Below are 57,671 nucleotides of genomic sequence, written 5' to 3'. Positions count from 1 at the left end.
TCGGCACGCAGCGCGCCCGGCGGCAGCCGATCCAGCAGCGCGCGCTGCTCCTCGGATTCGGCGTCGCCGGGGAGCAGGATCCGGACCCCCGCCACCGTCACGCGCAGGACGAGGGAGTTGTTGTTCGGATCAGATCTGGTGCCGCGCAGCGGATACGGCGGGCCGAGCACCACGAGTTCCGCGCCACCCACCCGGTACGCCCAGCCGGCGGGCGCGGTCACCAGTCGGGCCCGCCCGGCGTTGACTGCCGCCCTCACCTGGTCCTGCCCACCCTCCGGCTCATGCTGCGGTGGAGTGAGTACGACCCCGACCCGGCGCCCGTTGAACACCCCGGCGACGCCGCCGACGTGGTCTGCGTGATAGTGGCTGACCACGAACAGCGGCACCTCGCGGATCCCCAGCCGGCGTAGGCAACCGTCGACCGCCGCCGGTTCCGGCCCGGCGTCGACCACGACCGCCCGACCCACTGCGACCGGCAGCACCACGGCGTCACCTTGACCGACCGCGCACGCCACCACCACCCATCCCGGCGGAGGCCAGCCCCGGGCGACCAGCCGTACCGGCAGGGTGCCCAGCACCGCCGCGACGGTCACCACCGCCACCAGTCGCCGCACCACGGGCCGCCGGACGGCAACCAGCAGCGCCACGGTCAACGCCGCCAGCAGCAGGGCACCCCACACCCCGCCCGGCCAGGGCAGCGTGCCCGCCGGCAGCCGGGCACCGTACCTGGCGACCAGCACCAGCCACCACGCCGGCCAGCTCGCCAGCCAGGCGGCGAACTCGGCACCGGCCGGCCAGAGCGGTGACACGGCGGCCGCCAGCACACCGAGCACAGTCGCCGGAGCTATGGCCGGCACCGCCAGCAGGTTCGCCGGCACGGCGACCAGACTGATCGTCCCGGAGATCCCCGCCACGACCGGCGTGCAGGCCAGCTGGGCGGCGGCGGGCATCGCGAGCGCCTCGGCCAGCCCCGACGGCACACCACGGCGACGCAGTCCGTCGCGCCAACGCGGGGCGAGCAGCAGCAGTCCACCCGTCGCCAGCACCGAGAGCGCGAAACCCGCGTCCCCGGCGAGGGCAGGGTCCACGAGCACCAGCACGGTCACCGCGGCGGCCAGGGCCGGGAGGGCGGCTCGGGGTCGGCCGGCGGCCAGCGCGGCAAGCCCGATCGCGCCCATCGTCGCGGCGCGGACCACGCTCGGCGAGGGGCGGACCAGGATCACGAAGCCCACCAGGGCGACCCCGCAGAGACCTGCGGCGAGCCACGGGCCCGCCCGGCACCAGCGCGCGAGCAGCAGCACCGCACCGACCACGATCGCCACGTTGGAGCCAGTGAACGCGACTTGGGGAGGTGAGTACAAGAACGGCCCCGGCAGGTGCGCCAACACCTGTGATCCGGGGCCTTGACGGACAACGGAGGTCCGCCCGCCCATGAGTGTAGCTGTCAAGCAAGCCCTGCTCGCGACCCGTGACCTCGGGAAGAACGAGCGCGCCGTAGCTATCGCCATCGCTGCCCACGCCAACCACGACGGCAACGCCTGGCCGTCTGTCGCGACCCTCGCCGAGTACGCCGGCTGTTCCGAGCGGACCGTACAGCGGGCGCTCGCCAAGCTGGTGCAGCTCGGTCGCCTGGTCGTCACCAAGGTTGCCGGCATCGCCACCCGCGTTTACCGCCTGGTCGTCGGTCAGGGGGTGTCATCCGCTCCGCAGGGGGTGACGAACGAGCCGGCCGGGGTGACAGATCAGGGCATCAGGGGTGACAGCCAGGGTGACACCCGAAGTGTTGAAGACCAAGGGAAGTTGAAGAACCGCGCTACCGCGCGGGACTGGCGTCGCTTCCTTCCCAAGAACAAGAACACCACCACCCCTCGCCCGGGTGGCTACCCGTACCCCGAGCGTCGCGGGGCGGCGCTGCCGCCTGTCACCGGCACCGAGCAGTGCCCGCGTCACCGGGGCTCCCTCGCCCACAACTGCGGCCCCTGCCGCTCTGAGGCTCTGGCCGGTGGCCGATGAACGCCACTGCCGCCTACGCGCTCGCCCTGGTCCTGACCGGCGGACCCGCCGTGATGCTCGCGCCGTTCGTCATCGCTCGCCGGCTGGCTGAGCGGCACGCAGAGCAGGTCGCCGACGACATCGCCCACCGCTCGGACGTTCCCAACGTCCCCTCCCGCTTCTGAGGAGCGTCCCCCCGTGAACCTCACCTCCATCACCTCTCGCGCAACCACTGCGCTGGTTGCCGTCATCGCCGGATACGCCAGCTTCCGTCACATCGTCCAGGTCGCCACCGAGGCGGGCGAACACTCCTCGGTTGCCGTTGCTCTGCCGTTCGCCATCGACGGAGCGATCCTGGTTGGCACGCTGGCGATGCTCGACGACAAGCGCAGCAACCGGAAGCCTCGCCTGTCCGCTCGGCTCGCCGTGGCGTTCGGCATCGTCGCCACCCTTGCCGCCAACGTCGCGTCGGCTCACCCGACGTGGACTGCCCGAGCGGTTGCCGCCGTTCCCCCGGTCGCCTTCCTGCTCGCCGTCGAGGTGCTGTCTCGGCGGGGCAAGCTGATCAGCCAGCCTGAGCCGGTGAGCCGTCCGGTCATCGCGCCGAGCAAGCCTGAGCCGGTGAGCCGTCCGGTCATCGCGCCGAGCAAGCCTGAGCCGGTGAGCCCGCCGACCGCTCGGCCGACCGTTGAGCCGAGCAAGCCTGAGCCGGTTGCCGTCGAGCCGGTCAAGGCTGAGCCGGTCAAGGCTGAGCCGGTCAAGCCGACCAGCCAGCCGAGCAACAAGCCTTTCCCCCGTTCGCTCACCTCGGCTGACCGGATCATGTCGGCTCACCTCGCAGAGCCCAACGCCACCCACGCTCGGATCGCTGAGCTTGCCGGCGTCTCGCTGGCGACGGTGAAGCGGTACCGACCGACCCGCTCGGCTGGCTCGCCGTCCATGCCGCAGCCTGCGGCGACTACCGCCAACGGCATCATCCCTGAGCTTGCGGAGGTGGCGGCGTGACCGAGCTTGAGCGGGCTATCCGCAAGCTGCGGCGCAAGCACACCGTGTCGCGGGTGGCCTACCGGTACCTCTCCGGTAGGCCGCTCAGCGGCAAGACCGGCTACCCGTACCTGAGCCGGGGTGCTGGTCGGCTCGCCGGTTGGCAGCGTCAGGTGATCCGGCTCGCCGTACCGGCTACGGCTGCGCTGGCTGCGGCTCAACCTGAGCAGGTCGGCTCGCTGGCTGGCTCGGCTGCCGTGGTGGTGAGCTACCGGCTCAGGCGCAAGCTGACCATGCGCCGATTCAACCGCGAGTACATCGCGCCGACCCTGGCTGCCCTCGCGCCGGCGATGGGCTTGCAGACCGGCGTACGGCTGCACGTTGATCCGTCGTTGGGCAACCTCACCCCTCGGCTGGCCAAGCCTCTGAGCCCGGCTGAGACGGCCGTTCGTGCCTGGTACGGCGAGCACGTAGAGCCGGTGATCCGCTGGCTACCTGAGCGGGCTCAGCGGGCAGCCTGGTCGGTGCAGCGCAAGGCAGAGCCGGTCACCTCCCGGCTGGCTGCGTTCCGCCGGCCGACCGATCCCGATAAGGGCCCGCGTATCGAGCTGGTCGCAGACACCCCGTACCTCACCAGGGAACAACGGCAGCTCGTCTCCTCCATCATCGGCAGCAAGATCCCCGTGTCTGACCTGGTCGAGTCGTGGCACCAGGTCGGTCCGCGGGTAACGGCAACGTGGACGGTGCGTAAGCGTCCCCCGGCTCGGGTCGGTATCGACCAGGTCGCCGAGCACCTGCCCCGGCTGGCTGAGTGGGAGTTCTACATCGGGCAGGGTGCAGGCGATCAGCCGGTGATCCTGTCTCTGCGGGACGACTCCCCGCACATCGCCGTGTCTGCCGGTACGGGTGCGGGCAAGAGCGTGCTTGCCGAGCTGGTCGCCGTGCAGGTGCTCGCTCGGGGTGGCCGGGTGGTCATCCTCGACCGCAAGGGCTCGCACCGTTGGGCGCTCGGGCTCGATGGGGTCGACTACTGCACCCGACCCGAGCAGATGCATGACGCCCTGGTCCGGCTGGCTGCGCTCGCCGATGAGCGCAACACCCTCGCCCTGCACGAGCCGGAAGACTGGGACTGCGGTCCCCGGACGCTGGTCATCTGCGAGGAGTTGAACGCAACCATCGGGCAACTGGTCAACTTCTGGGCCGAGGCACGCGGCAAGGGTGACCCCAAGCGGTCCCCTGCCGTGTCGGGCCTGGCTGACCTGCTCTTCATGGGTCGCAGTGCCAAGGTAAACGTGCTGGCCATCGCGCAGATGCTGACCGCTCGGGCGATCGGCGGACCCGAGGCACGCGAGAACTTCGGCATCCGCTGCCTCGCCCGGTACACCGCCAACAACTGGAAGATGCTGGTTCCCGAGGCAGCCATGCCCCGGGCATCCCGCACCCTCGGCCGGTGGCAGGTGGTCATCGGCGGAAAGGCAACCGAGGTGCAGGTGGCCTACCTGTCCGCGAGCGAGGCTCGCTCGTTGGCGATGTCCCCGGACACGTCCCCTGCCCAGGTCAACGGGCCTATCAAGCCCTGCGGGGACAGGCTCACGCTCAAGGAAGCGTGCGCGAACGGCGTCCTGCCCTGGTCGTACGAGGCGACCAAGAAACGGATGCAGCGCCGAGTGGGTGACGTGCCCCTACCCCGCAACAAGCGCAACGGCGTGGACGTCTACGACCGGGCAGACCTGGTCGCTTGGGCCGGTACCGAGTAGCCCGACGCGCTGACCGACTGCCCGTCGCCCTGCCCAAGGGTGGCGGGCAGTTAGCTTGCCCCGGAGGCTTGCCGGTGAGCGTGGTCACGATGGCGCAACTTCCGCCCCCGTCAGGGCGGATACATGGGTAGAGGGTTCATCTCGGAGGCTTGTCGTGAGCGTGGTCACGATCTCCGGTAAGACTCCGAGATCCAGCCGGATACATAATTAGAGGCTTCACCGCCGAGGCTTGCCGGTGACCTCAGCCGCGGCACCCTGACTTCCGGGCCGATCGGCGGGGATATGTAGGTAGAGGGTTCGCCTCGCAGGCTTGCGAGTGAGCGTGGTCACGGCACGTTGACTATCGGCTCAGTCGGCCCGGATACATGGGTGGAGGGTTCACCTCGAAGACTTGCCGGTGAGCCCAGTCACATCAGCTTGTGAAACTCGAAGATCACCGGGGATATGTAGGTAGAGGCTCCCCTCCGAAACTTGCGAGTGACCCCGGTCACGATCGTCGCCAAGACTCCGCCACCGTGGCGGATTCATGGGTAGAGGGGTTCACCTCGGAGGCTTGCCGGTGAGTCCGCTCACATCAGCCGATAAAAGTCCAAGATCATCCCGGATACATAGGTAGAGGCTTCATCCGCCAGGCCAGTTGGCCTGGCTTTTTTCTGGCCCTGAGCCGGTATGTCAGGGCCTATCACCCACCAACCAGGGGGCAGCCAGTCAACGGCTGCCCCCTTCTTCATGCCCGGATGCGGGCGGAACGGAGGCGGCCAGCAGTGCACCTCATCGACGGCAGGAAGTACCTAGACACCAACGAAGCTGCGGAGCGCTTGGGGCTCAGCGCACGCACTCTGATCAACCAGCGAACCGAGCGCCGATCGCCGATGCGCTACGTCAAGTACCTCGGCAGGGTGCTCTACCCGCTGAGCGAGGTTGAGGCGTACGCCCGGACGGTGAGCCGTTGAGCGAGGAACTGCGGCGCATCGCCGAACGCATCGCCCAGGAAGCACCACCCCTCACCCCCGAGCAGCGAGCCAGGCTGCGCGGACTCTTCACCGGCAAGCAGGAGGTGGGCCAGTGAGCCGCAAGCGGAGCCGGCAGCCGGCGACGGCAAGCATCAGTCCCCCGTTCCGCATGACGCTCGACGAGTGGGCGCGAGACACGGGCATGACCGTGGACCAGGTGCGCGAGGACGTGGGCGCGCTGATCGCCAAGGGCTGGCTGATCCCGGTCGCCCCCGATGTGTGGATCATGACGGTCCCCGAGAGAGTGAAGACCCAGTGAGCAAGCAGAGAGCGGAGAGCCCGTTCCGCCCCCTGGACTTCATTCGAGGCGTCATGGCTGACGACAGCCTCGACACCCGCGAGAAGGCAGTGTTGGTCGCAGCGGCGATCGGGACCGACAACGCCAGCTTCAAGGTCAAGCGCAGCCTGTCCCGGCTCGCCGAGTCCGCGAAGTGTGACCGAGGCAGCATGTCGGAACTGGTCGAGCGCCCGCAGGTTGCTCGGTACTTCGCCAAGGTCGACCGACCGAATCGGCGACGGGTGGACATCTGGCTACGGCAAGAGCCGGCCGAACATGTCGACCCCGTCGACTCTCAGCATGTCGATCCCGTCGACATGTCGGGACAGCGGTTGTCGTTGCCGTCGACTCGACATGTCGACCCCATCGACGTCACATGTCGACCCCATCGACATGACATGTCGACCCCGTCGACACCATCTGCTCTCTATCTGCCCCCATCTGCTTCTACTCTGCCCATCGGCATCTTCGCCAAGCCGAGCCATTTCCCCGACAACGTCGAAGACTTCACGCCGGCCGAGGATGAAGACCCGTGGGCAGTGGCGATGCAGGCAACGCCGTAGGCCACCACCGCGCGGCACCCGCTTCGCACTGCGCCGCTGCGGTGCGTACCCCTGCCGCAGGCTTGCAGGCAGCGGCGAGGAGATGAGGCCCCGGAGGGGCCATCACCAGCAGAGCCAGTAGACGCCGGCCGAAGGCCGGCACTCACAGCACACCCAACACCAGCAGTAGCCGGCCGGAGGCCGGCTCTCTTCGTATGCCCTCAAGGAGCATCCACCAGTGAAGACCCTCTCCCGCGCCGACGCTCTCAAGGCTCGGCAACTCGCCGAACAGCGTTACGCCCTGGCCTTCGACGCCAAGGCTTCCGCCGCTGCGGATCTCGCCCGCTTGCGGGCGGCGGATGCCGCCCCCGATGTCATCGCCGCTGCGGTCGAGGCCCTGAGCCGGGCAACGGCTCTGGTCGCCGACGCCCGAAATGCACTCGATCAGGCCAGCCGCGTTCACAGCATCGCCGGGCGGGACGCTCGCCCGTGAGCCTTGCTCCCATCCTGCCGGCGCTTGTAGCCGAAGTGCTCAGGGCCCGCTACGACAGGCTCGACGTCGAGTCGAGCACGCCCCGGCGAGAGATCCTGCCGCCGCAGGTGCGGCCAGCGATCCGGCTACGCGGCCAGGGGCGGGCTCAGGTTAGCGGCGGAGGCGTGCTGATCAGTCGCCTCCTCGCCGTGACCTTCAACGACAGAGAGCCGCTGATGCTCTCGCCGCTCGACCTGGTCGACGACGTCACCGGCTTCGTGCTGCCGGCGTACATGGCGGCGCTGCCCGGCGTCGAGCTGAAGCTACGCCAGCGGAGGGCGACGCATGTCCGATCCGATGGTGGGCTGCGCGTTGCCGTTCACCACTGGTCCGCCTCAGCATCTCTTGCCGGCTGAGAGCCTGTCAGCCGTCAATCGTCCTCGCTCATGATCTGCTCGAACTCCTGCGGCGTGATCTCGCCCTGACGCAGCCGGCGCGCGTTGGCCGCGAACTTGCCGATGCCTGCACGGCCACGCGAGTCCAGCTCCGATGGCGTCCCCATCTCGCTGGCAACCATGAGCTTGTCGAACTCGTCCCTGACTTCCTTCGGGTTCCCCATGTCCATCTCGTGATCATGACGGATTCAGGGCTTGCAACACATCCCACGGGCGGCCATCTGGCCGCCCTTCGTCGTATCTGAAAGAAGGTTCACCACCCCGTGGCTACTGCCAAGAAGAACACCACCCCCAACCCCGTCGAGGCCCTGGCCCAGGCCCGCGCTCTGGTAGCCCAGCGAGAGGCGGAGTACGTCGAGGCCGAGGAGCGAGACGCCGCCCTCCCGGCCCGGCTGGCTGCCGGCGACGACAGCGTGACCGCTGCCGAGCTGACCGATGCCGCCAACGGTGTGCGTCGGGCCAAGCTCCTGCTCGACGCCGCCCGTGAGGCGATCCCTGCCGCGGAGCGCGCCGTCAAGCTGTACGAGGGGCGCACCAACCCGGTGCTCGCCGAGTACCTGCGCGCCGTCATCGAGGAGAATCGGTTCCACTTCGGTCTGTTCGGGGTGCCCGTCGAGGTTGTGCCCGAGCGTCCGGTGAACCCGGCTGGCCCGGCGGCGTACCTGTACCAGACCGAAGGCACTGACTTCGACTATCAGACCGGCAGGCAGACGGGCATCGTCAACCTCATGGTCGTGGTTCCCACCGAAGCGCTCGGCTCCGTCCAGGCGGCGTGCGGCGCGGCGATCTACAAGTTCATCCGCGACGCCGGGCACGCCGAGGTGCGGAACAGCACCGTCACCCACCCGGACCACTTCGTTCTCTCGGTCTATCTGAAGCACCTTGAGCCGCTGATGCCGGTGATCGAGGAGCGGTCGACCGCAACCGGCACCGGCCTGGCTCAGCAGCTGGGAGGGCTCGCCGCCGTTCGCAGCAAGCAGTGGATCGACGACCCGCGTACCGACCGGTGGGCGAACGTGCACACCGTCATGTACCGCAAGCCCTCCGGCGAGGTGGTCTCGCAGTCCCGCGACGGCGACACCGTCCGCCGGACGGTGCGGGTGCAGTTCACCGTGCACGGCATCAACCAGAACGTTGACTTCCCTGAGCTGTCCCGCTTCGTGGCCGGCGCTATCGAGGACGCCTCCGGCATCTTCTCCCCCGGCCTCGGTCGGGTCGAGTCGGCCAAGGTGATCCGTGGGGAGGAAACCAAGGTTGGCGACGGCACTGTCAGGCGTTCGGGCTTGATCGTCACGGCTGAGCTGGTCTTGATCAGCAAGGCTGCCGCCTGACGGACGGACTGGGCAGGGTGCTCCGCGGAGTGCCCTGCCCTGCCCCTGTTCTCGGTGCATCAACGCATGGCGACTCAACCCTGGAACCGCTGGCACTCATGCCGGCTACGGCACTGCACCAGGCCGCATCGCGCCCGTGGCCTCTGCAACACGCACTACCGCCGGTGGAGACGTAATGGCCACCTCGCGCTGACCATCGGCCAGGAACCGCACGCGGCTGAGCCGTGCGCCTGGTGCGGCAGCCGTGTGCCCGTCAAGAGCGGGCGTGTCTCCCTCTACTGCCGCGACGCCTGCCGCGCCAGTCACAAGCGGCTGAAGCGGCGCGAGAACGCCGTAGGCGCCACCCCCTGACAACGGCATCCCTGATCAACAACAGGCGCTCTCCGTGGCTCTCAGCGGGCTACGGAGAGCGCCCTATCTCTGTATGGAGACAGACCTCAGTGAGCATGACCATCGAGCAACAGCGGGCACTCAACGGCGAGTGCATCCAGTGCGGCACGCCGCTACCCGAGGAACGCAGCGGCAAGCGCGCCTACTGCGATGAAGCCTGCCGACGCCGGCACGATCGCGCAGAGCGCCGAGCCGAGACGGCCACCGTCGACCGGCGTGCGTGCGAGCACTGCGGCGGCGCGATGACCGGCAAGCGGGCCGGAGCTCGATACTGCGCCAAGCGGTGCGCTACCTCGGCAGCGCGTCTGCGGCAGCCGGCGGCCGGGCCTGCGGGAGCGTGCCGGCGCTGCGGCGCGACGTTGCCGCCCAAGCCGCAGGGCAAGCGCGGGCCGGCATCGGCCTACTGCGGAGACAGGTGCAAGGCCAAGGCCAAGCACGCCCGCGCCTACACCCCGAGGCCACGGCAGAGCAGCCGGCCGGCGCAGCAGAAGTACAGGCCGGGGCACCGGTTCGGAGACCTGGTGCTTGTCGAGCGCCAAGGCTGGGCCAACGGCACTCAGTACGTTCTCTGCCGCTGCGACTGCGGCAACGACAAGCGGGCAGGGCTTCAGAACCTCGCTCGCGGCCTGGTCGTCAACTGCGCCGACCGCAGCCGGCATCCCGACCCCAGAGCCCGGCAAGAACAGCCGAGTGACTATGACTCAGTGCACAAGCTGGTCAACAGGGTCAGGGGAAGCGCCACCGCCCACCGTTGCCGATGCGGCAAGCAGGCCGAGCAGTGGGCGTACTCGCATGCTGACCCTGACGTGCTGCGTGACGGGCAGGGCAGAGAGCAGGGCAAGCCCTTCAGCCCGAATCCCGCCCACTACTCGCCGATGTGCCGAAGCTGCCATGCTCGATTCGACCGGGCGCACGCCCGGATCTTCGGTGAGCGGCTCTCGCTGTTCCATCACGTGCTCTGGACGGTCACCACCCCTGACGACGAACCGACCATGAGCTGATCGAAGTGCGCCTATCGACCTTGAAACCGTGGCACCGCATCTCCCGGGGATGAATCCCGGTAGCGCCAGGGATACAGGGTCGATAGGCGTCCTGATCACTGCTACACGGTGGCAAGATGGCCGCTGCTATCACTTGGCGGTCGGGAAGGCGGGCCCTAAGGGGTCATATCCCCACCCTGGCTGGGCTCGACCCTGATGCCGAGGGCTGCGTTGCTTGCCACCCACTGCTCCCACGTTCGCTCAGGAGCGTTGGCGAGGTGACGCCGGAGCCACGCCTCGCGGGCGGCCTCCTCCGCTGCGGCCCGCTCCTCGCGGCGGCTTCTCTTGGCGGCGCTCATCCCAAGCTTCTCCTGGCCGGCATGCAATCTCTATCGGGCTAGCGTGTGCCTGGGTAACGGCTGGTCAGCGGCTACCCGCCACTACGGCCCAACGGCCGGGATCACACCCCACGCACGGGACATGCCCGACTGAGCGTGACTGCCTGGCGACACCAGTCACGCAGGATCGACCTACGGCGGGATATGTCCTAGGGTCGCCAGAGTGAAGATCGCACCAACGCTGAAGAGTGTTCCGACAGGGCCAGACACCTCCAAGCCCAGGGCTGCCGAGTTCTTCGCCGGCATCGGCCTTGTGCGCCTAGGCTTGGAGCAGGCCGGCATCAGCGTCGTGTGGTCCAACGACATCGAGCCAGCCAAGCAAGAGATGTACGAAGGCCACTTCGGCAAGGACGACGGCCACGCCTTCGTGCCGGGCGACGTCGGTGAAGTCAAGGGCAGCGACATGCCCTCCAATCTTGACCTTGCCTGGGCATCCTTCCCTTGCACCGACCTCTCTCTGGCTGGCTGGCGCAGAGGACTCAGCGGCAGCGAGTCATCAACCTTCTGGGGCTTCACGAAGGTGCTGGACGAGATGGGGAAAGACGCTCGCCCGCCCGTCGTCGCGCTTGAGAACGTGGTCGGCTTCGCCACCAGTCATGGCGGCGAAGACTTGGCGACTGCCATCCGCGAACTCAACCGGCTCGGCTACTCGGTAGACGTGTTGACGCTTGACGCGCGACGCTTCGTGCCGCAGTCGCGTCCCCGCCTGTTCGTCGTCGGGGCTCTCAACCCGCCGGAGGATGAGCCGGTTCCCAACAGCGAGCTTCGTCCCGATTGGCTCCAAGCCCCGTTCGGTGACCCCACCTTGAAGACCCACCGGGCTGCGCTGCCCACGCCGCCGCCTCCGCTCACCTCTGGTCTCTCTGGCCTTGTGGAGCAGGTCGGGCCTGACGGCTGGTGGGAAGACAAGCGCCGCGATGCCTTCATCTCCTCCCTGTCGCCCATTCAGGCCGAGCGCCTTGAGAAGCTGCGCGAACAACGGGAGGTCTCGTACCGGACGGCCTACCGCCGAACCCGCAACGGCGTTCCGGTCTGGGAGATCCGGCCTGACGACATCTCTGGCTGCCTGCGGACGGCACGCGGCGGCTCCTCCAAGCAGGCGATCGTTGAGGTAGGTAACGGCAGCGTGCGGGTCAGGTGGATGACCGCGTTGGAGTACGCCCGGCTCATGGGCGCGGGTGACTACCGGATGGACGGCACACGCCGCAACCAAGCACTGTTCGGGTTCGGCGATGCTGTCTGCGTGCCCGTTGTCTCTTGGCTCGCAGAGCACTACTTCCTTCCCCTGATGAACGGCGAAATGCAGCCGCGCCAACTGGCCGCTGTCGCCGGCTGACCGTCGCGAGGAGCGCGGACCATGGAGATCCAGGGCAGGCCCATTCAAGACACGCTCCCGTGTCATCACGACTTTCCCTCGGACAGGATCGGGGCGACCAAGAGCATTCTGCGGAACCTTTCGGACACAAGTCCTCACCTTCTCCATTCAGCAGACATCCAGCAAGAGGACTGGCTTCCCCTGCTGCGTGCCGCCATCGAGAGCATGCGCGGCGAGAGTTCCGCGAACCCGGTGGAGAAGCAGCGGTTCATCGCCGCTGTGCTTCAGCACTGCCAGCAACAGAAGACGATCGAGTCGTGGGGCTTTATCGGTAGTGGCGGCCGTCAGGACTACCGAGTCTCGCTGCCTGACGGCACGACGGTGGCGATCGAGGCGAAGGGCTGCCTTGACGGCAACAACACCGCGATCTGGGATCGGCCCAGTTGGGCGGATGAGTTCGTGGTCTGGGGTCTCTGCCCCGAAGGCTTGGCGAAACCTCCGGGCAAGGGCGCATGGTCGGGCATCGCAACTCGGCTGATGCCGAAGATCGTTGCCGAACGAAAGGTGGTTGACGCCTTCGTTCTTTGGGACGGGCGCTGCGGCTCGGCCCGGCGCATTTGCCCTAAAGCCTTTGGGGTCGATGGGCCGTTGAGGTCGCAAGCTACGGACATTGTGGGGCAGGTCGGCAAGGAAGCATGGATCCCACCGCCGTGCATTTACCTCTTCCCGAGGTCGTACCCGACGGTCCCCCACAACCGCAAGCCAGCCATCCACACAGTCAACACCGCTCGCTTCTCCCGCGCCTTGCTGGAAGCGTTCAACGTGCCCGAGGACAAGCAGGCGGCTTACGTCCATTCAGTCGAGGTGGAGGCGAGGGGGAGCAGCGAGGGTACGGAGATCCAGGTGACCGCTGTCTCCCGCTGCTGGCCTGACGGCGACGATCGGGTTGTGTCCGGTAGGTGGAAGCCGGTCAGGCGAGAGGCGTAAAGGGCCGAAGCTTGCGGCGTACCATCGCGGCATGGCGGACAGTTCCTGGGCGTCGACCCCTGCCGTGCGGCGGTCGATGCGATCGAACCGAAGCCGCGACACCAAGCCCGAACTCGTCCTGCGTCGCGCCCTACACGCCAAGGGACTCCGGTACAGGGTCTGCGCTCGGCCCTTGCCGGACCTGCGCATGAAGGCAGACATCGTGTTCCGGCCCGCTCAGGTGGCCGTAGAGGTCCGGGGCTGCTTCTGGCATGGCTGCCCTACGCACTACCGTCAGCCGATTGCCAACAGCGACTACTGGGTGGCGAAGGTGGCCCGGAATGTCGCTCGGGATGAGAAGAACAGCAAGGCTCTTCAAGACGCGGGATGGTTGTTGATCTCTGTGTGGGAGCACGAGGATCTGAGCGCCGCAGCGGAGAACATCGATCACGCCGTCCGGCATCGGCGAGAACGTCTGTAATCGCCCATCACTGCTCTTCGTCCGGCTCCTTGTCTCGACGTTCAAGCTCCCGCACCACGAACATCGCTCGCCGATGCCGGCGAACCAGGGCGGCGAACAGGCCGGGCGCTCTCGGCTGTCGCCGAGCTGCCGCACGGGACGGACGAGACATGTCCCTCAGGAACTCAGCACCCGTGACCCAGGTGGCCAGCAGGTACGGCAGCAGGAGACACCCGATCAGCGCGCAGAGGGCTTCGACCATGCCCGGATGCTACGCATCGCGACCGGGCGGCCACGTCCGCCGACCAGGTCGAACAGGGTCACACCAACCCACGCTCTGCCCACGTCTGGCTATCCCCACGCCACCTGGAGTTGCCCAGCCGAGTGGGGTTGAGCGAGCGTGCACCCCGGTACGTCTTGCCCACGCGTAGGTCGAGCAGGAGCGACACCACGTCGCGTTGCTGGCCGATGGTCAGCGCATCCCACCTCTGCTCGACATCGGGACCGACCAGGTCTCGCACGAGCGGCGGCACGTCGACATGCTGTGCCCTGCTCTCGGCTGCCTCGATCTCGGCGAGCAACTGCCGCTCGATGCTGGCGAGACCAGCGGGAGTGATCTCCCCGCGTGCCGCTGCGGCATACCATTCATCGAGCCGGGCGCGCTTCTCCTCGACCTCCTGCCGAGCCTGCTCAGGCTCCCCCGCGTCCTCTGTCGGGGTGAGCAGGTCGAGCGCATCGGGGCGAGTCAGCCGAGCCATGAGCACAGTCACCACGAACTGCTCAAGCACGGTCGTCTTGATCGAGACGCAGAACTTGGCGGCACACAGGTAGGCGTAGTGCGTGCGGTTCTTCTGCACCCGCATCCGTCCGTCACACACGTCGCAGACGGCGGCACCGGAGAGCAGGTGTCGCACGCTGCCGTCTCGCTGTGTCTTCCGCCGAGGGTCGGTCAAGATCGACCGGCACACCGCGTACGTCTCGTCATCGAGGATCGCCGGCCAGTCGGCATCGCCCACGATCTTCCCGAGGTGCACCCGCTTCCCGATGTACCCAGGGTTCTGCACCATCCGGCCGACCTGGCTGAGCGACCAACCCTGAGCGCCACCCCGGGGAGTCGGAATGCCTCGGGCGTTGAAGTCCAAGGCGATCGACCGACAGGCTTCACCGTTGGCAACCCGCTTGGCTGCCTCGCGGACCACCGCGGCCTGCTCCTCGTTCTCTACCTGGGCGATGAAGTTGCCCCGGTCGTCGTAGGTCCGCCGGTACCCGTAGAGCAGCTTCCCGTGTGGCTTCCCGCTGGCAGCCTTGGCGCGCACCGATCGCAGGATGCGCTCTCGCGTCTTCTCGCTCTCGTACGCCGAATCGACGCCGTCTTCTGCCAGGGTGCGCCAGTCCCGGGGGTTCTCAAGGTCGTACGTCCGTCGATGGGTGACCACATGGATTCGGACTTGACGGCGACGGCAGAGGTTGAGCAACCCTGCCCAACCCTCAAGCTCTCGACCACCACGCGACGACTCCCACAGGATCAGCACGTCAACGTGTTCAGTGGCGAGATATTCGAGCAGCTTGGCGTACTCTTCCCGCTGCTTGCGGGCGTAGCGGCTCGCTGACCGGTCGTTGTCCACGAACACCCGGGCAACGGTCCAAGCCTTGTCGGCTGCGTCTTGCTGACACTCCTGCTCTTGCTCGCCAACCGACCTGCGCTGCCGCTTGTCGTCGTCGCTCACGCGGGCGTAGATGACGGCGACGACTGCCGCGCGAAGCCCTGCTCTCGTTCCACCCATAACGTGCTACCGTAGCACTACCCCCAAGGAACGTTCGCGCCGGACACAGCGTTGAGGTGGGTCATCCCGGTGGCCCGGAAGTCCTCTTCGACGGTGGGCAGCAACCGGCTGGTGTCACCCACCACCAGCCCGGGCAGCAGACCACCCCGCGCGTCGGGGAGCGGCGCGCAGGCACGCTGCAGCCCGGCGCGGAGCGATCCGGCGGCACGCTGAGCCCACGACGGTGCGCCCCGCCGGACCGGTGGCCCGCTGGCGCTGAGCACGGCCGCCGTCAGGTCGCCACCCCGCGGGACGCCGAGTCGCCCCTCGGCGGTCAGCCGCTGCCCGGGCAGCAGCCCCCGCCAGGCCGGGTGCGCGGCCAGCACCAGAACCTGGACCGGTGCGCCGAGCCGTCGGCCGTCCGACTCGGTGAGAGTGACCAGCTCCGTGGTGACCAGCAGGGTGGCGGGGCGACCGGGATTGCCGCGGATCGGTCGGGGATCGTCGCGGACCACGAGTTCGGCCGTGATGCTCGCGCGCTGCTCCGCGAGGGAACGCAGTGCGTCGGCGTCGCGTACGGCCAGCCGAGCGGCGCCGACCGTGCCACCGCAGACGACGCCGAGGGCCACCGCGACGGCGATCCAGCCGTGTCGCCGGGCCCACCGCCCGGGCCGCCCGAGCAGGCCGACCAGGTGCAGCGCGCCGACTGCGGAGAAGACGGCCGCCAGCACCGCGGCGATCAGCACGGTCGCGGCGCCGAGGTGCAGCCCGGCCAGTGCGGTGAGCCAGGTCGCCACCGCCAGCCCGGCCAGCCGCAGATCCGGCACGCCGCCGGCCACGATCGTCTGCGCCGGTCCGGGGCCTCCACCTGGATCGATCGGGGTGCCGCTTCCGTCTGGTGTCGCGCTCACACCGTCACCAGTTCCTTGAGCTGCTCGTAGCGGGCGTCGCCGATGCCGTCGACCTGGCGGAGCTCGCCGACGGACTTGAAGCCGCCGTGCTGCTCCCGGTGGGCGAGGATGCGTTGGGCGAGCACCGGGCCGACCCCGGGCAACGCGTCGAGGTCCGCCAGGGTCGCCGTGTTGAGGTTGACCGGCGCGCCGGCGACCGGGGCGGCACCTGCGGCCGGCGCTCCGCCGGCGACGGGTTGCCCGGCAGCGGCGGGCGGCGGAGTCACCCCGACTACGATCAGCTCGCCGTCGGCCACCTTGCGGGCCGGGTTGAGCAGGGCCACATCCACGCCCGGCAGCGCCCCACCGGCAGCCTGGACGGCATCGGCGAGGCGCGCGCCGACCGGCAGCCGCACCAGCCCGGGGCGGCGGACCTTGCCGGCGACCGCGACCACCAGCTCGGCGCTCGGACTGGCCACGGGTTCGACGACGCCGTCGGTCACCGGCACGGTGGCGCCGGCCACGGGCGGAACCGGCTCCGCCTGCGGCCGCGACCGCCAGGCCCAGAACCCGGCGGCCACCACCACCAGCACGGCGACGGCCGCCAGCGCACGCACCCCGCGCCGCCCCGGGTCGAACGCTCCCGGGCCGGGCAGCCGGCGGGCCGCCGATTCCGATCCGCCCGGGACCGACGGCTCGTCCGCGACGACGCCAGCCGGCGAGGTGGGCCCGGACTCCAGTGGCCGGCGGTCAGCGGAGGCCGGCCGCAGGAGCCGATCGACGTGCGAACCGGCGGGTGGGTCGGCTCCGACGTCGGCCACCGGCTCGGCGGACAGCTCGCCGGACACCAGCGCGGCAGACGCACCGGGCGTGGCTGCCGCAGGGGACGCCGGCAACGGCTCGGCGGACACCGATCCGGGCGGCGGTTGCGCGGTCAGCCGCAGCAGGCGGCGGCGTACCACGGTCTCGTCGTCGTGTGACACGGCGTGACGCTACGGCGACACTCCGCCTGCGCGCGGCCCGCAGCTCGTCACCTGTGGACGGTCGCCGTCCTGTGGACAACCCCCTGATCATGACGGCATCTGCTAGGACCGGTGTCGAAGTCACCGGCCGGCCTGCGGCGAGCCCGGACGACGACCGGCCGGCGGACGCCCGGGTCGAACCGACCGGCGCGCGTCACGGCACCAGGTCGAGATGTTCCTTCAGCATGTCGTCGGTCGTCGCCTAGAGTGCGGTCGCGAGGGTGCCCACATCGTTCGTCGGAAAACGGTCTTGGACGCTCTCGTTCTCGTCTCCGCGGGCACCCCTTGGACCACACCACCAGGAGGAACCAGTGTCATACCCGCAACTGCTCACCCCCGAGGAGAAGCTCGCCGACGCGAAGAAGCTGTTGAGCCTCCCACGTATCGTCGCGATCTGCGGCTCCACCCGCTTCATGACCGAGATGAGCGAGGCCGATCTGCGGGAGACCAAAGCCGGAAGAATTGTCGTCAAACCGGGCTGTGACATGAAGTCGCCGCACGAACTTTGGTCCGATCCGGTCGAGGCCCAGGCGCTGAAGGTTCGACTCGACGATCTGCACCGGGCGAAGATCCGCCTCGCTGATGAGGTACTCGTGGTCGGCGACTACATCGGAGACAGCACCCGGGCCGAAATCGCCTACGCCCGGTCGCTGGGCAAGCCCGTGCGGTTCACACACCCCGAAGTCGACCCTGACGCCTGACCGCCCGCTGCCAACCTCGACACCAGGGCCAGCAGCAGCCACCGCCTGACCGTCGGTGGCTTCGACCGCCGCCCGCCCCGCACCCTCCGCAAGCATCGACCACCTGGGGGCCGTCATCCGTGGCCCCAGCGATCAGGGCCGGCTGGCGTCGGGTGCGCGACGGTGCACGACGACCCCGGCCAGGCCCGGTCCCGCGTGCGCCGCGACGACCGCACCGGCCTCCGACACGTACGTCTCGCGCACCCGGTCGCCGAGCCGCTCGGTCAACGCGGCGAGCAACGCCGCCGCCCGCTCGGCGGCGGCGAGGTGGTGCACCCCCAGATCGACCTCGGCATCTCCGGCTGCCTCGACGGCCAGGTCGACCAGGCGGGCCACGCCCCGGCTGGCCGTACGCACCTTGTCCCGCAGCACGATCGCCCCATCGGGCATGTGCATGATCGGCTTGACCGACAGCGCGGTCCCGAGCAGTGCCTCAGCCGCGTTGATCCGACCGCCGCGGCGGAGGAACTCCAGCGTGTCCACGTAGAAGTAGATGGTGGTCCGGGCTGCGGCGTCGACCGCGGCGCGACGTACCCCGTCGAGCTCCGCGCCCTGCGCGGCGGCTGCGGCGGCCGCGAGCACCGGGAAGCCCAGTCCCATGCCCGTGGAGCGGCTGTCGACCACGGCGACCCGGCCGCCCAGGCCGTCGGCTGCGAGTCGGGCCGCCTCGACCGTTCCGGACAGTTCCGCCGACAGGTGCACCGACACCACGCCGTCCGCGCCGGCGTCGAGCAGGCGGCGGTACGTCTGCGCGAACTGCTCGGGGGCGGGGCGGGAGGTGCTCGCCGTCAGCCGGCGGGCGCCGAGGGCCCTGGTCGCGTCTGCCGGCGAGACCTCCACCCCCTCCAGCCCTTCCACGCCGTTGAGCACGACGGTCAGGGGCACCACGGTCAGCCGGTGGGCACGTACCAGCTCGGCCGGGAGATAGGCGGTGGAGTCGGTGACGACCGCGACGGGCATGTCCGGCACGCTAGCCCATGCCGCCCGTCACCACGAGGCCGCGCGTCACGACGACGCGGGCGGCTGCCCATCGGGCGGGTCGCGGCGCAGCCGACCCGGCCCTGGCGCGGCCGAAGGCACCGGCGAGACGGCGTCGGCTCAGACGGCGTCGGCGACCACCGGAGCGACGACCAGGCCGACGTTGTGCGCCCGCAGGTGCCAGCCCCGTACGTCGTCGTGGCGCAGCTCCGTCCAGTGGCAGTTCTGCAACGAGCCCACCGTCCGCAGCACGGATGCGTCCCAGCCGAGCAGGTGCCCCACGCCCTGACGCGCGCCGCCGCCGTGCGTGGCGACCACGACGGTGCCGCAGGGAGCGGCAGCCGCAGCGGCGGTCAGGGCCGCCCCGACCCGCTTGCCGAGATCGTGCAGCGTCTCGATCTCGGCACCCGGGTCCGGGTCCCCGGCGCGCCAGCGGGCGTACTCGTCGGGAAAGCGCTCGGCGACCTCGGTGAGGGTGAGGCTCTGCCAGCGCCCGAAGTAGCGCTCCCGCAGCCGGGCGTCGCTGGTCACCGGCAGTCCGGTCACGGCCGCGAGCGCGGCAGCGGTGTCAGCGGCTCGGCTGAGGTCGCTCGCCACGATGGCGTCCGGGCGCAGCGCGGCGAGCAGCGGCGCGGACGCGCGCGCCTGCTCCCGCCCGAGGTCGTTCAGGGGTACGTCGGTCTGCCCCTGGACCCGGTCAGCGGCGTTCCAGTCGGTGTTGCCGTGCCGCCAGACGATCAGCCGGGTCATTCGGCCGCGGAGCCGGCGCCGGACTCGGCGTCGACCAGGGCCCGGTCGACGAACGGGATGGTCGGGCAGTCCTTCCACAGCCGGTCGAGGGCGTAGAACTCACGCTCCTCGGTGTGCTGGACGTGCACCACGACATCGACGTAGTCGAGCAGCACCCACCGGCCGCCACGCTCGCCCTCCCGCCGCACCGGCTTGGCCTTCTCAGGCAGCTCCAGCAGGCGTTCCTCGATGGCGTCGACGATGGCGAGCACCTGACGCTCGTTGGGGGCGGCGGCGAGCAGGAACGCGTCGGTGATGGCGAGCTGGTCACCCACGTCGATGATGACGATGTCCTGCGCCTTCTTGTCGGCGGCGGCCTGCGCCGCGGCGGTCGCCAGCTCGTACGCGCGTTCGGAAACTGTCACCGTTCTCCTTCGATCAACCGTGCGACCCTTCAAGCGTCTCACACGTCGCGCCGTCCAGGCTCGTCAGTTCTGGCCGTTAACCCCCTCAACCAGGGGCATACCGGGCTTATCACCGCTGGTAGAGACCTCGCTTGGCGATGTACTGCACCACACCATCCGGCACCAGGTACCAGACCGGCTCCCCCCGTGCGACGCGCGCGCGGCAGTCGGTCGAGGAGATGGCCATGGCCGGCACCTGCACGAGACTGACCGTGTCGGCGGGCAGGTGCTTGTCGGTGAGCTCGAAGCCCGGCCGGGTCACGCCGATGAAGTGCGCCAGTTCGAAGATCTCGTCCAGGTCCTTCCAGGACAGGATCTTCTCCAGCGCGTCCGCTCCGGTGATGAAGTAGAGCTGGACCTTGGGGCCGTACGCGGCCTGCAGGTCACGGAGCGTGTCGACGGTGTACGTCGGGCCACCGCGGTCGATGTCGACGCGGCTCACCTGAAAACGGGGATTGGAGGCGGTGGCGATCACCGTCATCAGGTAGCGGTCCTCGGTCGGGCTGACCGGTGTGTCGGTCTTCTGCCACGGCTGACCGGTGGGCACGAAGACCACCTCGTCCAGCCCGAACCGGTCCGCCACCTCGCTCGCCGCGACTAGGTGCCCGTGGTGGATCGGGTCGAAGGTGCCACCCATGATCCCGATCCGCCGGATATCTTCCTCCACCCAGTGATCGTAGGCCGGAGGCCGGCGCGGGCACCCTCGGTGGTGACGTGGCCCGCACCACGCGCCCGCCGGACCGCTCCGGGGCGCGACGGTCAACCGGCGGCTCTTCCACCTGAGCTCACTCCGCGCGCCGCACCGTCAAAGACTCCCCCCGCACCGCCGAAGACTCCGCGCCCCCGCCCCGCGCCGTCAAAGACGTTGCGCTCGCGACACTCGGATCCGTATATTCGTCTACAAGTAATCGTGTACGAAGGAAGGGAGGGCCCGTGCCGAAGCAACGCCGAGTCGGCAACCTGCTCGCCCTTGCCGTGCTCTCCGCCCTCGCCCGGCGGCCCATGCACCCGTACGAGATCGCCACGACCCTGCGTGCCTGGGGCAAGGACCAGGACATGGACATCAAGTGGGGGTCGTTCTACACGGTGATCCGCAACATGGACCGGCACGGCCTGATCGAGGCCGTGGAGAGCGTGCGCGCGGGCCGGCGCCCCGAGCGCACGGTCTACCGGATCACGGACGAGGGCCAGGCGGAGATGCGCGACTGGGCGCGGGAGCTGGTATCCACCCCGGAGCCGGAGCATCACCGGTTTCGGGCCGGGCTCAGCGTGCTGGCCGTCCTGCCGCCCGACGAGGCGGTGGCGCTGCTACGTCAACGCCTCTCGAAGCTGGAGGAGGCCCTCCGGGTCGGGCGCGACGCCCTCGCGGAGTACCAGCGGCAGCTCCCACGGCTGCTCCTGGTCGAGTCCGAGTACGAGCTGGCCGTCCAGGAGGCCGAGGCCGCCTGGGTCCGCGACCTGCTCGCCGAGTTCACCGCCGGCACCTATCCAGGGCTCGACCAGTGGCGCACCTTCCACGAGACAGGTGAGCTGCCACCCGAGCTGACCGGACCCACTGAGAGGGGCGACGCGACGCAGTGAGACGGACGGCCCCGGCGCGGTGCGCCAACACCGCGCCGGGGCGCATACCTCGGCACCGCACCTGGGAAGGTGCTCGGCCCCGAAGCGGCAACCACGAGGATAGCCGGGCTTCCCTCCCAGGTAGGTGCGCCAAGGCGGACAGCGACGACAGCGTCGGCGCCGCCACGCGCGCCGACACAGCACGTCGGCGCGACCACGCACGCACCGACGACAGCGCGTCGGTGCCACCCACCCGCATCGACCACCAGGGAGAGGAACATGACGACAGTTAGAACCGCCATCGTCATCGGCGGCGGGATCGCCGGCCCGGTGACCGCGCTCGCACTGAACCGAGCGGGCATCACGGCGACCGTGCACGAGGCGTACCCGAGCATCGCCGACGGCGTCGGCGGCACCCTCGCACTCGCCCCCAACGGCGTCGCCGCGCTGGGCGTCGTCGGCGCCGACCGCGCCGTCACCGCGATCGCCACCCCCATCCACCGCACGGTGATGGCTTTCGGCCGTAAGACCGTCGATCTGCCGGGCCTGGCCGACGTACCGCCACTGCGGATAGTCCACCGGGCCGAGCTGCATCGGGCGCTGCACGACCACGCCGCCGCCGAGGGCATCGTGATCGAACACGACAAACGTCTAGTCGACGTACGGGAGAGCGGAGACGGCGTCACGGCGCTCTTCGCCGACGGCAGCAGCGCCACCGCCGACGTCCTCGTCGGCGCCGACGGAATCCGCTCCACTGTGCGTACGCTCGTCGACCCGGCCGCGCCGGGTCCCCGCTGCACCGGCCTGCTCGGTTTCGAGGCGGTCGCCCGGCACGAGGTGTCCACCGAACCGGGCACCATGACGTTCGCCTTCGGTCGGCAGGCGTACTACCTCTACTGGCCGGAGCCGGGCGGCGGCACGCGATGGGGAGCGAACCTGCCGCAGGAGCGTCCGATGACGCTCACCGAGGCACGCACGGTGTCCCCGCAGGAGTGGCTGCGCAGGCTCCGCGCCGCGTACGGCGACGACGAGCCCGGCGCGCGACTCGTGGCGACGAGCGATCCCGAGGGCCTCCAGGCGGTGGGCTCCCTGCTGATCATGCCCCCCGTGCCGCGCTGGCACCGGGGCCGGATGGTGCTGGTGGGTGACGCGGCGCACGCGCCGTCGAACAGTTCCGGCCAGGGCGCCTCGCTGGCGATCGAGAGCGCCGTGCAACTCGCCCGCTGCCTGCGGGATCTGCCCGACGTCCCGTCGGCCTTCGCCGCGTACGAACGGCTTCGGCGGGCCCGGGTGGAGCGGATCGCCGCGCGGGCGGCACGGATCAACCACACCAAGGGCCCCGGTCCGTTGGCCAGGACGCTCATGCCGCTGCTCATGCCGATGCTCATGCGGACCGCCATGAACCCGGAGCGGATGCTAGGGCCCGAGCAGCGTCACGTCATCGACTGGGACGCTCCGGTCACCACCGAGCCGGCGTTGCGCTGACGGCCCCAGGGGTGCGCGCCTGGGTGCGCACCCCTGCGCCGAAGCGCCCCGCCACCTAAGTGCCCCGCCGGCTGAACACCCCGCCGCCGAAGTGCCCCGCCGGCTGAGCGCGCGGTCGGCGGGGCGGCGGGTCCGAGGGTGTCAGGCGGTGGCGGCCGCGACCGCCGTGCGGACGATCAGCGCCCGGCGCAGGTCGTCGTCCGCGTCGGTGACCACCCGGCGCAGGCCGGGCGTCAGGTCGTCGCGAGCCAGCAGCGCCGCCGCCGCCTCCCGGGTGGGCTGCGCCACCGCGTAACGGGGAAAGGCGAGGCCGGCGACCCGGTCGGCCGTCCAGGGCGTACGCAGCCGTGCGGTGGCCGGCATGTCGGCGAAGTACCGCTCGACGTACGGCGAGGTCAGCTCGGCCTGCTCGGGTTGCCAGAAGCCCTCCGCGGCGGCCTCCACCAGCCGGTTGGAGAGTTCCGTGTTGCTCACCACGATTTCCCAGGCGGCCCGCTTGGCGTCCGCCTCGGGAAGCGCGGCGCGGCACCGGGCAGCCCGTTCGGCGCCGGCCGCGCTGCGGTCGGCCGCGGCCTCGGCGGCGATCTCCGGCTCGCCAGCCGCGCCGAGCACCACCAGGCGACGCAGCACCGCCCAGCGCAGCTCGGCGTCGACGGACAGTCCCGTCGGCACTCCCCGGCCGGCGAGCCAGCCGACCAGCAGGTCGGTGTCGATAGTGGCGCTGATCAGCCCGCGCGCGGCGGCGAGTTGGAGCGACCCGCCGGACGGCGCGCCGCGCAGCAGGGTGGCGCAGGCCTCCGCGATCAGGGCGAGCGACGCCTCGCGGTTTGCCGCGTCGAGATAGCGGTCGACCAGCGATCGGCTCTGCGCCAACAGGTCCTCGGCGATGATCACCTCGGTTTCGGCGGGAAGCGCGGCGGCGATCAGCGAGACCAGCCCGCTCACCGGCCGCTCCCCGTCGGTCGCCGCGTCCAGGGCCTCCCGCCAGAGCAGCGCCCGGGCCAACGGATCGGCCAGGCCGGGCAGCACCAGCGGCACGGCGTCCGCCGAGGCGGGGTCGAGGCGTACCTTCGCGAAGGTGAGGTCGCCGTCGTTGGGCAGTAGCAGTCTGGCGGCCGGTAGGCCGGTCAACTCGTCCAACACCGTCCGGCCGTCGGGCGCGTCGGCGGCCACGTCCACCTCGATGCGGTCGACCGTGCCGTCGGCGGCGTACCGGCTGACACCGATGCGGTGCGGACGCAGCACCGGGTGCGACTCGGGCGCGGTCTGCACCATGGCGACTTCCCGGTAGCGTCCGTCCACGTCGACGGTCACCTCGGCCCGCAGCGTGTTCACCTGCGCCCGGCGCAGCCAGCGCTCGGCCCAGTCGGCGAGGTCACGACCGCTGGCCGCCGAGAGGCTGGCCAGCAGGTCGGCGAGCGTCGCGTTGCCGAACCGGTGCGTCGCGAAGTGGCGGTTCAACCCGGCGAGGAACGCCTCGTCGCCCAGCCAGGCGACCAACTGTCGCAGCACGCTCGCGCCCTTGGCGTACGAGATGCCGTCGAAGTTCAGCAGGCCCTCCGCCGCGTCGACCACCTCCTGCGGGGCGACGGGGTGAGTGGAGGGGCGCTGGTCGGCCGCGTATCCCCACGCCTTCCGGCGCAGGGCGAACGTGGTCCACGCCCGGTCGAACCTGGTCGCCTCCGCGGTCACCCGGGTGCCCAGGTAGTCGGCGAAGGACTCATTGAGCCAGAGGTCGTCCCACCAGCGCATGGTGACCAGGTCACCGAACCACATGTGCGCCATCTCGTGCGCGATGGTGGTGGCCCGCCTCTCACGCTCGGTGTCGGTCACCGCGGACCGGAAGACGAGGTCGTCGCGGAAGGTGACCAGGCCCGGGTTCTCCATGGCGCCGGCGTTGAACTCCGGCACGAACGCCTGGTCGTACTTGCCGAACGGGTAGCGCTCGGCGAACAGCTCGTGGAACCGGTCGAAGCTCTGCTTGGTGACGGTGAAGATCTCTTCGGCGTCGGCGTCGAGGTGTTCGGCCAGCGACCGGCGGCAGTAGACGGCGAGCGGGATCCCGTCGTGCTCGTCCCGCCGGACGTGGTACGGCCCCGCGATCAAGGTGAAGAGGTACGTGGAGAGCGGCCGGGTCGGGGCGAACTCCCAACGCCCGGGTCGTGGCGTGGCGACGACCTGCTCGTTCGCCGCGACCGTCCACTCCGGGGGTGCGGTGACGGTGAGCGTGAACGACGCCTTCAGGTCGGGCTGGTCGAAGGCGGCGAAGATGCGCTGCACGTCGTCGAGGAACGACATGGCGTAGAGGTAGGTCTCCCCGTCGGCCGGGTCGACGAACCGGTGGAGCCCCTCACCCGTGTTCGAGTACGCCATCTCCGCCTCGACGGTCAGCGTGTTGCGCTCCCGCAGCCCGCCCAGCGGAAGCCGGTTGTCGGTCAGCAGCGCGGGGTCGAGGTCGTCGTCGTTGAGGCGTACCGCCAGCAGCTTCGCGGGCTTGACCTCGACGAACGTCTCGACGCCGGGAACCGCCCGGAACTGGATCGTCACGTGAGAACGGAACAGCTCCGCGCCACCGGTCAGGTCGAGGTCCACTTCGTAGGACTCGACGGTAATCGCCGCGCCACGCGCGGTCGCCTCTACACGGGTAAGGCTGGGCATCCGCTTATCCTGCCCGATGGGGATCCATATGTGCTTCCCGCCTTCGACCGTGCACTGGAGGAATGACCATGGCTCAGCACCCCAAGGGAGACTTCGACCTGTCCCGGGCGGTCTGGCAGCGGGCCGATAGTGACACCTCCGACAGCGCCGTTGAGGTCGCCTTCGTCGATGACCTGATCGGGATGCGCAACTCCGCCGAGCCGGACGGGCCGGTCCTGGTCTTCACGCAGGCCGAGTGGGACGCGTTCGTCGCCGGCGCCCAGGACGGCGAGTTCGACCTGGCTTGAGGCCACCTGCACGCCGGGCGTGACCGGCACGGTCCGGCGGAGGAGCGGTACGGGTTCGCGACGCCGCCCCTCCGGCCGGCGAGCCGGGTCACGAATCACCGTCGCCCCAGCCGAGCCCACCCGGGCCGGGTGCGTGGTGGAAGCCTGGGTGACCGGCCACGTCGACGCAGTGCTCACCGTCCGGGCCGACCGCGCCGCAGAAGAGTCGTTCGGCCCGGTGCCAGGCGTCGGCCGCCGAGAGGGCTGCCGCACCGAGTGCCAGTTCGGGCCGGAGCAGGCTCAGCGCCTCGGCGTAACCGACGGCCAGTTCGCGGGCCTGCGCCGGGCCGGCCGCGACGAAGCCCAGGTGCACCGTGAAGTGCCGAGGCGGTGGGGCGGGCCGCCGTGGCGGCGCGATCAGCGGGGTCTCCACGGCACCCGACGCCAGGTTGAGCGGACCGAGGCCACCCGCCCTGCCCGGCCCGCCGCCCGGCGCACCGGTCGTCCGCCGCCACCGCGACGAGCTGTTTCCCCGCATTCCGCCTCCCCGTGACCCGTGTCCTCACCGGCGTGCCCGCTCGCAGCGCCGGACGGCGCTCCACGGGGCTGAGCCGCTCACCGCAGCCAACCAGGTTTCCGCGCTCCTGGGAGGGGCCAGCGGACGTCGCGATCCGCTGGCCCCTCCCCCGACGGCCGCCGCTCGGGATTCAGCGCCTCCGGACCTGGGTAGACGGCACTCGGCCGAGGGAATCGCCCCGCCGCCACCGGCGTCAGGAGGGCCTGATGGCGAGCATCCCGACCGACCGGAGCCCGGATAGCAGCCTCGCGTTGCTCCGCGAGGGCTACCGGTTCATCGGCGCACGCTGCGACCGGCACGGCAGCGACATCTTCCAGGCCCGGTTGCTGCTGCGGCGCACCATCTGCCTGCGCGGACGGGACGCCGCGACGCTCTTCTACGACGCCGACCGCTTCGAGCGCGCGGGCGCCATGCCGTTGCGGGTGCAGCGGACGCTGACCGGGCGCGGCGGGGTGCAGGGCCTCGACGACGCCGCGCACCGCGAACGCAAGGCGATGCTGATGTCGCTGATGACACCGACCGCGATCCGTCACCTGGGTCAGCTCTTCGACGACGAATGGGCGGCCTACCTATTCCGCTGGGAGCAGGCCGGCACAGTGGTGCTCTATCCGGAGCTGGGCCGGCTGCTCACCCGGGCGGTCTGCGCCTGGGCCGGGGTGCCCTTGACCGACGGGCAGGTCGACCGGCGCACCGCAGACCTGCACGCCATGCTCGGAAGCGGAGCGGCGGTCGGGCCGCGGCACTGGCGAGGCCTGCTCGCCCGTCGCCGGGGCGAACGTTGGCTGGCCGAGCTCGTCGACAGAACCCGCCGAGGCACGTTGCCCGCCCCCATCGGCAGCGCACTGCGGGTGATCGCGGAGCACCGCGACGAACAGGGGCGCGTCCTTCCCCGCCGGATCGCCGCCGTCGAACTGCTCAACGTGCTGCGGCCGACCGTGGCCATCGACCGGTTCATCGTGTTCGCCGCGCTCGCCCTGCACGACCACCCGGCCTGGCGGCACCGGGTCCGCGACGACGACACGGCCACCGAGAGTCTCGTGCAGGAGGTCCGGCGGTACTACCCGTTCTTTCCGGCGGCCGCCGCGCGGGTCCGGCGCTCCTTCGACTGGCAGGGGTACCACTTCCCGCAGGGCCGGCGGGTGCTGCTCGACCTCTACGGGACCAATCACCATCCGGCGCTCTGGCCCGAACCCGACCGATTCCGCCCGGAGCGCTTCGACGGCGGCCCGCCGAACCCGTTCGGGCTGATTCCGCAGGGCGGCGGGGAACACGCGACCGGCCATCGCTGCGCCGGAGAGTGGATCACCATCGAGTTGATGAAGCGCGCGGTGAACAACCTGACCAGCAGGATGCGGTACGACGTGCCACCGCAGGACCTGGCGGTGAGCCTGCGCCGGATGCCGGCGCTGCCGCCGAGCGGATTCGTCATCACCGGCGTACGTCGCACCGCCTGACCGGTTCCCCCGCCCGGCGGAACCGGACCTTCCGCACCTGTTCCGGCATTCCGCTGCGCCGTGGGGCACCTCGACTACAAAATTGAGGACCGTCGGGCTGCGTCACGTCACCACCTCGGACCATGAGGTGAACGCTCCTCACAACCGACGCCCGACGACCGCGGGCGGGACGAATCTCGGAGGTGGCATCGATGGCACGGGACGCGCGCGGCGGCCGACCGGCGGGGCCCAAGCCCCGGGTGCAACTGGCTGCCGTGGCGGTCGCCGTGGTCTTTCTCCTGGTAGGCGCGCTGGGCTTCGTCCCCGGTGTGACCACCGACTACGACCAGTTGTACGGCGCCGGGCACCACTCGGGCGCGAAGCTGTTCGGCGTCTTCCAGATCTCGATCCTGCACAACGCGGTGCATCTCTTCTTCGGCCTGCTCGGCCTCGTGATGGCCCGCAGTCTCGCCGGTTCCCGGCTCTACCTGGCCGGCGGCGGCGCGGCCTACCTCGGCATCTGGCTCTACGGGTTCGCGATCAACCAGCACGGCGCGGCCAACTTCCTGCCGGTGAACAACGCCGACAACTGGCTGCACCTCGGGCTGGGCTTCGGCATGCTCGTCCTCGGCCTGCTGCTCTCCAACCGGTACGGCACCGGCGGACGCCTGGACACCCCCGCCGGCCGCCCCTGACGTCCCGACGCCACCGGTACACGTTCGCGCAGCGCCACCGAACGGTCGGTCAGTCCTGTCCGGCGCCGTCATCCGAACGGGTGCTCCCGCGCCGACCGACGCCGGTCCGGTTTGCCCGTCGAGCCCGCTGGGCAACGGACGGTTACCGGATCACCGCCGAGGAGGTCGAGATGCCGCGCTGGTTGCGGAACAACGCCCTGGCAGTCGCCATGTTCGGCGCCTTCTTCGTCTTCCTGGCACTGCAGAGCGTGTTCGGCTGGCAGAGCCACAACGAGGAACTGGCCGAATTCGGTGCCGCCCCGCTGAGCTGGCCGGCGTACCTGTCCACCGGCCACTTCGCTGAGGCGATCTTCGAGAACTGGGAATCGGAGTTCCTCCAGATGGGCGGCTACGTCCTGCTCACCGCATACCTGGTGCAGCGGGGTTCGGCGGAGTCGAAGCCGGAGGGCCAGACCGACCGGCCCGAGGACGACGAGCGCCGCGCCACTGCGGCCTCACCCTGGCCGGTGCGCCACGGCGGACTGCCGCTCGTGATCTACCGGAACAGTCTCGCCCTCGCGCTGCTGCTGATCTTCCTCGGCTCGTTCGTCGGGCACCTGCTCGGCGGCACCGCGGAGTACAACGCGGAGCAGGCGCTGCAGAGCGGCGCTCCCCCGGTCAGCGCTCTCCATTTCCTCGGCACCAGCGACTTCTGGTTCCAGTCCATGCAGAACTGGCAGAGCGAGTTCCTGGCGGTCGGCACCCTGATCGTGTTGAGCATCTTCCTGCGTCAGCACGGGTCCCCGGAGTCGAAGCCGGTCACCAGGGCGCACGCCGAGACCGGCGCCTGAGAGATCGTCGGGGCGCCGTGCAGCGGCTGCGGCGCGCGGCCCAGCCGACGATCTCCGAGCCGTACCCGGGCCGCGGCTCGACACCGGCGTGGCGCACGACCCGGCCGCGTGCGAGCCGGGGCCGGTCAGGCCGGCACCGGCAGACGCTTGGCGAAGCAGACGCTGTACGGATTGCCGATGTACTCGCCGTAGGTCGGGATGGGCTCGTACCCGCACGAGGTGTAGAGCCCGACCGCGGCCGGCAGGTAAGTGCCGGTCTCCAGGCGGACACTGCTGTGCCCCTGCTGGTACGCCAGCTCCTCCAGCGCCGCCAGCAACTGGCGGGCGATCCCCCGTCCCCGGTACGCGGGCCGGACGTACATCCGCTTGATCTCGCCGGATTCCTGGTCGAGGGCCTGGACGCCGCCGCAGGCGACCGCCCGGCCGTTGACCACGACGGCGAGATACCGGATGTCGTCGTGGGTCTGGGTCACCTGCCCGTCCAACCCGCCGTCGGCTTCCCGCAGCTCACGCTGCTGGGCCGTGACCAGGGCGGCGACCTCCGGATCGGTGGCAGCGCGGGACTCGATCAACATCGCTTCACGGTAGGCCGGGCGGATTTCCGCCAGGTTTCCGCAAACCGACCCGATTGCGGACGGTACCGAGCTATTCGGAGTCCTCGACCGCGTCCGCCAGGTCGGTCTCGACCTCGTCGGCCACGTCGGTCCCGATCTCGTCTGCGGGCCGCTGCCGGCGCGCCTTGCGGGCGGCCAGCCGCTCAGCCGCCGAGGCGCGCGTCGACTTCTCTTCCAACCGCTGGTCGGCGCCGCGTACGCCGGGAACGAACTCGGCCCCGGCGTAGAGCGTCGGCTGCCAGTCGAACTCTCGCTCGCCGATGCGGACCAGGTCACCGGGCTGGGCGCCGGCCTTCGCCAGCTTCTCCTCGACGCCGAGCCGGGCCAGCCGGTCGGCGAGGTAACCGACCGCCTCGTCGTTGTCGAAGTTCGTCTGCCGGACCCAGCGCTCCGGACGCGCCCCGCGGACGGTGTAGGAGCCGTCCGCTTCCGCCTCGATCGTGAAGCCGGTGTCGTCCACGGCGGCCGGCCGGATCACGATCCGGGTCGGCTCGATGATCGGCGTCGCGGCGCGGGCACCCTCGACGAGTTCCGCCATGGCGTACGTGAGTTCCTTCAGGCCCTCGCGGGTGGCGGTGGAGACCTCGAAGACCCGGAACCCACGCGCCTCCAGGTCCGGGCGGACCATCTCGGCCAGGTCCCGGCCGTCCGGTACGTCGATCTTGTTGAGCGCCACCAGCCGGGGCCGGTCCGCCAGGCCGCCGTACTGGTTGAGCTCGGCCTCGATGGCTTCGATGTCGGCCAGCGGGTCCCGGCCGAGTTCCAGGGTGGCGGTGTCGATGACGTGCACCAGCACGGCGCATCGCTCGATGTGCCGGAGGAACTCCAGGCCGAGGCCCTTGCCGCTGGCCGCGCCGGGGATCAGGCCGGGCACGTCGGCGACGGTGAAGGTGTGGTTGTCGACCCGGACCACGCCGAGGTTGGGCACCAGCGTGGTGAACGGGTAGTCGGCGATCTTCGGCTTGGCCGCGGAGATCACGGAGATGAGCGAGGACTTGCCGGCCGACGGGAAGCCGACCAGGCCGACGTCGGCGACGCTCTTCAGCTCGAGCACCACGTCGAGCGTCTCGCCCGGCTCGCCGAGTTCGGCGAAGCCCGGTGCCTTGCGCCGCGAGTTGGCCAGCGAGGCGTTGCCCCGGCCGCCCCGGCCACCGCGCGCCGCCTCGAAGGTCGTGCCGGCGCCGACCAGGTCGGCGAGCACGGTGCCGTCCTGGCTCTGCACCACGGTGCCGCTGGGGACCTTGAGTACCAGGTCGGTGCCGTTCGCACCGTCCCGGTGCGAACCGGCGCCACCCTTGCCGTTCGGCGCCTTCACGTGCGGGCGGAAGTGGAAGTCGAGCAGGGTGTGCACCTGCGGGTCGACGACCAGCGTCACGCTGCCGCCGTGCCCGCCGTTGCCGCCGTCCGGCCCGCCGAACGGCTTGAACTTCTCCCGGTGGATCGAGACACAGCCGTGCCCGCCGTCGCCGGCCTGCAGGTGCAGGACGACCCGGTCAACGAACGTCGTCACGCTGTCAATCCTTCCAGCGGGGAGCGCCCCGCACGAGAAAAGCGAAGCGGGCCGGGACACCAGGTCCGCGGCCCGCTTCGCCGGAAAACTACTGCTGCGGCACGATGCTGACGGTCTTACGACCGCGCTTGGTGCCGAACTGGACCGCACCGTCGGACAGCGCGAAGAGCGTGTCGTCCCCGCCACGGCCAACCAGGTCACCCGGGTGGAACTTGGTGCCGCGCTGCCGGACGATGATCTCGCCGGCGCTGACCACCTGGCCACCGAAACGCTTCACGCCGAGCCGCTGGGCCGCGGAGTCACGGCCGTTACGCGAGCTGGACGCACCCTTTTTGTGAGCCATCTGAGGACGACCTACTTCCCGCTGGAGATGCCGGTCACCTTGACCTGGGTCAGCGGCTGGCGGTGACCCTGGCGCTTGTGGTAGCCGGTCTTGTTCTTGAACTTGTGGATCCGGATCTTGGGGCCCTTGGTGTGCGCGGCGATCTCGCCGGACACCGCGACCTTGGCGAGCTGCGCCGCGTCGGTCACCAGGTCGTCACCGTCGACGAGGAGCACCGCGGCCAGCTGCACCGCGTCGCCGGGGGCGCCGGCGAGCTTCTCGACCTCGATCACGTCGCCCTCGGCGACCTTGTACTGCTTGCCGCCGGTCTTGACGATCGCGTACATCGGAGGCGGACTCCCTGTCGTTGAGGCTGCTGGTGGTCGTCCCCACGGCGGCTCGCCGGGTAGCAGTGGCACGGCGGCGCGGGCACGCGGGAACTCGGCACACAAGAGTGCGCCGCAGGCCAGCGTACGCCATGCCCACCCCGCAGCCCAAACCGGCCCGCGGATCAGCCCGGACAGAGCCGGTCGAGGCGCTGCCGGAGGCGGTCCAGCTCGGTCTCGTCGAACCCGTTCACGTCGGCGCCCAACGCCTCCACCTCGGCGCCCAGGTCGTCGAGGAGCGCCCCCAGCTGCGGGGCGGTGGCCCGCGCGGACTGCTCGCCCAACACGGTGCGCCAGCCGGCGAGGGCAGCCTCGGCGCGCCGGCGGGCGGCGTCGGCCGCCGTGCTGTCGTTGGCGCCGACCGCCGCGACCATCCGACCCAGCTCCGCCTCGTACGCCCGGACCGCGTCGTCGCCGGCCCGCCGGACCACGGCGCACACCGTCGCGGTGTTCCCGCCGGTCGGGACACCGTCGGCGCTCGGGGCACCACCGCCGGCTGTCGGGCGGTCGGTCACCGTGGTCGGGTCGGCGGTCGCGCTCGGCGGCTCGGCGGCGGGCCGGTCAGCTCCGCAGGCCACGGCCGGCCAGAGGCCTGCCACCAGCACACCTACCACGAACAACCGGCGCATGGCGGTCCCTTCGCCCGGTCCTCCCGGCCGGAAACGGGCCGGGCCCCCACCGGCGTCATCGTGCCGGAATGGGGGCCCTGCCGTCCACGCGTAGAGGCGACCGGTCAGATCACGGGCGGGTACGCCGCCGGGCGCCGCCGCGGCGGGCTCTGCGCCGGCCGGTGGTCTCCTCTTCGCTCTCCTCGGTGAGCGCGTCCGGGTCGTCGGCCGCGGCCAGCCGGGCCGAGTCGCCCTCCTGGCTGTCGGCGACCGCCGGGGCCGCCGCGGTCCCCGTCTCGTAGCGGGAGAGGTCGTAACCCATCGGGTCGTAGTAGTCGGCGTCGTGGCCCGCCGTCGTGTCGGCGCCGGTGACGGCGGCCGCGCTGGTGGTGGCGTCCACCTCGGTGGTGTCGGCGCCGGGTTCGGTCTCGCTGACCTCGGCCACCGTCCGCTCCACCGGGGCCGCCTTACGCGCGCGACGCCGGGACGTGCCGGCGGACTCTGCGGCCGGGGTGACCACGGCGGAGGCCACCGCCTTGACCTTCTCGGCCGCCCCACCGCTACGCGGCTTCTCCGGCACCGGCTCGGTGTGGATGATCACGCCGCGGCCCTTGCAGCACTCGCAGGTCTCGCTGAACGCCTCCAGCAGCCCCGCACCGATCCGCTTACGGGTCATCTGCACCAGGCCGAGAGAAGTGATCTCGGTTACCTGGTGCTTGGTGCGATCCCGGCCCAGGCACTCGGTCAACCGGCGCAGCACCAGCTCACGGTTCGACTCCAGCACCATGTCGATGAAGTCGATCACCACGATGCCGCCCAGGTCGCGCAGCCGGAGCTGGCGCACGATCTCCTCGGCCGCCTCCAGGTTGTTACGGGTGACCGTCTCCTCCAGGTTGCCCCCGGAGCCGGTGTACTTGCCGGTGTTGACGTCGATGACGGTCATCGCCTCGGTACGGTCGATCACCAGGGAGCCGCCGGAGGGAAGGAAGACCTTGCGGTCCAGCCCCTTGAGGATCTGCTCGTCGATCCGGTACTCGGCGAAGACGTCAGCAGTGCCGACGTACCGGCGCAGCCGGGGAACCAGGTCCGGCGAGACGTGCGACAGGTACGACTCGACCACGTCGTACGACTCGTCACCCTCGATGACCAGCTCGCGGAAGTCCTCGTTGAACAGGTCCCGGACCACCCGGATGACCAGGTCCGGCTCCTCGTAGAGCAGCACCGGAGCGCCGCCCTCGGCCGCCTTGGCCTGAATGTCCTCCCACTGCGCCTGGAGCCGCTTCACGTCGCGCGCCAGCTCGTCCTCGCTGGCACCCTCGGCGGCGGTACGGACGATCACGCCCGCGCCGTCCGGGACCAGCTTCTTCAGCACGTCCCGCAGCCGCTTGCGCTCGTTGTCCGGCAGCTTGCGGCTGATCCCGGAGGCGTTGCCGTTCGGCACGTAGACCAGGTGCCGGCCGGAGAGCGCGATGTGGCTGGTCAGCCGGGCCCCCTTGTGCCCGATCGGGTCCTTGGTGACCTGCACCAGCACCGAGTCGCCGGACTTGAGCGCCTGCTCGATCGAGCGGGCCCTGCCCTCCAGACCGGTGGTGTCCCAGTTGACCTCGCCGGCGTAGAGCACCGCGTTGCGCCCCCGGCCGATGTCGACGAAGGCCGCCTCCATGCTCGGCAGGACGTTCTGCACCTTGCCCAGGTAGACGTTGCCGGCCATGGTGCCCGAGGAGTTGCGGGTGACGTAGTGCTCGACCAGGACGCCGTCCTCGAGCACCGCGATCTGGGTGCGGTCACCGCGCTGGCGTACCGCCATCACCCGGTCCACCGCCTCGCGGCGAGCCAGGAACTCCGCCTCGCTGAGGATCGGCGGGCGCGTACGCCGCTGCTCCCGGCCGTCCCGGCGGCGCTGGCGCTTCGCCTCCAGCCGGGTGGAGCCGGAGACCCCCTGCACCTCGTCCACGGTCCGGCGCGGCTCACGGATCTTGACCACGGTCGGGACGCCGTCGTCCGCGCCGGCCTCGACGTCACCGGCGCCCCGGCGACGGCGCCGCCGGCGGCGGCGGGTCAGGCCGTCTCCGCCCTCGGTCTCCTCCTCCTCGGCCTCCTCAGCCTCGGTCTCCTCGGCCTCGAGCTCGGCCTGCGCCGCCTCCTCGGCCTCCTCGTCCTCGGCCTCCTCGGCACCGCCCTTGCCCCGGCCACGACCCCGGCGGCCGCGCCGACGCCGGCGCCGGGCGGCGAGGGACTCGTCCTCGTCCTCTTCCGCCTCGGCGGCCTCCTCGGCCTCGACAGCCTCCTCGATCGGCTCCTGCTCCGCCTCGACCGGCTCCACCAGCTCGGCCTCCCGGCGGCCACGCCGGCGGCGGCGGGCGGGCTCGGCAGGCTCCTCGGCGACCGGCTCCTCGACGGGGGCGGGCTCGACCGCCCGTACGACCGGTGCCACCTCCGGCTGCGGGGCCATGAACAGCACGGTGGGGGCGGCGAGCGCCGCCCGGCGGCGGCGGGTGCGCGGCTGATCCGCCAGCTCGGCCGCGTCGGTGGGCTGCTCCGTGGCGGGCACGGCCACCCCGGGCGCGACGTCGCCGGTCTGTGCCTCGGCGGCGCGGTCGGGCCCCGGCGGCGCCGTCTCCTCACCCGCGGTCTCCGGCTCCTCGGCCGTCGCGGTGCCCGGCGGAACCTCGCCGGTGGTCTCCTCGGCGGCCGCCGGCGGCGCCGCCTCCTCGGTCGGGGTCTCCGCGGTGGGTTCGGCCGGCGTCGCGTCGGCCGGCTCGACGGTGGGCGTGGTCTTCCTCCGCCGGGTACGGGTGACCTTGACCGGCGGGACGAGATCCGCAGCGCCCTCCTCGACGGCCTCCGCGACCACGGGCTCCTCGACCGCCTTCGCCGCGGTCGACTTGCGGCGACGGCGCGGGGTCTTCGGAGCGGCGTCCGAGTCGCCGGAGATCGGCGCGAAGACCTCCGCCTGCGGAGACTCGGCGCTGCCCACACCGGTGGTGGGTGCCGCGACGGGGACCTCGCCCTCCTCCGGCTTGTTCACCGCAGTGGCGCGTCGCCGGGTGGTACGCCGTCTGGCCGGCGCCGGCTCGGCGGTGCCGGACTCCTCGGCCCCTTCCGCGCCGATCCGGCTCTCCACGGCGCCCCCGTCGACGGGGTTGTGCTGCTGATCGGCGGTGTCGGCGGCCGGCTGTGAACCGGTCCGTTCGCCGCCCTCGGGCTCGTTCTCGAGCATGGACGTTCTCCAGTTCTGGCTGCCCCGGGCGCGGGTGAGCGCTGCCACGCAGGGTCGCCGCAAAAGGTGTTCCGCCGGTGCGCAAGGTGCGCGACCGCCGAAGTCTGCCTACTCGAACACTGACCGTCGGTCAGCGTCCACCGATGGTTGCCCCGTCGCGGTCCGCATCCAACGGATCCACGATCTCGCCCTGCGCGGTCAGCGTGCCCTGAGCCAGCCGAGTCACTCTCGGCGGAACCGGCGGCTCCAGGCCGGCCACCACGCGGAGGCCGGAAAGGACGTCATCGGGTCGTACGGACGGGGTGACCTGCCGCACGACCACTTCGAGTATCGCACACGGTACGGCCGGTTCCCCGGAAGGCGTCTCCGACGGTGGGAGCATATCGATGGTGATGACGGCGGCACGTGCGTCGAAGGTGCGCCGCCCCTGCTTGGTCATCCGCTCGACCTGGATCTCCTCGGCCGCCGTGAACACCGTCACCGCCTGCTCCAGCGCGGCCGGGTCGACGTCGGGCAGCTCGATCCGCCAGCGGGACGCCTCGATCCGGTCGGCGAGGCTGCCGCCGGCCGCCTCCACGGCGTCCAGCACGTCGAGACCGGGCGAGAGCGCCGCGTCCAGGGCGTCGCGCAGCCGCGCCGGGTCGACCGGCTCGCGCAGGCCGATCTCCAGGTATTCCGCCTCACTCCCCACACCTGTGGGCGCGGCGGAGGCGTACGAGATCTTCGGGTGCGGGGTGAAGCCCTGGGAGAAGGCGATCGGCACGCCGGCCCGGCGCAGCGCGCGCTCGAAGGCCCGGGCGAAGTCCCGGTGCGAGGTGAACCGGAGCGGTCCACGCTTGGCGTACCGGATTCGAACCCGCTGGACGACGGGCGCCTGGCCGCCCTCGGGCTGAGGCTTTCTGGCGATCGTGAACTCCTCGAATGTACCTGCGTGTCCGCCCCATCCTGGCGCAGGGTCCGTGACGGTACGCGGCCGGGGGCGGAGACGTCTCGACGCTACTGCTGGGCGCTGGCGGGCAGTTTCAGCCCGTTCACCGGGGTCAACGGGAGCAACTTCTTACCGGTTGGCCCGATCTGGATCTCGGTGTCCATTGCCGGGCACACGCCGCAGTCGAAGCACGGCGTCCAACGGCAGTCGTCCTGCTCGTACTCGCTCAGCGCGTCCTGCCAGTCCTGCCAGAGCCAGTCCTTGTCCAGCCCGGAGTCCAGGTGGTCCCACGGGAGCACCTCGAGCTCGTCGCGCTCACGCGTGGTGTACCAGTCCAGGTCGACCCCGAACGCGGGCAGCGCCTCGGCGGCGGCGTCCACCCAGCGCTGGTAGGAGAAATGCTCGCTCCACCCGTCGAACCGGCCGCCGTTCTCCCACACCTTGCGGATCACCGCGCCGACCCGGCGGTCACCGCGGCTGAGCAGGCCCTCGATCAGCGACGGCTCGCCGTCGTGGTAGCGGAAGCCGATGGCCCGGCCCAGCGACCGGTCGGCGTTGATCGCCTGCTTGAGCAGCCTGAGCCGGCCGTCGATCACCTCGGGCCGCTCCATCGCCGCCCACTGGAAGGGGGTGTGCGGCTTCGGCACGAACCCGCCGATGGAGACCGTGCAGCGGATGTCCTTCGAACCGGTGGCCGCCCGACCGGCCCTGATGACCTCGTGCGCCATGTCGGCGATCTCGAGGACGTCCTCGTCGGTCTCGGTGGGCAGGCCGCACATGAAGTAGAGCTTCACCTGCCGCCAGCCGTTGGTGTAGGCGGTGACCACGGTGCGGATGAGGTCGTCCTTCGACACCATCTTGTTGATCACCTTGCGGATCCGCTCCGACCCGCCCTCGGGGGCGAAGGTCAGACCGGTCCGGCGGCCGTTGCGGGACAGTTCCTGAGCCAGGTCGATGTTGAACGCGTCGACGCGGGTGGACGGCAGCGAGAGGGAGACGTTGGTGCCCTCGTACTGCTGGGCGAGGCCGGAGCACATGTCACCGATCTCGGAGTGGTCGGCGGACGAGAGGGACAACAGCCCCACCTCGTGGAAGCCGGAGAACTCCAGGCCCTCCTGCACCATCTGCCCCACCGTGGTGATGGAGCGTTCCCGCACCGGCCTGGTGATCATGCCCGCCTGGCAGAACCGGCAGCCGCGGGTGCAGCCTCGGAAGATCTCCACCGCGTACCGCTCGTGGACCGTCTCGGCGAGCGGCACCAGCGGCTTCTTCGGGTACGGCCAGGCGTCCAGGTCCATGGTGGTGCGCTTGTGCACCCGGAACGGCACGTCCGCCCGGTTCGGCACGACCCGCTGGATCCGGCCGTCCGGTAGGTAGTCCACGTCGTAGAAGCGCGGCACGTACACGCTCTCGGTACGGGCGAGCCGCAGCAACAGCTCGTCACGCCCGCCCGGGCAGCCCTCGGCCTTCCACTCGCGGACGATCGCGGTGATCTCCAGGACCGCCTCCTCGCCGTCGCCGAGCACGGCGGCGTCGATGAAGTCGGCGATCGGCTCCGGGTTGAACGCGGCGTGCCCGCCCGCCAGGACCACCGGGTCGGCGTCGGTGCGGTCGGCCGCGAGCAGCGGAATGCCGGCCAGGTCGATGGCGGTGAGCAGGTTCGTGTAGCCCAGCTCGGTGGCGAAGGAGATGCCGAACACGTCGAAGTCACGCACCGGGCGGTGAGCGTCGACCGTGAACTGCGGCACGCGGTGTGCGCGCATCAGCTTCTCCAGGTCCGGCCAGACCGCGTACGTCCGCTCGGCCAGCACGTCGGGCAGCTCGTTGAGCACCTCGTAGAGGATCTGCACACCCTGGTTGGGCAGACCCACCTCGTACGCGTCCGGGTACATCAGCGCCCAGCGGACCGCCGCCGCGTCCCAGTCCTTCACCACCGCCCCCAGCTCACCACCGACGTACTGGATGGGCTTGGTCACCTGCGGCAGCAGCGACTCCAGCTGGGGCCAAACGGAGTTGGCCGCGACCGGGCGCGGCGTCGTGGACTGGACGCTCATGATGCCCAAGCGTACGCGCCCGCCGGTGGCGGCCACGCGCGCGGCGGTGGCACGCCGGGACGGGCGGCGTTCACCCGGTCCGTCCCCACGCTGGTCAGCCACCAGCACCGTCCGAGGCGCGGTGGTCGGCTCCCCGCGCGTGGCGCAGCGGTACTAACCTCGGTTCGGCGCGAGAGGAGATTGCCGGATGCCGGAGCCGCAGCCGGGGGCGGACCGGCCGGCCCACGGGAACCCCCCGGAAGCGGGGTCGGACCGTGATCCGGTCGTCGCCGAACAGCCCGACCCCTCCCCCGCACCACCGGAAGCCACCGCCACGGGCCCGGCGACTCCGTCCGGCGTTCCGGTCGCCGCTTCCGCTGACGCACCGACCGCGAGCGGGCCGGACGACCGGATCGGTCCCGACGGCACACGCCGCCTCGACGAGACCGCGCCGGCGGACCGGACGGGCGGCACCCCCCGCCTCGGCGAACCGACGAGGACCGACGGGCCTGCGGACACCGCCCCGACGGAGCCCACCGCCGTCGACGAGCCTGCGGACGGCCGCCTCGACGAGACCGTCCCGACGGCCGGGGGTGCGGCACAGCCCGACGGCCCCGCCGGCACCAAGCCGCTGCCCGTCGGCGAGGCACCCGACCCGGCGCCGCGATGGAGCGGTTCCGCCCCGGTGCCGCCGCCACCGCCACGGCGACGTTCCTGGGGCGAGTCCGCCGAGCCGACCCCGCCGCCGATGCCCGAGTCGCCCGAACACCGGATCCCGGTGGATCCCTGGGCCGGCGCGGACACCGGCGGCTGGGAGCTGCCCTCGGCCGAACTGCCGGCCCTGCCGCCGACGCTGTCCTATCCACCTGCTCCGCCGACTCGCCCCTACTCCGGGCCCCCCGCGCCAGCCCCACCGCCGCCGGTCGCGCACCCGGTGCCGCCGCCCACCCACCCGGTTTCCCCGCCACCGAGCGCACCGCCGCCGCAACCGGTCGCACCACTAGCGCAGCAACCGGTCGCGCCGCTACCGCGGCCGCCGGTCGCATCGCCGCCGCGGCCGGTCACGCCGCTACCGCCGCAACCCGCCGCGCCGCCGAAGCAGCGCCGGTCGAAACGACGGCCCGCGCCGCCGCCGGCCGCGCCGCCGCCCGGTTGGCGGGCCCCGAAGGGGTACGTGCCCGTCCCGGTCCGGAAGCGACGCCGCTGGCCGTGGCTGCTGCTGCTCGCCCTGGCCTGCTGCTGTGGCTGTCCGGCGTACTACGGCATGCCGATCTGGTCGCAGTACCCGGCGCACGCCGCGCTCCCCGCGCAGGTCGCCGACCTGTCGCTACGGCAGGACGGCAGCAGCACGCAGGCCGCCCGGCAACTGGAGGCGGAGGTCCGCAAGGCGCACCTGCTCGCCGAGGACACCTTCGCCGGTGTCTACGCGAACCCGGACGGCAAGCAGGTGACCGTCTTCGGTGGCACCGGCTTCCGGTTCGACCCCGAATCGGCCGCGGACGACGAGATCGCGCGGCTCACCGGGAAGTACCAGCTCGGCTCCGTCGAAACCGTCGACACGGGCGTACGCGGCCGGCACCAGCGCTGCGCGGTGGGACGCGCCGAGGGTGACGCCGTGGTCGTCTGCACGTCGGTCGACCACGGCAGCATCGCCAGCGCGGTCTTCACCCGCCTCTCCCTGCAGGACAGCGCCGGCCTGCTCGACACCCTGCGCGGCCGGATCGTCAGCTCGGACCGGAACTGAGCCGACCACCGGCCGGCCGTCCCACCCGTCCGCGGCGACCGGGGCGGAAACCCCCGCACGTGCGCACAGCTCGATTGTGGAACGTGGACAGGTCCCGGCCCAGGAGAGTCAGGTGACGATCGCCGTGGGCGGACGGCCGTCGCACCGAACCGGTCCGGCGTCGGCCGGAATCGCGGATCAGGCCGGATCGGGACGGGTCGGGTTCTGCTGGACGCGCAGCATCGGCGCGTACCGCGAGACGTACTCCTGACCGGTGAGCTTCTGGATCTCGCTCATCACCTCGTCCGTCATGGCACGCAACGAAGCGCTGTCGTCCGGACGCCCCGTGAAGTCCAGGGGCTTGCCGAACCGGATGGTGACCTTACCGGTGCCGGGACGCGGGACCCGGGCACCGATCGGCTGCACCTTCTCGGTACCGATCGTGCCGACCGGGATGATCGGCACTCCCGCGCCGACGGCCAGCCGTACCGCTCCGGTGCGTCCCCGGTAGAGCCGACCGTCCGGCGACCGGGTTCCCTCCGGATAGACGACCACCAACTCGCCGGCCTTGAGCGCCGGGATGGCCGCGTCGAACGCGGACAGCGCGGCGCGCCCACCGGCCCGCTCGACCGGGATCGCACCGAGCCCGGTGAGCACGAACTTCGAGAACGCCCCCTTCAGGCCGACGCCCTTGAAGTAATCGGACTTGGCCCAGAACGCCAGATGCCGCGGCACCACGGTGCCGAGGAAGAGCTCGTCGGCGACCGAGAGGTGGTTACCGGCGAAGATCGCTCCACCGGTCTCCGGCACATGCTCCAGCCCCTCCACGGTCGGGCGGAACGCCAGCCGCATCGTGGGCGCCACGGTGAGCTTGCCGATGGTGTAGAGCAGCGGCACTGGTCCTCCGGCAGATCGTGTGCGAGCGGGCGGTGTCACGGTAGCGGACGCACCCCAGATCCTCGAACGGGTGGTGGCCGCCCTGGGCTGCGCTCCGGTACGGCTGGAATCGCAGGTGCGCGTACCTCTGTACCCCGCGGACGGGCAACGTAGGCGGTGGATGGCGGGACCGTCACCCGAAGGTGCCGGCGGTCCCGGTCCCGCCCCGGGACCGGGACCACCCAGGGACCTCCGAAGTTCCCAGGCGGTGGCCCGGCGTCCCGGGCCACCGCAGCCGCAGACCGCTCCGGTCAGCGGGTCGGGGCCGCCAGCGTCCTGCTCCAGAGCGAGACGCCGTCGCGGTCCCGCAGGTGGACGGTGAAGGCACCCGTGTCGCCGTCGACGCTGACCTCGCCGAAGTGCTGGAATCCCTCCGCGGGTGAGGTGTTCGACCGCGGCGGGGCGTGCACGAACACGGCCTCCGGGCCGAACGTGCCGTCCAGTGCGTTCGGACCGAACGCGCCGGCGTGCGCCGGGCCGGAGACGAACTCCCAGAACGGGGTGAAGTCGCCGATCGCCGCCCGCGCCGGGTCGTAGTGGTGCGCGGCGCTGTAGTGGACGTCGGCGGTGAGGAAGACGATGCCGGTCACTCCGGCCCGGTGCGCCTTCCGCAGCACCTCGGCGAACTCGAGTTCCCGACCGGCCGGCGCGCCCGGGTCACCCTGGGCCACGCCCTCCTGAGTGCCGGGGCCGTCCGGTACGACCACGCCGATCGGCAGGTCGGCGGCGATCACCTTCCACGTCGCCCGGGACCGCTTCAGCTCCCGGATCAGCCATTCGCGCTGCTCCCGGCCGAGCAGACCCCGGTTCGGGTCGGCGTACGTGTTGCCGTCGTTCGGGTCCTTCCACGTGCGCATGTCCAACACGAACACGTCCAGCCTCGACCCGTACGACAACCGTCGGTAGAGGCGGCCGTCCAGCGGCGTGGGCACCCACTCGTGGAACGCCTGACGGGCCCGGGCAGCGAGCACGTCGACCCGGCGCTCGGTGTACCGGTCGTCGTTCAGCACCTCCCCCGGGTACCAGTTGTTGGTCACCTCGTGGTCGTCCCACTGGTTGATCTGCGGCACCTCGGCGACGAACCGGCGCAGGTGCTCGTCGAGCAGGTTGTACGCGTACTGGCCCCGGTACTCGGTCAGCGTCTCGGCGACCTTGCTCTTCTCCGGGGTGACCAGATTGCGCCAGACCCGCCCGTCCGGCAGGGTCACGGTCTCGGTCAACGGGCCGTCGGCGTAGACGGTGTCCCCGCTGCACAGGTAGAAGTCGGGACGGGTGGCCCGCATGGCCCGGAAGATCGACATGCCGCCGAAGTCCGGAGCGATGCCCCAGCCCTGCCCGACGATGTCACCGGTCCAGACGAAGCGGACGTCCCGGCGGTCGTTCGGGCGCGCGGCGGTGGTCAGGGTGCCGGTCAACGGCTCGCTGACCAATCCGTGCCGGTCGAGACTCTCCACCCGCACCCGGTAGTGCAGCCGCTCGCCGGAGGGCAGCCCACGCAACCGCACCTTGCCGGTGAGGTCGCCGGACGGGTCGAGCACGGGACCGGTCAGCCGGCGGGCGCCACGGAAGTCGGGCCGGCGGCTCACCTCCACCAGCATCCGGCCCGGCCGGTCGGCGCGGGTCCACACCAGCGCGGAGTCGACCGTCGCGTCACCGCTCTGCACGCCGTGGGTGAGCACGGGCCGCCCGGCCGGCCGCCACGCGGGTGCGGCCGCCGCGCCGGCCGCCCCGAGCAGCCCACCGCCGACCACACCGGCACCGGCCACCAGGCCCGCACGCAACACCGTACGTCGATCAAGTTCGGTCATCGTTCCTCCCGGATCGGGGACTGATCCCGTGGGTGTACCGGTCCGACGTGTCCGATTCCCGGGGTGTGAGTGACCGTGACCGGAACGGAGGCTGACCGGCCGGAATGACCGACGTCACAGCCTGGGCTGTCACAACACTCGTCAGCGCTCCCGTCGTACTGGTGTCACACGCCGATCAGGGAGGTCGTCATGCGCTTGAACACGTCCGAGGTGGCGCCGGAGGCGTACCAGGCCGTAATGGGCCTGGAGAAGTACGTCCGGGCGAACGTCGAACCGACGGTCCTGGAACTGGTCAAGCTCCGGGCGTCGATGCTGAACGGCTGCGCGTTCTGCGTCGACATGCACAGCACCGAAGCGCTGCACGGCGGCGAGTCGACCCGGCGGCTCTTCGCCGTCGCGGCCTGGCGAGAGGCGCCGTTCTTCACGGAACGGGAGCGGACCGCGCTGGCACTGACCGACGCGGTCACCCGGCTCGGTGAGCACGGTGTGCCGGACGAGGTCTGGAACCCGGCCGCGGCAGTCTGGTCGGAGAAGGAGCTTGCCGACCTGCTCATGGCGATCGCGACAATCAACGTGTGGAACAGGCTCGCCGTGACGACCCGGAAGCAGCCTCCGACGCAGGAGTGAACATGCCCGGTCCGGCGGAAGCGGGCGCAGACGTGGACGACGCCGACGCGGAGTCGGCGAGCGTCGCACGTGTCGTCACCGCCGACGCGGTGGCAGCGGCCGGCGCGCTCGATGCGCACCGGCCGGTGCTGCTCGGCCTGGCGTACCGCCTGCTCGGCAGCCGCCACGACGCCGAGGACGTGCTGCAGGACGCGTACCTGCGTTGGTTCGGCGCGAATCGTGCCGCGGTGGCCGAGCCGCGACGCTACCTCTCCCGGGTGGTCACCCGGCTCGCGATGGACCGGCTGCGGGCCCGGCAGGCTGCCCGGGAGACGTACGTGGGACCGTGGCTACCCGAACCGGTACCGACCGACCCGCACCCGTTCAGCCCGCTCGATCGGGCCGAACGGCGCGACTCGCTCGCCATCGCGCTGTTGCACGTTCTCGAGCGACTCACCCCGCCGGAACGGGCGGTCTACGTGTTGCACGCCGCCTTCGAACTGCCGTACGCGGAGATCGCCGAGATCCTGGACCGGTCGCCGGCGGACTGCCGGCAGTTGCAGCACCGCGCCGAAGCCCGGATACGCCAGGACCGACGCCGGTTCACCGCGGGCCCGGCCGAGCAGGAACGGCTGCTGGACGCCTTCCTCGCCGCCGCTCGCGACGGCGACCTCGCGGCGCTGACCGGGTTGGTGGCCGAGGACGCGATCGCGTGGACCGATGGCGGCGGGCGGGTGCGCGCGGCCCGCAATCCGATCGTCGGAGCGGACCGGGTGGCCCGCTTCGTCGCCGGTGTCTACGGCCCGCGGCGTCCGGTGACGGTGCGCCGGATGGAGCTCAACGGCCAACCGGGCGCCCTGATCGGGAAGCCCGCCGGCACCTTCTACGCGCTGACCCTGGCCGCCGCCGCGGGCCGGATCACCGGCCTGTACCTCGTGGGAAACCCGGAGAAACTACCGGTGCCGCCGGGCTGAGCCCGGCGGCACCGGCGGTGAGCAGGAGCGACGGCGTCAGGCCAGCTCGGGGAACCAGAGCGCGATCTCGCGCTTGGAACTGTCGACGGAGTCGGACGCATGCACCAGGTTCTCCCGGTTGGACAGGGAGAAGTCGCCACGGATGGTGCCGGCCACCGCCCGCCGCCCGTCGGTGGCGCCGACCAGGTTGCGGACCACGTCGATGACCTGGTCGCCGGAGAGCACCAGAGCGACGAGTGGTCCGCCGGTCATGAAGGCGTGCAGCGGCGGGTAGAACGGCTTGTCCACGTGCTCGGCGTAGTGCGCGTCGGCCAGCGCGGCGTCCATGGTCCGGACGTCCATCGCGTCGATCCGCAGCCCCTTACGCTCGAACCGCGAGATGATCTCGCCGACGAGGCCGCGGCGGACCGCGTCAGGCTTGATCAGTACGAGCGTGCGCTCCTCGGGGATGCTGCTGGACACGCTGAGTTCCTCCTGTGCGCGGATGCGGGTCTGGCTGGGTACGGTCAGCCTAGCGACCCGGTCCCGGCACCGGCGCGGCGGCTGACCTTTCCCCCGGTGGCCGCCGCGGCCTAGCCTGGCCCTTGACCCCCGGGAGGTCCACTGTGGCGAATGGCGGGAGCCGGCCCATCGCACCGGTACGCAAGCTGATCGCCGCGGTGCTCGGCACCGTGGCCACCTTCGTGATGCTGTTCGGCCTCGGCATGATGAGCTGGGCCATCGTAGCGCTCGGCACTGCCCTGCTGGTGCTGGCGATCGCGCTGGCCACGGTACGGGCCGGGGGGCGCACGTGGGTGATCGGCGAGGGGCACGTGCACAGCGCCTCCGAGCCACCCACCCAGTACGCGTTCGGCCGGTGCGAGCTGCAACTGGTCATCGACGCGCCAGGGCTGCCGCCTCGCAGCAAGAAGATCATCGAGCCGCGGGTGCCGGTGTCCAAGTGGCCGTCACTCGGGCAGACCCTGCCCATCCGGGTGGCGCTCGACGACCAGCGGCACGTCCGGGTGCTCTGGGACGAGGTGCCCACGCACGCCGAGACAGCCGCGGCCGCCGCCGACCTTCCACCCGAGTACGCCGGCACCGAGCCGGTGGACGAGGTGCTGATCGCGCAGGATGCCCCGCCCTGGGCGGGACGCTCGGCCGACGACGACTTCCGCGACCCGTTCGGTGGTGATCCGCTCGGCGGCGATCCGCTGCGCGGCGACCCGGGCGGCCCGCCCGCCGAGCGCGAGCCGGTCGTGGTTCACCAGCGCCCGGGCAGCCCGGTCGTGCTGGAGGGGACGTGGATCGAGCCGGCGGCGAGCAGCCCACTGCCGCGCCGGGCCACCCCGGCTCCGCGCCCGCCGGCGGAGGAGGACTTCGACACGGTCGCACCGCCGACCACGGCTCCCACCACCACCCGGGAGGACCCGCTCGACCCCCTCGATCTGCCGCTGGACGAGCCCACCCCGCTCCGCGAGCCGCGCGACGAGCAGGTCACGCCGGCCGAGCTCGACGAGGCGATCTTCGGCGGCGACCCGACGGACGATCCGGCCGATCCCGCCGCACCGATCAGCGGGATCGGTCTGACCGTGCTGGTCACCGAGCTGTCCCGGTCGCTCGACTTCTACCGGGACGTGCTCGGCTTCACCGAGATCGACCGGGGCGACGGCAACGCGCTGCTCGCCTCGGGCCCGACCCGGCTCGTGCTCCGCCAGGTGAGCGAGGCCGCGCCGGTGAGCCGCCGGCTGGTGCACGTCAACCTCGAGGTGGACGACATCCAGGCGGCGTACGGGCGGCTGCGCGACTCCGGCGTGCGCTTCACGTACGCACCCCGCGTGGTCAACCGGGGTGCCAAGTTCGAGGTGTGGGCGGCGGCCTTCCGTGACCCCGACGGCCACGGCATCGCTCTGACCCAGTGGCGCGAACGCGCCGATGCCTGACCCCCACCCCCGACGCCGCTGAGACGCCTCGTTCAGGGAAAAGAGTGGCCATCCCGCGCGGGATGGCCACTCTTTCCGTGAAAGTGTTGCGCCGTCATCGGTGGGCGTGCGGCGCGGGAGGAGGAGGCGTCAGCCGAGGATCACTCGGCGTACGTGCAGGGCGTAGCCCCAGACGAGGGCGAAGATGATGCCGAGCACCAGCAGCGACCAGTGCAGCAGGCCGGAGAGCAGCAACAGCCCCTGCAGGACGGTGCCGGCGTGCCACGCCCACGGGCGACGCATCATGCCCGCGAGCACCACTCCCAGCACCGCCAGCGCCACCACGGTGCCGATCGCGGCACCGCTGAGGTCCGCGCCGACCACCCGGATGGGCTGGATGGCGAGCAGCAGCACCAGCGCCTCGATGCTCAGGGTGGCGGCGCCGAGGCTGCGTACCGATCGCTCCGGGTTACGCAGCCCGGACCGGCGCGGCTGTTCCGGCCCGGTCATCGCTTCAGCAGCCGGCGGGCGTCGGCCACGGTCACCACCGAACCTGTGATCAACACACCCACCCCACTCAGCTCGCCCGGTACGTCCTCCTCGGCCAGCGCCACCGCCGTCTCGATGGCGTCCGGCATCTCCTCCGCCACCTCGACCCGGTCGGGGCCGAACACCTCGGCGGCCAGCGCCGCCAGTTCCTGCGCGGGCATCGCCCGCGGCGAGCTGTTGGTGGTCACCACCACCTGGTCGACCACCGGCTCCAACAGCTCGAGCAGGGCGGGGGCGTCCTTGTCGCCGAGCACGCCGACGACCGCCACCAGCTTGCTGAAAGCGAACTCCTCCTGCAGCGCGGTGACGGTGGCGGCCATCCCGTGCGGGTTGTGCGCGCCGTCGAGCAGGATCGTCGGCGCGCTGCGGACGCGCTCCAGTCGTCCCGGCGAGCTGGCCGCCGCGAACCCCTCACGTACCGCCTCGATGTCGAGCTGCCGGCGGGCACCGGCGCCGAGGAACGCCTCGACCGCGGCGAGCGCCACCGCCGCGTTCTGCGCCTGGTGCGCGCCGTGCAGCGGGACGAACACCTCCTCGTAGACGCCACCGAGACCCTGGAGGGTCAGCACCTGCCCACCGACGGCGACCGACCGGCGCAGCACGCCGAACTCCGAGCCCTCCCGGGCGATGGTGGCCCCCACTTCGGCGCAGCGCTCCAGGATCGGCCGGGCCGCCTCCTCCTCCTGCGCCGCGGAGATCACCGTGGCACCGGGGTAGATGATGCCGGCCTTGTGCAGGGCGATGTCCTCGAGCGTGTCGCCGAGGAACTCGGTGTGGTCCAGACCGATCGGAGTGATGACCGCGACGCCGGCCTGGAGCACGTTCGTCGAGTCCTCGGCACCGCCGAGCCCCACCTCGACCACCGCGATGTCGACCGGCGCGTCGGCGAAGGTCGCGAACGCCAGGGCCGTGGTCATGTCGAAGTAGGTGAGCGGTTCCGCCGAACGCTCGTCGACCAGCTGGGCGAGCGGGGCCACCTCCCGGTAGGTGGCGACGAACCGCTCCTCGCTGACCGGCTCCCCGTCCAAGCTGATCCGCTCCCGGACGGTTTCCAGGTGCGGGCTGGTGTAGCGGCCGGTGTGCAGACCGAACGCCCGCAGCAGGGAGTCGATCATCCGGGCCGTCGACGTCTTGCCGTTGGTCCCGGTCAGGTGGATCGACGGGTACGCCCGCTGTGGGCTGCCGAGCAGGTCGAGCAGGGACTCGATCCGGTCCAGCTCGAAGACCATCCGGGTGAAGCCCCGCTCGGCCAGTTCGGCCTCCACCTCGGCGAAGGCTTGGTGATCGGTCACGACGGCAGCGCCTCCAACGCGGCGTCGACACGGACCAGGTCCGCCTCGGCCACCGCGAGTCGCTCACGGATCTTGGCAACCACGTGCTCCGGCGCCTTCCCGACGAAAGCAGGATTGTCGAGCTTCGCCCGCGCCTGCGCGGCCTCCTTCTCGGCGGCCGCCCGGTCCTTGGTGAGCCGGGCCCGCTCGGCGGCCACGTCGATCGAACCCCGGGTGTCCAGGGCCACGCTCACCTCGCCCGGCATGGTCAGCGTCGCGCTCGCCTGGAAGCCGGCGTCGGCCGCGTCCAGCCGGGCCAGGGACCGGATCAGCGGCTCGTGCGCGGCGATGCCCGCCGGGACGAGACCATCGAGCCGGGCAGCGACCCGCTGGGTCGGCCGCAGCCCCTGATCGGAGCGGAACCGGCGGATCTCGGTCACCACCCGCTGCAGGGTGCCGACCTCCGCCTCGGCGGCGTCGTCGACGAGCGTACGGTCGGCCACCGGCCAGGCGGCGACCATCACGCTCTCCGCGCCGGTCAGGGCGGTCCACAGTTCGTCGGTGACGAACGGGATCACCGGGTGCAGCAGCCGCAGCAACTGGTCCAGCACGTGCCCCAGCACCCGGCGGGTGACCTCGGCGGCCGGTCCGCCCTCGCCGAGCACCGGCTTGCTCAGCTCGACGTACCAGTCGCAGACGTCGTCCCAGGCGAAGTGGTAGAGCAGGTCGCAGACCTTCGCGAACTCGTACGCCTCGAACTGCTCGTCGACCTCGGCGGTGACGTGCGCGAGCCGGGACAGGATCCACCGGTCGACGGTGGAGAGCTGCTCGGCGGCCGGCAGCGGCCCGTCGGTGTGAGCACCGTTCATCAACGCGAACCGGGTGGCGTTCCAGAGCTTGTTGCAGAAGTTGCGGGAGCCCTGGCACCACTCCTCGCTGACCGGCACGTCCTGGCCCGGGTTGGCGCCACGCGCCAGCGTGAACCGGGTGGCGTCGGCACCGAACCTGTCGATCCAGTCCAACGGGTCGACCACGTTGCCGAACGACTTGGACATCTTCTTGCCGTGCTCGTCACGGACCATGCCGTGCAGGGCGACCACGTCGAACGGTTGCGCGCCGTCCATCGCGTACAGGCCGAACATCATCATCCGGGCGACCCAGAAGAACAGGATGTCGTACCCGGTGACCAGGACGCTGGTCGGATAGAACTTCGCCAGGTCCGGGGTCTGCTCCGGCCAGCCGAGGGTCGAGAACGGCCACAGACCGCTGGAGAACCAGGTGTCGAGGACGTCCTCGTCCTGCCGCCAGCCCTCGCCGGTCGGCGGCTGCTCGTCCGGGCCGACACAGACGATCTCACCGTCCGGCCCGTACCAGACGGGAATGCGGTGGCCCCACCAGAGCTGGCGGGAGATGCACCAGTCGTGCATGTTGTCCACCCAGGCGAAGTAGCGCTTGGCCAGCTCGGCCGGCTCGATCTTCACCCGGCCGTCTCGGACCGCGTCGCCGGCGGCCTTGGCCAGCGGCGCGGTGTTCACGAACCACTGGAGCGACAGGCGCGGCTCGACGGTGGTCTTGCACCGCGAGCAGTGTCCGACCGCGTGCACGTACGGCCGCTTCTCGTTGACGATGAGGCCCTGCTCGCGCAGCGCGGCCACGATCGCGGGGCGGGCCTCGTAGCGGTCCAGCCCCTGGAACGGGCCGTGCGCGGTGATGATGCCCCGCTCGTCCATGATCGTCAGTGCCGGCAGATCGTGCCGCTGGCCGATCTCGAAGTCGTTCGGGTCGTGCGCCGGGGTCACCTTGACCATGCCGGTGCCGAAGCTCGGGTCGACGTGCTCGTCGGCGACGATCGGGATCCGCCGGTCGGTGAGCGGCACCGCCACCTCCGTGCCGACCAGGTGCTTGTACCGCTCGTCGTCGGGGTGCACGGCGACAGCGGTATCGCCGAGCATGGTCTCGGCCCGCGTGGTGGCCACGACCACCTCGTCGCTGTAGCGGATCGAGATCAGCTCGCCCTCGTCGTCGGTGTGCTCCACCTCGATGTCGGAGAGCGCGGTGAGGCACCGCGGGCACCAGTTGATGATCCGGTTCGCCCGGTAGATGAGGCCGTCGTCGAAGAGCTTCTTGAACATGGTCTGGACAGCGCGGGACAGCCCCGCGTCCATCGTGAAGCGCTCCCGGTCCCAGTCGACGGCGTCGCCGAGGCGCCGCATCTGGCCGAGGATCGCGCCACCGGACTCGGCCTTCCACTGCCAGACGCGCTCGACGAACTTCTCCCGGCCCAGGTCGTGCCGGGACAGCCCCTCGGTGGCGAGCTGCCGCTCGACCAGGTTCTGGGTGGCGATGCCGGCGTGGTCCATGCCGGGCAGCCAGAGCGCCTCGAAGCCCTGCATCCGCTTACGCCGGTTCAGCGAGTCCATGAGGGTGTGCTCGAACGCGTGGCCCATGTGCAGGGAGCCGGTGACGTTCGGCGGCGGGATGACGATGGTGAACGGGGGCTTGTCACTCTGCGCCGACGCCCGGAAGTGGCCGGCGGCTACCCACTGCTCGTACCGTCGCTGCTCTACCTCACCCGGCTGGTACTGGCCGGGCAGGGTCGGGGCGTCGGGGCGTCGGGCATCCAGTCTCTCGGTCACCCGAGAAAGTCTACGGAGGGCTTCGGCGGACCTGGCGTGCGCCACCTCTCATTCGCGTACGGTGTCGGCTATGTCCGACGCACATCTCACCGATCGCCAGCTTTCCGACGGCCCGGAGCCCGTCGAGCTGACCGAGGAGCCCATCCAACTGAGCAACCGGGACCCCGCCAGCGGCCCGGAGCGGCGGGCGGGTTGGTCCCGGCGGCAGCGGATAGCGTGGAGTGCGGCACTCGCGGTGGGCCTGGCCGGAGCCGGCGCGCTGGGCGTGATGGGCTGGCGGATCGCCCAGGAAAAGGACACCAGGATCTCCTCGCCGGACCGGGTGGCCGGGCTGACTCGGGACGACAGTGATCGGGCCCGCAGCACGGCCGACTATCTGCGTAGCGGCTTCGCCGCGGACATTGAGCTCGACCGTAGTTTCGGCACCGTCTACCGCGACCCGGCCGACGAGAAGCGCTCGGTACTGATCTTCGGCGGCACGACCCTGCTCTGGCAGCCGGAGCGTGACCTCGACAGCCTCTTCGGCCTGATGGCCGATGAGACGGGCAAGGTGACCGGGCTGCGCGACGTGCCCGCCGGTGACCTGGGTGGCGTCATGAAGTGCGGTACGACCAGCGGGGAGGGCGGCGACTTCGCGGTCTGCGGGTGGGCCGACCACGGCAGCGTGGTGCTGGGCATGTTCCCCGGCCGCACCGTCGACGACGCGGGCAAGCTCTTCCGCGACATCCGGGCCGCCGTCCAGAGCCGCGGCTGATCGCCGCCGGGTCCGCTTTCGTCGTCCGCCAACTGTCCGGTAGGGCGGATCAATTCCGGCCAGTGTCCGCCGACTGGCGTCCTTGTCTCCGCCCGATTCGGTGTGCGGCTGCGTTTCCACGCTGCCCTGTTCGGCGGCCTCGCGCCGTTTTCGCACCGCCCTGTTCGGTCGCATGGTGCGTTTCTGCGCTGCCCTGTTAGGTGGCCTGGCGCCGTTCTCGCACCGCCCTGTTCCGTCGCATGGTGCGTCTCTGCGCTGCCCTGTTCGGTCGAGCGGCATCCCTGCCGGCGAGCCATCTTGCGGCTCCTCCGGCCGGCGGCCATTTCGCGCTGACGGACCATCTTCGGCCAGCCGATGTCAGCCGCCTTTGATTTGCCGTGGAAACGCGTTCAGGGCCACCCCAAACTTGGGGTGACCCTGAACGGAAAGAATGTCCGGCGGTGTCCTACTCTCCCACACCCTCCCGAGTGCAGTACCATCGGCGCTGGAGGGCTTAGCTTCCGGGTTCGGAATGTTACCGGGCGTTTCCCCTCCGCCATGACCGCCGTAACTCTATCGACATATCAAACAACCACAACCCTGCACCGGGTGGTGTTGTTCGTTTGTCTAGAGTTGCACAGTGGACGCGTAGCAGCTTAGTAGTCAAGTCCTCGGCCTATTAGTACCGGTCAACTGAACCCGTTACCGGGCTTACATTTCCGGCCTATCAACCCAGTCGTCTAGCTGGGGGCCTTACCCACCCAAAGGGTGGTGGGATACCTCATCTTGAAGCGAGCTTCCCGCTTAGATGCTTTCAGCGGTTATCCCTTCCGAACGTAGCTAACCAGCCGTGCCCCTGGCGGGACAACTGGCACACCAGAGGTTCGTCCGTCCCGGTCCTCTCGTACTAGGGACAGCCCTTCTCAAGTATCCTACGCGCACGGCGGATAGGGACCGAACTGTCTCACGACGTTCTAAACCCAGCTCGCGTACCGCTTTAATGGGCGAACAGCCCAACCCTTGGGACCTGCTACAGCCCCAGGATGCGACGAGCCGACATCGAGGTGCCAAACCATCCCGTCGATATGGACTCTTGGGGAAGATCAGCCTGTTATCCCCGGGGTACCTTTTATCCGTTGAGCGACACCGCTTCCACACGCAAGTGCCGGATCACTAGTCCCGACTTTCGTCCCTGCTCGACCTGTCAGTCTCACAGTCAAGCTCCCTTGTGTACTTGCACTCAACACCTGATTGCCAACCAGGCTGAGGGAACCTTTGGGCGCCTCCGTTACCCTTTAGGAGGCAACCGCCCCAGTTAAACTACCCACCAGACACTGTCCCTGAACCGGATAACGGTCCGAAGTTAGATACCCAAATCAACCAGAGTGGTATTTCAAGATTGCCTCCACCCATACTGGCGTATGAGCTTCACCGGCTCCCACCTATCCTACACAAGCTAATTCAAATACCAATGTCAAGCTATAGTAAAGGTCCCGGGGTCTTTCCGTCCTGCCGCGCGTAACGAGCATCTTTACTCGTAATGCAATTTCGCCGGGCCTGTGGTTGAGACAGTGGGGAAGTCGTTACGCCATTCGTGCAGGTCGGAACTTACCCGACAAGGAATTTCGCTACCTTAGGATGGTTATAGTTACCACCGCCGTTTACTGGCGCTTAAGTTCTCCGCTTCGCCCCCGAAAGAGCTAACAGGTCCCCTTAACGTTCCAGCACCGGGCAGGCGTCAGTCCATATACATCGAATTACTTCTTCGCATGGACCTGTGTTTTTAGTAAACAGTCGCTTCCCCCTGCTCTCTGCGGCCATACAACGCTCCACCCGCGCGGGGCTTCACGTCTCCGGCCCCCCTTCTCCCTAAGTTACGGGGGCAATTTGCCGAGTTCCTTAACCACAGTTCGCCCGATCGCCTCGGTATTCTCTACCTGACCACCTGTGTCGGTTTGGGGTACGGGCCGCTCGGAACTCGCTAGAGGCTTTTCTCGGCAGCATAGGATCACTGACTTCACCTGAATCGGCTCGGCATCACGTCTCAGCCTCATGGTGTGCGGATTTGCCTACACACCGGCCTACACGCTTACCCCGGCACAACCACCGGCCGGGCTCAGCTACCTTCCTGCGTCACCCCATCGCTTGACTACTACCCGCCAGGTTCCCACGCTCCCCACCCGCAGTCCGAAGACCTTGGATGGTTTGGGTGGTTAGCACAGCGAGGTTCATCAGGGTCGCTCCTACGCGGGTACGGGAATATCAACCCGTTGTCCATCGACTACGCCTCTCGGCCTCGCCTTAGGTCCCGACTCACCCAGGGCGGATTAGCCTGGCCCTGGAACCCTTGGTCATCCGGCGGAAGGGTTTCTCACCCTTCTTTCGCTACTCATGCCTGCATTCTCACTCGTGCCGCGTCCACAACTCGATCACTCGGCTGCTTCACCCCCGGCACGACGCTCCCCTACCCATCCACACACCTGCACCCGAACCCCGAAAGGCCCAGGCGAAGTCATTATGTGAATGCCACAGCTTCGGCGGTGTACTTGAGCCCCGCTACATTGTCGGCGCGGAACCACTTGACCAGTGAGCTATTACGCACTCTTTAAAGGGTGGCTGCTTCTAAGCCAACCTCCTGGTTGTCTATGCGACCCCACATCCTTTTCCACTTAGCACACGCTTAGGGGCCTTAGCTGGTGATCTGGGCTGTTTCCCTCTCGACTACGAAGCTTATCCCCCGCAGTCTCACTGCCGCGCTCTCACTTACCGGCATTCGGAGTTTGGCTGATTTCGGTAAGCTTGTAGGCCCCCTAGACCATCCAGTGCTCTACCTCCGGCAAGAAACACGCGACGCTGCACCTAAATGCATTTCGGGGAGAACCAGCTATCACGGAGTTTGATTGGCCTTTCACCCCTAACCACAGGTCATCCCCCAACTTTTCAACGTTGGTGGGTTCGGCCCTCCACGCGGTCTTACCCGCGCTTCAGCCTGCCCATGGCTAGATCACTCCGCTTCGGGTCTAGGACACGCGACTGAACGCCCTGTTCAGACTCGCTTTCGCTACGGCTCCCCCACACGGGTTAACCTCGCCACATGCCACTAACTCGCAGGCTCATTCTTCAAAAGGCACGCCGTCACCCCTAAAGGCTCCGACGGATTGTAGGCGAACGGTTTCAGGTACTATTTCACTCCCCTCCCGGGGTACTTTTCACCATTCCCTCACGGTACTAGTCCGCTATCGGTCACCAGGAAGTATTTAGGCTTACCAGGTGGTCCTGGCAGATTCACGGCAGATTTCAGGAGTCCGCCGCTACTCGGGAACACCCACAGAAGACCAGCCACTTTCGCCTACCGGACTCTCACCGTCTACGGTCAGCCTTCCCAGACTGTTCGACTAGCAACTGGCTTTGTAACTCCTCGAGCGCATGTCAGTACACTCAGCAGGGTCCCACAACCCCGACCACGCAACCCCTGACAGGTATCACACGCAACCGGTTTAGCCTCAATCCGCTTTCGCTCGCCACTACTCACGGAATCACATGTTGTTTTCTCTTCCTACGGGTACTGAGATGTTTCACTTCCCCGCGTTCCCCCCACACACCCTATGTGTTCAGGTGCGGGTGACTGGACATGACTCCAGCCAGGTTTCCCCATTCGGACACCCTGGGATCACAGCTTGGTTGACAGCTCCCCCAGGCCTATCGCGGCCTCCCACGTCCTTCATCGGCTCCTGGTGCCAAGGCATCCACCGTTCGCCCTTGACAACTTGACCACAAAGATGCTCGCGTCCACTGTGCAATTCTCAACAAACGACCAACCCACAACCCCACAGCGCGACACCAAACCCGACCACCGCCGGCGGTATGCCACACCAGGTCATGCCTGGCAGCCACAAGCTGGTTCAACCAGCTCGTTCACGGCTCTGAAAAAACAACCGTCGGTTGTTCTTTCAGGACCCAACAGGGTGCCTTACATCCTCCCCCAGCCGCACCAGGACTTCGTTCCACACCACCAAAGGTGGCCGTACTAGAAGGAACCCGGCCGTTGCCAGGGAAAAACTCACCAGTGTCTCCGCCAATGAGCACCCCGACCCGACATTCGCAGGTCGCGGGCTCCATGCCACTTTTCAGTGGATGGTGCTCCTTAGAAAGGAGGTGATCCAGCCGCACCTTCCGGTACGGCTACCTTGTTACGACTTCGTCCCAATCGCCAGCCCCACCTTCGACGGCTCCCTCCCTTACGGGTTGGGCCACCGGCTTCGGGTGTTGCCGACTTTCGTGACGTGACGGGCGGTGTGTACAAGGCCCGGGAACGTATTCACCGCAGCGTTGCTGATCTGCGATTACTAGCGACTCCGACTTCACGGGGTCGAGTTGCAGACCCCGATCCGAACTGAGACCGGCTTTTTGGGATTCGCTCCACCTCACGGTATCGCAGCCCATTGTACCGGCCATTGTAGCATGCGTGAAGCCCTGGACATAAGGGGCATGATGACTTGACGTCATCCCCACCTTCCTCCGAGTTGACCCCGGCAGTCTTCGATGAGTCCCCGCCATAACGCGCTGGCAACATCGAACGAGGGTTGCGCTCGTTGCGGGACTTAACCCAACATCTCACGACACGAGCTGACGACAGCCATGCACCACCTGTGACCGCCCCCGAAGGACCTGCCATCTCTGACAGTTTTGCGGCCATGTCAAACCCAGGTAAGGTTCTTCGCGTTGCATCGAATTAATCCGCATGCTCCGCCGCTTGTGCGGGCCCCCGTCAATTCCTTTGAGTTTTAGCCTTGCGGCCGTACTCCCCAGGCGGGGCGCTTAATGCGTTAGCTGCGGCACAGAGAACCGGAGAGGTCCCCCACACCTAGCGCCCAACGTTTACAGCGTGGACTACCAGGGTATCTAATCCTGTTCGCTCCCCACGCTTTCGCTCCTCAGCGTCAGTATCGGCCCAGAGACCCGCCTTCGCCACCGGTGTTCCTCCTGATATCTGCGCATTTCACCGCTACACCAGGAATTCCAGTCTCCCCTACCGAACTCTAGCCTGCCCGTATCGACTGCAGGCCCGCGGTTGAGCCGCGGGTTTTCACAGTCGACGCGACAAGCCGCCTACGAGCTCTTTACGCCCAATAAATCCGGACAACGCTCGCGCCCTACGTCTTACCGCGGCTGCTGGCACGTAGTTGGCCGGCGCTTCTTCTGCAGGTACCGTCACTTGCGCTTCGTCCCTGCTGAAAGAGGTTTACAACCCGAAGGCCGTCATCCCTCACGCGGCGTCGCTGCATCAGGCTTCCGCCCATTGTGCAATATTCCCCACTGCTGCCTCCCGTAGGAGTCTGGGCCGTGTCTCAGTCCCAGTGTGGCCGGTCGCCCTCTCAGGCCGGCTACCCGTCGTCGCCTTGGTAGGCCATCACCCCACCAACAAGCTGATAGGCCGCGAGCCCATCCCAGGCCGAAAAACTTTCCACCAAGCCTCATGCAAGGCAAGGTC

General features: G+C 69.9%; 50 protein-coding genes, 3 rRNA genes and 2 pseudogenes (1 of these 55 running past the window's edge). 26 read left to right on the top strand and 29 right to left on the bottom strand.

Annotation, left to right across the window (positions count from 1 at the left end; all coding sequences use genetic code 11):
- Positions 1–1,334 (bottom strand): annotated as a pseudogene (locus AB0F98_RS27375) (ComEC/Rec2 family competence protein) (its annotated part extends 256 nt beyond the left edge of the window); the annotation flags it as partial.
- A gap of 97 nt (positions 1,335–1,431) precedes the next feature.
- Here AB0F98_RS27375 and AB0F98_RS27370 point away from each other — a divergent pair.
- From AB0F98_RS27370 to AB0F98_RS27330, 9 genes are all read left to right on the top strand, one after another.
- Positions 1,432–2,013, top strand: coding sequence for a helix-turn-helix domain-containing protein (locus AB0F98_RS27370; protein WP_357740928.1), 582 nt, complete (start codon positions 1,432–1,434; stop codon positions 2,011–2,013).
- Entirely contained in the window at positions 2,010–2,177 is a 168-nt protein-coding gene (locus tag AB0F98_RS27365) for a hypothetical protein (protein WP_357740926.1), read from the top strand. The genes AB0F98_RS27370 and AB0F98_RS27365 overlap by 4 nt, the downstream gene beginning before the upstream one ends.
- Before the next feature lie 13 nt (positions 2,178–2,190).
- Positions 2,191–2,997 (top strand): DUF2637 domain-containing protein, encoded by an 807-nt coding sequence (locus AB0F98_RS27360; protein WP_357740923.1) that lies wholly within the window; start codon positions 2,191–2,193, stop codon positions 2,995–2,997.
- Positions 2,994–4,733 (top strand): type IV secretory system conjugative DNA transfer family protein, encoded by a 1,740-nt coding sequence (locus AB0F98_RS27355; protein ID WP_357740920.1) that lies wholly within the window; start codon positions 2,994–2,996, stop codon positions 4,731–4,733. The genes AB0F98_RS27360 and AB0F98_RS27355 overlap by 4 nt, the downstream gene beginning before the upstream one ends.
- Positions 4,734–5,497: 764 nt before the next feature.
- Entirely contained in the window at positions 5,498–5,686 is a 189-nt protein-coding gene (locus tag AB0F98_RS27350; protein WP_357740917.1) for a helix-turn-helix domain-containing protein, read from the top strand.
- Between the two features lie 112 nt (positions 5,687–5,798).
- Entirely contained in the window at positions 5,799–6,005 is a 207-nt protein-coding gene (locus tag AB0F98_RS27345; RefSeq protein WP_357740914.1) for a hypothetical protein, read from the top strand.
- On the top strand, positions 6,002–6,586 hold the full coding sequence (locus AB0F98_RS27340; protein WP_357740911.1) for a hypothetical protein: 585 nt from the start codon (positions 6,002–6,004) through the stop codon (positions 6,584–6,586). The genes AB0F98_RS27345 and AB0F98_RS27340 overlap by 4 nt, the downstream gene beginning before the upstream one ends.
- 217 nt (positions 6,587–6,803) lie before the next feature.
- The gene (locus AB0F98_RS27335) at positions 6,804–7,058 is read left to right on the top strand and encodes a hypothetical protein (RefSeq protein WP_357740908.1); all 255 of its coding nucleotides are present in this window, start codon (positions 6,804–6,806) and stop codon (positions 7,056–7,058) included.
- Positions 7,055–7,453, top strand: coding sequence for a hypothetical protein (locus tag AB0F98_RS27330; RefSeq protein ID WP_357740905.1), 399 nt, complete (start codon positions 7,055–7,057; stop codon positions 7,451–7,453). The genes AB0F98_RS27335 and AB0F98_RS27330 overlap by 4 nt, the downstream gene beginning before the upstream one ends.
- Positions 7,454–7,467: 14 nt before the next feature.
- Here AB0F98_RS27330 and AB0F98_RS27325 read toward each other — a convergent pair whose 3' ends face one another.
- A complete protein-coding gene (locus tag AB0F98_RS27325) occupies positions 7,468–7,662 on the bottom strand; it encodes a hypothetical protein (RefSeq protein WP_357740902.1) in 195 nt (64 codons plus the stop codon).
- Between the two features lie 93 nt (positions 7,663–7,755).
- Between AB0F98_RS27325 and AB0F98_RS27320 the strand changes: the two genes are divergently transcribed.
- From AB0F98_RS27320 to vsr, 5 genes are all read left to right on the top strand, one after another.
- Complete coding sequence (locus AB0F98_RS27320) at positions 7,756–8,823, top strand: hypothetical protein (protein ID WP_357740899.1); 1,068 nt, start codon at positions 7,756–7,758, stop codon at positions 8,821–8,823.
- Between the two features lie 440 nt (positions 8,824–9,263).
- Positions 9,264–10,214: a hypothetical protein gene (locus tag AB0F98_RS27315; protein ID WP_357740896.1), complete on the top strand. Its 951-nt coding sequence runs from the start codon at positions 9,264–9,266 to the stop codon at positions 10,212–10,214.
- Between the two features lie 540 nt (positions 10,215–10,754).
- The gene (locus AB0F98_RS27310; protein ID WP_357740893.1) at positions 10,755–11,927 is read left to right on the top strand and encodes a DNA cytosine methyltransferase; all 1,173 of its coding nucleotides are present in this window, start codon (positions 10,755–10,757) and stop codon (positions 11,925–11,927) included.
- Between the two features lie 21 nt (positions 11,928–11,948).
- The gene (locus AB0F98_RS27305) at positions 11,949–12,893 is read left to right on the top strand and encodes a hypothetical protein (RefSeq protein WP_357740890.1); all 945 of its coding nucleotides are present in this window, start codon (positions 11,949–11,951) and stop codon (positions 12,891–12,893) included.
- Positions 12,894–12,924: 31 nt separating this feature from the next.
- On the top strand, positions 12,925–13,353 hold the full coding sequence (vsr, locus tag AB0F98_RS27300) for a DNA mismatch endonuclease Vsr (protein WP_357740887.1): 429 nt from the start codon (positions 12,925–12,927) through the stop codon (positions 13,351–13,353).
- A gap of 7 nt (positions 13,354–13,360) precedes the next feature.
- Here vsr and AB0F98_RS27295 read toward each other — a convergent pair whose 3' ends face one another.
- The 4 genes and pseudogenes from AB0F98_RS27295 to AB0F98_RS27280 form a co-directional block, all read right to left on the bottom strand.
- Positions 13,361–13,594 carry a hypothetical protein gene (locus tag AB0F98_RS27295; RefSeq protein ID WP_357740884.1) on the bottom strand — a complete coding sequence of 78 codons (234 nt, stop codon included), beginning with the start codon at positions 13,592–13,594 and terminating at the stop codon, positions 13,361–13,363.
- A gap of 58 nt (positions 13,595–13,652) precedes the next feature.
- Positions 13,653–15,116 carry a recombinase family protein gene (locus AB0F98_RS27290; RefSeq protein WP_357740881.1) on the bottom strand — a complete coding sequence of 488 codons (1,464 nt, stop codon included), beginning with the start codon at positions 15,114–15,116 and terminating at the stop codon, positions 13,653–13,655.
- A 29-nt stretch (positions 15,117–15,145) separates the two neighbouring features.
- Positions 15,146–15,973, bottom strand: a pseudogene (locus AB0F98_RS27285) (ComEC/Rec2 family competence protein); the annotation flags it as partial.
- A 29-nt stretch (positions 15,974–16,002) separates the two neighbouring features.
- Positions 16,003–16,881 (bottom strand): ComEA family DNA-binding protein, encoded by an 879-nt coding sequence (locus AB0F98_RS27280; RefSeq protein WP_357741069.1) that lies wholly within the window; start codon positions 16,879–16,881, stop codon positions 16,003–16,005.
- 437 nt (positions 16,882–17,318) lie between these two features.
- Here AB0F98_RS27280 and AB0F98_RS27275 point away from each other — a divergent pair, with 437 nt between their 5' ends.
- Positions 17,319–17,708 carry a hypothetical protein gene (locus AB0F98_RS27275; protein WP_357740878.1) on the top strand — a complete coding sequence of 130 codons (390 nt, stop codon included), beginning with the start codon at positions 17,319–17,321 and terminating at the stop codon, positions 17,706–17,708.
- Between the two features lie 132 nt (positions 17,709–17,840).
- Here the strand turns inward: AB0F98_RS27275 and AB0F98_RS27270 are convergent, their stop codons facing one another.
- From AB0F98_RS27270 to nadD, 4 genes are all read right to left on the bottom strand, one after another.
- Positions 17,841–18,707, bottom strand: coding sequence for a DegV family protein (locus AB0F98_RS27270; protein WP_357740875.1), 867 nt, complete (start codon positions 18,705–18,707; stop codon positions 17,841–17,843).
- 138 nt (positions 18,708–18,845) lie between these two features.
- Positions 18,846–19,475, bottom strand: coding sequence for a histidine phosphatase family protein (locus AB0F98_RS27265; protein WP_357740872.1), 630 nt, complete (start codon positions 19,473–19,475; stop codon positions 18,846–18,848).
- Positions 19,472–19,879 carry a ribosome silencing factor gene (rsfS, locus tag AB0F98_RS27260; protein ID WP_076473283.1) on the bottom strand — a complete coding sequence of 136 codons (408 nt, stop codon included), beginning with the start codon at positions 19,877–19,879 and terminating at the stop codon, positions 19,472–19,474. The genes AB0F98_RS27265 and rsfS overlap by 4 nt, the downstream gene beginning before the upstream one ends.
- Before the next feature lie 109 nt (positions 19,880–19,988).
- Positions 19,989–20,585, bottom strand: coding sequence for a nicotinate-nucleotide adenylyltransferase (gene nadD, locus AB0F98_RS27255; RefSeq protein ID WP_357740868.1), 597 nt, complete (start codon positions 20,583–20,585; stop codon positions 19,989–19,991).
- Between the two features lie 266 nt (positions 20,586–20,851).
- Between nadD and AB0F98_RS27250 the strand changes: the two genes are divergently transcribed.
- Both AB0F98_RS27250 and AB0F98_RS27245 read left to right on the top strand, forming a co-directional pair.
- The gene (locus AB0F98_RS27250; protein WP_357740865.1) at positions 20,852–21,499 is read left to right on the top strand and encodes a PadR family transcriptional regulator; all 648 of its coding nucleotides are present in this window, start codon (positions 20,852–20,854) and stop codon (positions 21,497–21,499) included.
- Positions 21,500–21,757: 258 nt separating this feature from the next.
- A complete protein-coding gene (locus tag AB0F98_RS27245) occupies positions 21,758–22,963 on the top strand; it encodes an NAD(P)/FAD-dependent oxidoreductase (protein WP_357740862.1) in 1,206 nt (401 codons plus the stop codon).
- A 141-nt stretch (positions 22,964–23,104) separates the two neighbouring features.
- Here the strand turns inward: AB0F98_RS27245 and pepN are convergent, their stop codons facing one another.
- The gene (gene pepN / locus AB0F98_RS27240; RefSeq protein ID WP_357740859.1) at positions 23,105–25,621 is read right to left on the bottom strand and encodes an aminopeptidase N; all 2,517 of its coding nucleotides are present in this window, start codon (positions 25,619–25,621) and stop codon (positions 23,105–23,107) included.
- A gap of 68 nt (positions 25,622–25,689) precedes the next feature.
- On the opposite strand from pepN, the gene AB0F98_RS27235 reads away from it, so the two are divergent.
- Entirely contained in the window at positions 25,690–25,908 is a 219-nt protein-coding gene (locus AB0F98_RS27235) for a DUF397 domain-containing protein (RefSeq protein WP_357740856.1), read from the top strand.
- 88 nt (positions 25,909–25,996) lie between these two features.
- Here AB0F98_RS27235 and AB0F98_RS27230 read toward each other — a convergent pair whose 3' ends face one another.
- Complete coding sequence (locus AB0F98_RS27230; RefSeq protein ID WP_357740853.1) at positions 25,997–26,425, bottom strand: hypothetical protein; 429 nt, start codon at positions 26,423–26,425, stop codon at positions 25,997–25,999.
- A 245-nt stretch (positions 26,426–26,670) separates the two neighbouring features.
- Between AB0F98_RS27230 and AB0F98_RS27225 the strand changes: the two genes are divergently transcribed.
- The 3 genes from AB0F98_RS27225 (at position 26,671) to AB0F98_RS27215 (ending at position 29,422) form a co-directional block, all read left to right on the top strand.
- The gene (locus AB0F98_RS27225) at positions 26,671–27,918 is read left to right on the top strand and encodes a cytochrome P450 (protein ID WP_357740850.1); all 1,248 of its coding nucleotides are present in this window, start codon (positions 26,671–26,673) and stop codon (positions 27,916–27,918) included.
- Positions 27,919–28,109: 191 nt separating this feature from the next.
- Positions 28,110–28,592: a DUF4383 domain-containing protein gene (locus AB0F98_RS27220; protein ID WP_357740847.1), complete on the top strand. Its 483-nt coding sequence runs from the start codon at positions 28,110–28,112 to the stop codon at positions 28,590–28,592.
- 170 nt (positions 28,593–28,762) lie between these two features.
- Positions 28,763–29,422: a DUF6766 family protein gene (locus tag AB0F98_RS27215; protein ID WP_357740844.1), complete on the top strand. Its 660-nt coding sequence runs from the start codon at positions 28,763–28,765 to the stop codon at positions 29,420–29,422.
- 125 nt (positions 29,423–29,547) lie between these two features.
- Here AB0F98_RS27215 and AB0F98_RS27210 read toward each other — a convergent pair whose 3' ends face one another.
- From AB0F98_RS27210 to AB0F98_RS27175, 8 genes are all read right to left on the bottom strand, one after another.
- Positions 29,548–29,997 (bottom strand): GNAT family N-acetyltransferase, encoded by a 450-nt coding sequence (locus AB0F98_RS27210; RefSeq protein ID WP_357740841.1) that lies wholly within the window; start codon positions 29,995–29,997, stop codon positions 29,548–29,550.
- Positions 29,998–30,067: 70 nt separating this feature from the next.
- A complete protein-coding gene (gene obgE, locus AB0F98_RS27205; protein WP_357740839.1) occupies positions 30,068–31,546 on the bottom strand; it encodes a GTPase ObgE in 1,479 nt (492 codons plus the stop codon).
- Between the two features lie 88 nt (positions 31,547–31,634).
- On the bottom strand, positions 31,635–31,889 hold the full coding sequence (rpmA, locus tag AB0F98_RS27200) for a 50S ribosomal protein L27 (protein WP_076473269.1): 255 nt from the start codon (positions 31,887–31,889) through the stop codon (positions 31,635–31,637).
- Positions 31,890–31,900: 11 nt separating this feature from the next.
- The gene (gene rplU, locus AB0F98_RS27195; protein ID WP_076473268.1) at positions 31,901–32,215 is read right to left on the bottom strand and encodes a 50S ribosomal protein L21; all 315 of its coding nucleotides are present in this window, start codon (positions 32,213–32,215) and stop codon (positions 31,901–31,903) included.
- 164 nt (positions 32,216–32,379) lie between these two features.
- Positions 32,380–32,883 (bottom strand): hypothetical protein, encoded by a 504-nt coding sequence (locus AB0F98_RS27190; protein ID WP_357740834.1) that lies wholly within the window; start codon positions 32,881–32,883, stop codon positions 32,380–32,382.
- A gap of 109 nt (positions 32,884–32,992) precedes the next feature.
- Positions 32,993–36,082, bottom strand: coding sequence for an Rne/Rng family ribonuclease (locus AB0F98_RS27185; RefSeq protein WP_357740831.1), 3,090 nt, complete (start codon positions 36,080–36,082; stop codon positions 32,993–32,995).
- A 130-nt stretch (positions 36,083–36,212) separates the two neighbouring features.
- Complete coding sequence (locus AB0F98_RS27180) at positions 36,213–36,932, bottom strand: TIGR03936 family radical SAM-associated protein (RefSeq protein WP_357741066.1); 720 nt, start codon at positions 36,930–36,932, stop codon at positions 36,213–36,215.
- Positions 36,933–37,078: 146 nt separating this feature from the next.
- Positions 37,079–39,064, bottom strand: a complete 1,986-nt coding sequence (locus AB0F98_RS27175; RefSeq protein ID WP_357740828.1) for a TIGR03960 family B12-binding radical SAM protein — start codon at positions 39,062–39,064, stop codon at positions 37,079–37,081.
- A gap of 187 nt (positions 39,065–39,251) precedes the next feature.
- Between AB0F98_RS27175 and AB0F98_RS27170 the strand changes: the two genes are divergently transcribed.
- Positions 39,252–40,787 (top strand): hypothetical protein, encoded by a 1,536-nt coding sequence (locus AB0F98_RS27170; protein ID WP_357740825.1) that lies wholly within the window; start codon positions 39,252–39,254, stop codon positions 40,785–40,787.
- 177 nt (positions 40,788–40,964) lie between these two features.
- Here AB0F98_RS27170 and AB0F98_RS27165 read toward each other — a convergent pair whose 3' ends face one another.
- Positions 40,965–41,663, bottom strand: coding sequence for a lysophospholipid acyltransferase family protein (locus tag AB0F98_RS27165; RefSeq protein ID WP_357740822.1), 699 nt, complete (start codon positions 41,661–41,663; stop codon positions 40,965–40,967).
- A gap of 290 nt (positions 41,664–41,953) precedes the next feature.
- Positions 41,954–43,510, bottom strand: coding sequence for an alkaline phosphatase D family protein (locus AB0F98_RS27160; protein ID WP_357740819.1), 1,557 nt, complete (start codon positions 43,508–43,510; stop codon positions 41,954–41,956).
- 189 nt (positions 43,511–43,699) lie between these two features.
- Here AB0F98_RS27160 and AB0F98_RS27155 point away from each other — a divergent pair, with 189 nt between their 5' ends.
- Both AB0F98_RS27155 and sigJ read left to right on the top strand, forming a co-directional pair.
- Positions 43,700–44,137, top strand: a complete 438-nt coding sequence (locus AB0F98_RS27155; RefSeq protein ID WP_357740816.1) for a carboxymuconolactone decarboxylase family protein — start codon at positions 43,700–43,702, stop codon at positions 44,135–44,137.
- A gap of 2 nt (positions 44,138–44,139) precedes the next feature.
- Positions 44,140–45,090, top strand: a complete 951-nt coding sequence (gene sigJ / locus AB0F98_RS27150; protein ID WP_357740813.1) for an RNA polymerase sigma factor SigJ — start codon at positions 44,140–44,142, stop codon at positions 45,088–45,090.
- Between the two features lie 36 nt (positions 45,091–45,126).
- Here the strand turns inward: sigJ and ndk are convergent, their stop codons facing one another.
- Entirely contained in the window at positions 45,127–45,552 is a 426-nt protein-coding gene (gene ndk / locus AB0F98_RS27145; protein WP_357740810.1) for a nucleoside-diphosphate kinase, read from the bottom strand.
- Positions 45,553–45,695: 143 nt separating this feature from the next.
- Between ndk and AB0F98_RS27140 the strand changes: the two genes are divergently transcribed.
- The gene (locus tag AB0F98_RS27140; protein WP_357740807.1) at positions 45,696–47,012 is read left to right on the top strand and encodes a VOC family protein; all 1,317 of its coding nucleotides are present in this window, start codon (positions 45,696–45,698) and stop codon (positions 47,010–47,012) included.
- Between the two features lie 129 nt (positions 47,013–47,141).
- Here AB0F98_RS27140 and AB0F98_RS27135 read toward each other — a convergent pair whose 3' ends face one another.
- Genes AB0F98_RS27135 through AB0F98_RS27125 form a run of 3 tightly spaced genes read right to left on the bottom strand, consistent with a single transcriptional unit; the run spans position 47,142 to position 51,447 of the window.
- Complete coding sequence (locus tag AB0F98_RS27135) at positions 47,142–47,501, bottom strand: DUF4233 domain-containing protein (protein ID WP_357740804.1); 360 nt, start codon at positions 47,499–47,501, stop codon at positions 47,142–47,144.
- Entirely contained in the window at positions 47,498–48,832 is a 1,335-nt protein-coding gene (locus AB0F98_RS27130; protein ID WP_357740801.1) for a folylpolyglutamate synthase/dihydrofolate synthase family protein, read from the bottom strand. The genes AB0F98_RS27135 and AB0F98_RS27130 overlap by 4 nt, the downstream gene beginning before the upstream one ends.
- Positions 48,829–51,447 (bottom strand): valine--tRNA ligase, encoded by a 2,619-nt coding sequence (locus AB0F98_RS27125; RefSeq protein WP_357740797.1) that lies wholly within the window; start codon positions 51,445–51,447, stop codon positions 48,829–48,831. The genes AB0F98_RS27130 and AB0F98_RS27125 overlap by 4 nt, the downstream gene beginning before the upstream one ends.
- 70 nt (positions 51,448–51,517) lie before the next feature.
- Between AB0F98_RS27125 and AB0F98_RS27120 the strand changes: the two genes are divergently transcribed.
- Complete coding sequence (locus AB0F98_RS27120) at positions 51,518–52,201, top strand: hypothetical protein (protein WP_357740794.1); 684 nt, start codon at positions 51,518–51,520, stop codon at positions 52,199–52,201.
- 432 nt (positions 52,202–52,633) lie between these two features.
- On the opposite strand, the gene rrf is transcribed toward AB0F98_RS27120, so the two are convergent.
- From rrf to AB0F98_RS27105, 3 genes are all read right to left on the bottom strand, one after another.
- Positions 52,634–52,750 (bottom strand): 5S ribosomal RNA (rrf, locus tag AB0F98_RS27115).
- A gap of 89 nt (positions 52,751–52,839) precedes the next feature.
- Positions 52,840–55,953, bottom strand: a 23S ribosomal RNA gene (locus AB0F98_RS27110).
- Positions 55,954–56,328: 375 nt separating this feature from the next.
- Positions 56,329–57,671, bottom strand: a 16S ribosomal RNA gene (locus tag AB0F98_RS27105); the annotation flags it as partial.

This window comes from Micromonospora sp. NPDC023737 (assembly GCF_040639715.1).
In the GTDB taxonomy this organism is placed as follows: domain Bacteria; phylum Actinomycetota; class Actinomycetes; order Mycobacteriales; family Micromonosporaceae; genus Micromonospora.
The sequence above is the reverse complement of the archived record's forward strand: the minus strand, read 5'-3'. Positions and strand labels throughout refer to the sequence as shown.

Coding starts and splice junctions, on each gene's coding strand:
- AB0F98_RS27295 (WP_357740884.1), bottom strand. CDS start 13,594: ATGGTCGAAGCCCTCTGCGCGCTGATCGGGTGTCTCCTGCTGCCGTAC.
- AB0F98_RS27225 (WP_357740850.1), top strand. CDS start 26,671: ATGGCGAGCATCCCGACCGACCGGAGCCCGGATAGCAGCCTCGCGTTG.
- pepN (WP_357740859.1), bottom strand. CDS start 25,621: ATGCCCAGCCTTACCCGTGTAGAGGCGACCGCGCGTGGCGCGGCGATT.
- sigJ (WP_357740813.1), top strand. CDS start 44,140: ATGCCCGGTCCGGCGGAAGCGGGCGCAGACGTGGACGACGCCGACGCG.
- AB0F98_RS27245 (WP_357740862.1), top strand. CDS start 21,758: ATGACGACAGTTAGAACCGCCATCGTCATCGGCGGCGGGATCGCCGGC.
- AB0F98_RS27160 (WP_357740819.1), bottom strand. CDS start 43,510: ATGACCGAACTTGATCGACGTACGGTGTTGCGTGCGGGCCTGGTGGCC.
- AB0F98_RS27220 (WP_357740847.1), top strand. CDS start 28,110: ATGGCACGGGACGCGCGCGGCGGCCGACCGGCGGGGCCCAAGCCCCGG.
- rplU (WP_076473268.1), bottom strand. CDS start 32,215: ATGTACGCGATCGTCAAGACCGGCGGCAAGCAGTACAAGGTCGCCGAG.
- AB0F98_RS27230 (WP_357740853.1), bottom strand. CDS start 26,425: ATGCGGGGAAACAGCTCGTCGCGGTGGCGGCGGACGACCGGTGCGCCG.
- vsr (WP_357740887.1), top strand. CDS start 12,925: ATGGCGGACAGTTCCTGGGCGTCGACCCCTGCCGTGCGGCGGTCGATG.
- AB0F98_RS27155 (WP_357740816.1), top strand. CDS start 43,700: ATGCGCTTGAACACGTCCGAGGTGGCGCCGGAGGCGTACCAGGCCGTA.
- AB0F98_RS27210 (WP_357740841.1), bottom strand. CDS start 29,997: ATGTTGATCGAGTCCCGCGCTGCCACCGATCCGGAGGTCGCCGCCCTG.
- AB0F98_RS27135 (WP_357740804.1), bottom strand. CDS start 47,501: ATGACCGGGCCGGAACAGCCGCGCCGGTCCGGGCTGCGTAACCCGGAG.
- AB0F98_RS27175 (WP_357740828.1), bottom strand. CDS start 39,064: ATGAGCGTCCAGTCCACGACGCCGCGCCCGGTCGCGGCCAACTCCGTT.
- AB0F98_RS27265 (WP_357740872.1), bottom strand. CDS start 19,475: ATGACCCGGCTGATCGTCTGGCGGCACGGCAACACCGACTGGAACGCC.
- AB0F98_RS27120 (WP_357740794.1), top strand. CDS start 51,518: ATGTCCGACGCACATCTCACCGATCGCCAGCTTTCCGACGGCCCGGAG.
- rpmA (WP_076473269.1), bottom strand. CDS start 31,889: ATGGCTCACAAAAAGGGTGCGTCCAGCTCGCGTAACGGCCGTGACTCC.
- AB0F98_RS27370 (WP_357740928.1), top strand. CDS start 1,432: ATGAGTGTAGCTGTCAAGCAAGCCCTGCTCGCGACCCGTGACCTCGGG.
- AB0F98_RS27365 (WP_357740926.1), top strand. CDS start 2,010: ATGAACGCCACTGCCGCCTACGCGCTCGCCCTGGTCCTGACCGGCGGA.
- AB0F98_RS27270 (WP_357740875.1), bottom strand. CDS start 18,707: ATGCCCGTCGCGGTCGTCACCGACTCCACCGCCTATCTCCCGGCCGAG.
- AB0F98_RS27235 (WP_357740856.1), top strand. CDS start 25,690: ATGGCTCAGCACCCCAAGGGAGACTTCGACCTGTCCCGGGCGGTCTGG.
- AB0F98_RS27190 (WP_357740834.1), bottom strand. CDS start 32,883: ATGCGCCGGTTGTTCGTGGTAGGTGTGCTGGTGGCAGGCCTCTGGCCG.
- AB0F98_RS27325 (WP_357740902.1), bottom strand. CDS start 7,662: ATGGACATGGGGAACCCGAAGGAAGTCAGGGACGAGTTCGACAAGCTC.
- AB0F98_RS27185 (WP_357740831.1), bottom strand. CDS start 36,082: ATGCTCGAGAACGAGCCCGAGGGCGGCGAACGGACCGGTTCACAGCCG.
- AB0F98_RS27215 (WP_357740844.1), top strand. CDS start 28,763: ATGCCGCGCTGGTTGCGGAACAACGCCCTGGCAGTCGCCATGTTCGGC.
- AB0F98_RS27290 (WP_357740881.1), bottom strand. CDS start 15,116: ATGGGTGGAACGAGAGCAGGGCTTCGCGCGGCAGTCGTCGCCGTCATC.
- AB0F98_RS27305 (WP_357740890.1), top strand. CDS start 11,949: ATGGAGATCCAGGGCAGGCCCATTCAAGACACGCTCCCGTGTCATCAC.
- AB0F98_RS27170 (WP_357740825.1), top strand. CDS start 39,252: ATGCCGGAGCCGCAGCCGGGGGCGGACCGGCCGGCCCACGGGAACCCC.